51 protein-coding genes (2 of these 51 only partly in view) are annotated in these 57,166 nt (G+C 62.7%); 38 read left to right on the forward strand and 13 right to left on the reverse strand.

The features are described 5' to 3' along the window. Window positions 1–724, forward strand: partial view of an excinuclease ABC subunit UvrA gene (locus tag NOV21_RS04960; RefSeq protein WP_283170094.1) — the 3' portion only. It extends 1,811 nt beyond the left edge of the window; the window shows 724 of its 2,535 coding nt (coding positions 1,812–2,535); the start codon falls outside the window, past its left edge; its stop codon occupies window positions 722–724. A 220-nt stretch (window positions 725–944) separates the two neighbouring features. Here the strand turns inward: NOV21_RS04960 and NOV21_RS04965 are convergent, their stop codons facing one another. Both NOV21_RS04965 and NOV21_RS04970 read right to left on the reverse strand, forming a co-directional pair. After that, a complete protein-coding gene (locus NOV21_RS04965) occupies window positions 945–1,970 on the reverse strand; it encodes a sensor histidine kinase (RefSeq protein ID WP_283170095.1) in 1,026 nt (341 codons plus the stop codon). Then, window positions 1,971–2,660, reverse strand: coding sequence for a response regulator transcription factor (locus tag NOV21_RS04970; RefSeq protein WP_283170096.1), 690 nt, complete (start codon window positions 2,658–2,660; stop codon window positions 1,971–1,973). A gap of 111 nt (window positions 2,661–2,771) precedes the next feature. Here NOV21_RS04970 and NOV21_RS04975 point away from each other — a divergent pair, with 111 nt between their 5' ends. After that, window positions 2,772–3,539 (forward strand): type III pantothenate kinase, encoded by a 768-nt coding sequence (locus NOV21_RS04975; protein WP_283170097.1) that lies wholly within the window; start codon window positions 2,772–2,774, stop codon window positions 3,537–3,539. A 148-nt stretch (window positions 3,540–3,687) separates the two neighbouring features. Beyond that, complete coding sequence (locus NOV21_RS04980) at window positions 3,688–5,355, forward strand: formate--tetrahydrofolate ligase (protein WP_283170098.1); 1,668 nt, start codon at window positions 3,688–3,690, stop codon at window positions 5,353–5,355. Window positions 5,356–5,448: 93 nt separating this feature from the next. On the opposite strand, the gene NOV21_RS04985 is transcribed toward NOV21_RS04980, so the two are convergent. Further along, window positions 5,449–6,015 carry a biotin transporter BioY gene (locus tag NOV21_RS04985; protein WP_283170099.1) on the reverse strand — a complete coding sequence of 189 codons (567 nt, stop codon included), beginning with the start codon at window positions 6,013–6,015 and terminating at the stop codon, window positions 5,449–5,451. 182 nt (window positions 6,016–6,197) lie between these two features. Between NOV21_RS04985 and NOV21_RS04990 the strand changes: the two genes are divergently transcribed. Together NOV21_RS04990 and NOV21_RS04995 are read left to right on the forward strand one after the other, a co-directional pair. Beyond that, entirely contained in the window at window positions 6,198–7,733 is a 1,536-nt protein-coding gene (locus tag NOV21_RS04990) for an MATE family efflux transporter (RefSeq protein ID WP_283170100.1), read from the forward strand. Between the two features lie 87 nt (window positions 7,734–7,820). Further along, a complete protein-coding gene (locus NOV21_RS04995) occupies window positions 7,821–9,200 on the forward strand; it encodes a DHA2 family efflux MFS transporter permease subunit (protein ID WP_283170101.1) in 1,380 nt (459 codons plus the stop codon). A 7-nt stretch (window positions 9,201–9,207) separates the two neighbouring features. On the opposite strand, the gene NOV21_RS05000 is transcribed toward NOV21_RS04995, so the two are convergent. Continuing rightward, window positions 9,208–9,744, reverse strand: coding sequence for a prepilin peptidase (locus NOV21_RS05000; RefSeq protein WP_283170102.1), 537 nt, complete (start codon window positions 9,742–9,744; stop codon window positions 9,208–9,210). Between the two features lies 1 nt (window position 9,745). Continuing rightward, window positions 9,746–12,451, reverse strand: coding sequence for a YfhO family protein (locus tag NOV21_RS05005; RefSeq protein WP_283170250.1), 2,706 nt, complete (start codon window positions 12,449–12,451; stop codon window positions 9,746–9,748). Window positions 12,452–12,591: 140 nt separating this feature from the next. Between NOV21_RS05005 and NOV21_RS05010 the strand changes: the two genes are divergently transcribed. Then, window positions 12,592–12,888: a YerC/YecD family TrpR-related protein gene (locus tag NOV21_RS05010; RefSeq protein ID WP_283170103.1), complete on the forward strand. Its 297-nt coding sequence runs from the start codon at window positions 12,592–12,594 to the stop codon at window positions 12,886–12,888. 4 nt (window positions 12,889–12,892) lie between these two features. On the opposite strand, the gene NOV21_RS05015 is transcribed toward NOV21_RS05010, so the two are convergent. Then, the gene (locus tag NOV21_RS05015; protein WP_283170104.1) at window positions 12,893–13,552 is read right to left on the reverse strand and encodes an NUDIX domain-containing protein; all 660 of its coding nucleotides are present in this window, start codon (window positions 13,550–13,552) and stop codon (window positions 12,893–12,895) included. Between the two features lie 124 nt (window positions 13,553–13,676). Between NOV21_RS05015 and NOV21_RS05020 the strand changes: the two genes are divergently transcribed. From NOV21_RS05020 to NOV21_RS05030, 3 genes are all read left to right on the forward strand, one after another. After that, entirely contained in the window at window positions 13,677–15,110 is a 1,434-nt protein-coding gene (locus NOV21_RS05020; protein WP_283170105.1) for an aminopeptidase, read from the forward strand. Between the two features lie 139 nt (window positions 15,111–15,249). Further along, a complete protein-coding gene (locus NOV21_RS05025; protein WP_283170106.1) occupies window positions 15,250–16,770 on the forward strand; it encodes an IMP dehydrogenase in 1,521 nt (506 codons plus the stop codon). Window positions 16,771–17,095: 325 nt separating this feature from the next. Next, the gene (locus NOV21_RS05030; RefSeq protein ID WP_283170107.1) at window positions 17,096–18,256 is read left to right on the forward strand and encodes an iron-containing alcohol dehydrogenase; all 1,161 of its coding nucleotides are present in this window, start codon (window positions 17,096–17,098) and stop codon (window positions 18,254–18,256) included. Between the two features lie 618 nt (window positions 18,257–18,874). Here the strand turns inward: NOV21_RS05030 and NOV21_RS05035 are convergent. Together NOV21_RS05035 and NOV21_RS05040 are read right to left on the reverse strand one after the other, a co-directional pair. Beyond that, entirely contained in the window at window positions 18,875–20,053 is a 1,179-nt protein-coding gene (locus NOV21_RS05035; RefSeq protein ID WP_283170108.1) for an MnmA/TRMU family protein, read from the reverse strand. After that, window positions 20,050–21,234, reverse strand: a complete 1,185-nt coding sequence (locus NOV21_RS05040) for a cysteine desulfurase family protein (RefSeq protein ID WP_283170109.1) — start codon at window positions 21,232–21,234, stop codon at window positions 20,050–20,052. The genes NOV21_RS05035 and NOV21_RS05040 overlap by 4 nt, the downstream gene beginning before the upstream one ends. Before the next feature lie 140 nt (window positions 21,235–21,374). Here NOV21_RS05040 and NOV21_RS05045 point away from each other — a divergent pair, with 140 nt between their 5' ends. The 3 genes from NOV21_RS05045 to leuS all read left to right on the forward strand — a co-directional run bounded on the left by NOV21_RS05045 (window position 21,375) and on the right by leuS (window position 25,128). Next, window positions 21,375–21,701 carry a type II toxin-antitoxin system RelB/DinJ family antitoxin gene (locus tag NOV21_RS05045; protein ID WP_283170110.1) on the forward strand — a complete coding sequence of 109 codons (327 nt, stop codon included), beginning with the start codon at window positions 21,375–21,377 and terminating at the stop codon, window positions 21,699–21,701. Beyond that, window positions 21,698–22,183: a PIN domain-containing protein gene (locus NOV21_RS05050; RefSeq protein ID WP_283170111.1), complete on the forward strand. Its 486-nt coding sequence runs from the start codon at window positions 21,698–21,700 to the stop codon at window positions 22,181–22,183. The genes NOV21_RS05045 and NOV21_RS05050 overlap by 4 nt, the downstream gene beginning before the upstream one ends. Before the next feature lie 374 nt (window positions 22,184–22,557). Then, a complete protein-coding gene (leuS, locus tag NOV21_RS05055; RefSeq protein WP_283170251.1) occupies window positions 22,558–25,128 on the forward strand; it encodes a leucine--tRNA ligase in 2,571 nt (856 codons plus the stop codon). 88 nt (window positions 25,129–25,216) lie between these two features. Here the strand turns inward: leuS and NOV21_RS05060 are convergent, their stop codons facing one another. Beyond that, a complete protein-coding gene (locus NOV21_RS05060; RefSeq protein ID WP_283170112.1) occupies window positions 25,217–25,924 on the reverse strand; it encodes a SanA/YdcF family protein in 708 nt (235 codons plus the stop codon). Between the two features lie 201 nt (window positions 25,925–26,125). Between NOV21_RS05060 and NOV21_RS05065 the strand changes: the two genes are divergently transcribed. From NOV21_RS05065 to NOV21_RS05085, 5 genes are all read left to right on the forward strand, one after another. Then, window positions 26,126–26,353 (forward strand): hypothetical protein, encoded by a 228-nt coding sequence (locus tag NOV21_RS05065; RefSeq protein WP_283170113.1) that lies wholly within the window; start codon window positions 26,126–26,128, stop codon window positions 26,351–26,353. 264 nt (window positions 26,354–26,617) lie between these two features. Next, window positions 26,618–28,975: a Cna B-type domain-containing protein gene (locus NOV21_RS05070; protein WP_283170114.1), complete on the forward strand. Its 2,358-nt coding sequence runs from the start codon at window positions 26,618–26,620 to the stop codon at window positions 28,973–28,975. Between the two features lie 178 nt (window positions 28,976–29,153). Beyond that, entirely contained in the window at window positions 29,154–30,335 is a 1,182-nt protein-coding gene (locus NOV21_RS05075; protein WP_283170115.1) for a pyridoxal phosphate-dependent aminotransferase, read from the forward strand. A 101-nt stretch (window positions 30,336–30,436) separates the two neighbouring features. Next, window positions 30,437–30,559: a hypothetical protein gene (locus NOV21_RS05080; RefSeq protein WP_283170116.1), complete on the forward strand. Its 123-nt coding sequence runs from the start codon at window positions 30,437–30,439 to the stop codon at window positions 30,557–30,559. Window positions 30,560–30,670: 111 nt separating this feature from the next. Next, window positions 30,671–32,071, forward strand: a complete 1,401-nt coding sequence (locus tag NOV21_RS05085; protein WP_283170117.1) for a DUF2130 domain-containing protein — start codon at window positions 30,671–30,673, stop codon at window positions 32,069–32,071. 75 nt (window positions 32,072–32,146) lie between these two features. Here NOV21_RS05085 and NOV21_RS05090 read toward each other — a convergent pair whose 3' ends face one another. Both NOV21_RS05090 and NOV21_RS05095 read right to left on the reverse strand, forming a co-directional pair. Continuing rightward, window positions 32,147–32,980, reverse strand: coding sequence for a zinc ribbon domain-containing protein (locus NOV21_RS05090; protein WP_283170118.1), 834 nt, complete (start codon window positions 32,978–32,980; stop codon window positions 32,147–32,149). Window positions 32,981–33,203: 223 nt separating this feature from the next. Beyond that, window positions 33,204–33,719, reverse strand: coding sequence for a ferritin (locus NOV21_RS05095; RefSeq protein WP_283170119.1), 516 nt, complete (start codon window positions 33,717–33,719; stop codon window positions 33,204–33,206). A gap of 226 nt (window positions 33,720–33,945) precedes the next feature. Between NOV21_RS05095 and rlmD the strand changes: the two genes are divergently transcribed. From rlmD to NOV21_RS05110, 3 genes are all read left to right on the forward strand, one after another. Next, the gene (gene rlmD, locus NOV21_RS05100; protein ID WP_283170120.1) at window positions 33,946–35,193 is read left to right on the forward strand and encodes a 23S rRNA (uracil(1939)-C(5))-methyltransferase RlmD; all 1,248 of its coding nucleotides are present in this window, start codon (window positions 33,946–33,948) and stop codon (window positions 35,191–35,193) included. A 782-nt stretch (window positions 35,194–35,975) separates the two neighbouring features. Then, complete coding sequence (locus NOV21_RS05105) at window positions 35,976–36,851, forward strand: hypothetical protein (protein ID WP_283170121.1); 876 nt, start codon at window positions 35,976–35,978, stop codon at window positions 36,849–36,851. Continuing rightward, entirely contained in the window at window positions 36,848–37,300 is a 453-nt protein-coding gene (locus NOV21_RS05110; protein WP_283170122.1) for a Cna B-type domain-containing protein, read from the forward strand. The genes NOV21_RS05105 and NOV21_RS05110 overlap by 4 nt, the downstream gene beginning before the upstream one ends. A 55-nt stretch (window positions 37,301–37,355) precedes the next feature. On the opposite strand, the gene NOV21_RS05115 is transcribed toward NOV21_RS05110, so the two are convergent. After that, a complete protein-coding gene (locus NOV21_RS05115) occupies window positions 37,356–38,126 on the reverse strand; it encodes a tyrosine-protein phosphatase (protein WP_283170123.1) in 771 nt (256 codons plus the stop codon). A gap of 97 nt (window positions 38,127–38,223) precedes the next feature. Between NOV21_RS05115 and cysK the strand changes: the two genes are divergently transcribed. The 16 genes from cysK (at window position 38,224) to nadE (ending at window position 54,279) form a co-directional block, all read left to right on the forward strand. Beyond that, on the forward strand, window positions 38,224–39,174 hold the full coding sequence (cysK, locus tag NOV21_RS05120) for a cysteine synthase A (RefSeq protein ID WP_283170124.1): 951 nt from the start codon (window positions 38,224–38,226) through the stop codon (window positions 39,172–39,174). Window positions 39,175–39,180: 6 nt separating this feature from the next. Beyond that, a complete protein-coding gene (gene tilS, locus NOV21_RS05125) occupies window positions 39,181–40,308 on the forward strand; it encodes a tRNA lysidine(34) synthetase TilS (protein ID WP_283171774.1) in 1,128 nt (375 codons plus the stop codon). 1 nt (window position 40,309) lies between these two features. Next, the gene (locus NOV21_RS05130; protein WP_283170126.1) at window positions 40,310–40,936 is read left to right on the forward strand and encodes a Maf family protein; all 627 of its coding nucleotides are present in this window, start codon (window positions 40,310–40,312) and stop codon (window positions 40,934–40,936) included. Window positions 40,937–41,086: 150 nt separating this feature from the next. Next, the gene (gene hpt, locus NOV21_RS05135; protein WP_283170252.1) at window positions 41,087–41,632 is read left to right on the forward strand and encodes a hypoxanthine phosphoribosyltransferase; all 546 of its coding nucleotides are present in this window, start codon (window positions 41,087–41,089) and stop codon (window positions 41,630–41,632) included. 39 nt (window positions 41,633–41,671) lie between these two features. Beyond that, window positions 41,672–43,945 carry an ATP-dependent zinc metalloprotease FtsH gene (gene ftsH, locus NOV21_RS05140; protein WP_283170127.1) on the forward strand — a complete coding sequence of 758 codons (2,274 nt, stop codon included), beginning with the start codon at window positions 41,672–41,674 and terminating at the stop codon, window positions 43,943–43,945. Then, window positions 43,942–45,249, forward strand: coding sequence for a dihydropteroate synthase (gene folP, locus NOV21_RS05145; RefSeq protein WP_283170128.1), 1,308 nt, complete (start codon window positions 43,942–43,944; stop codon window positions 45,247–45,249). Before ftsH ends, folP begins: the two co-directional genes overlap by 4 nt. A 9-nt stretch (window positions 45,250–45,258) precedes the next feature. Beyond that, on the forward strand, window positions 45,259–45,762 hold the full coding sequence (tsaE, locus tag NOV21_RS05150; RefSeq protein ID WP_283170129.1) for a tRNA (adenosine(37)-N6)-threonylcarbamoyltransferase complex ATPase subunit type 1 TsaE: 504 nt from the start codon (window positions 45,259–45,261) through the stop codon (window positions 45,760–45,762). A 15-nt stretch (window positions 45,763–45,777) separates the two neighbouring features. Then, on the forward strand, window positions 45,778–48,192 hold the full coding sequence (gene tsaD, locus NOV21_RS05155) for a tRNA (adenosine(37)-N6)-threonylcarbamoyltransferase complex transferase subunit TsaD (protein ID WP_283170130.1): 2,415 nt from the start codon (window positions 45,778–45,780) through the stop codon (window positions 48,190–48,192). A 12-nt stretch (window positions 48,193–48,204) separates the two neighbouring features. After that, window positions 48,205–48,954, forward strand: coding sequence for a ubiquinone/menaquinone biosynthesis methyltransferase (locus NOV21_RS05160; protein ID WP_283170131.1), 750 nt, complete (start codon window positions 48,205–48,207; stop codon window positions 48,952–48,954). A 36-nt stretch (window positions 48,955–48,990) separates the two neighbouring features. Continuing rightward, on the forward strand, window positions 48,991–50,355 hold the full coding sequence (locus NOV21_RS05165; protein ID WP_283170132.1) for an amidohydrolase family protein: 1,365 nt from the start codon (window positions 48,991–48,993) through the stop codon (window positions 50,353–50,355). A 21-nt stretch (window positions 50,356–50,376) separates the two neighbouring features. Beyond that, entirely contained in the window at window positions 50,377–50,577 is a 201-nt protein-coding gene (locus NOV21_RS05170; RefSeq protein ID WP_283170133.1) for a CASC3 protein CASC3, read from the forward strand. A gap of 59 nt (window positions 50,578–50,636) precedes the next feature. Continuing rightward, a complete protein-coding gene (locus NOV21_RS05175) occupies window positions 50,637–51,323 on the forward strand; it encodes a Sec-independent protein translocase subunit TatA/TatB (protein ID WP_283170134.1) in 687 nt (228 codons plus the stop codon). 2 nt (window positions 51,324–51,325) lie between these two features. Further along, window positions 51,326–52,177, forward strand: coding sequence for a twin-arginine translocase subunit TatC (gene tatC, locus NOV21_RS05180; protein ID WP_283170135.1), 852 nt, complete (start codon window positions 51,326–51,328; stop codon window positions 52,175–52,177). A gap of 3 nt (window positions 52,178–52,180) precedes the next feature. After that, complete coding sequence (locus tag NOV21_RS05185) at window positions 52,181–52,534, forward strand: hydrogenase maturation nickel metallochaperone HypA/HybF (protein ID WP_283170136.1); 354 nt, start codon at window positions 52,181–52,183, stop codon at window positions 52,532–52,534. 47 nt (window positions 52,535–52,581) lie between these two features. After that, the gene (gene hypB, locus NOV21_RS05190; RefSeq protein ID WP_283170137.1) at window positions 52,582–53,241 is read left to right on the forward strand and encodes a hydrogenase nickel incorporation protein HypB; all 660 of its coding nucleotides are present in this window, start codon (window positions 52,582–52,584) and stop codon (window positions 53,239–53,241) included. A gap of 207 nt (window positions 53,242–53,448) precedes the next feature. Then, window positions 53,449–54,279 carry an NAD(+) synthase gene (gene nadE / locus NOV21_RS05195; protein WP_283170253.1) on the forward strand — a complete coding sequence of 277 codons (831 nt, stop codon included), beginning with the start codon at window positions 53,449–53,451 and terminating at the stop codon, window positions 54,277–54,279. On the opposite strand, the gene NOV21_RS05200 is transcribed toward nadE, so the two are convergent. Next, window positions 54,276–55,565 carry a Tat pathway signal protein gene (locus tag NOV21_RS05200; protein ID WP_283170138.1) on the reverse strand — a complete coding sequence of 430 codons (1,290 nt, stop codon included), beginning with the start codon at window positions 55,563–55,565 and terminating at the stop codon, window positions 54,276–54,278. The genes nadE and NOV21_RS05200 overlap by 4 nt on opposite strands. 347 nt (window positions 55,566–55,912) lie before the next feature. On the opposite strand from NOV21_RS05200, the gene NOV21_RS05205 reads away from it, so the two are divergent. Together NOV21_RS05205 and NOV21_RS05210 are read left to right on the forward strand one after the other, a co-directional pair. Further along, window positions 55,913–56,620, forward strand: a complete 708-nt coding sequence (locus NOV21_RS05205; RefSeq protein ID WP_283170139.1) for a response regulator transcription factor — start codon at window positions 55,913–55,915, stop codon at window positions 56,618–56,620. A gap of 30 nt (window positions 56,621–56,650) precedes the next feature. Then, on the forward strand, window positions 56,651–57,166 hold the beginning of the coding sequence (locus NOV21_RS05210) for a sensor histidine kinase (RefSeq protein ID WP_283170140.1). 948 nt of this gene lie beyond the right edge of the window; only the first 516 of its 1,464 coding nucleotides appear in the window; it begins with the start codon at window positions 56,651–56,653; its stop codon lies beyond the right edge, outside the window.

The raw sequence follows: 57,166 nt of genomic DNA on the forward strand, positions 1-57,166 counted from the left end.
CGGCGTGCTCGATGACGTGCGCCGTGCCTACGCGCGGACCCCCGATGCGAAGGAACGCGGGCTGAAGGCGGGGGATTTCAGCTACAACACGGGTAAGTTGCGCTGCCCGACCTGCGATGGGACGGGAAGCATATCGCTGGACGTCCAGTTTCTCCCCGATGTGGAGATCGTCTGTCCCGACTGCCATGGCAGCCGGTACGCACCGTGCGCAAGCGAGGTCCATCGCTCTCCTGCAAAGGGCGAGGATGGCGGATCGGCGGGGCTCACGCTGCCGGAGGTGATGGCGCTCGACGTGGACGAGGCGATCTTCGCTCTGGGGGATATCAAGAAAGTTCGATCCCGCTTGCAGATATTGTCCGATTTGGGGCTCGGCTACCTGACTTTGGGCGAAGCGACCCCGGTGCTCTCGGGTGGGGAAGCTCAAAGGCTGAAGCTTGCCAGCGAGATGCGCAAAGGACAGGAAGACGCGCTCTTCGTGTTCGACGAGCCGACGATCGGGCTGCATCCCCTGAACGTGCGGGAGTTGCTCGGCGTGTTCGACGAACTGGTTTCGAGCGGAGCCACCGTTGTGGTGATAGAGCACGACGTTGACGTGATATCGCAAGCTGATTACGTGATCGATCTCGGGCCCGGCGGTGGAGAAAACGGCGGCCGCGTGGTGGTTGCCGGGACCCCCGAGCAAGTTGCCGCCTGCCCCGAAAGCGTGACCGGCCGCTACCTCTAAATCGCATTAATGAATGCGGTTGGATAGGTTGTCCCGAAGGGGTCGGGGCTTATCGTGGAGGCAACTTGTCCGCTTGACAGCGATCGCCGGTTTCGACTCTGTGAAGCTCAGGCTACCGGGAGGGTGGTCCTCCATCTTCGGTGCACCGCGTTAGCTGGAAACGGACTTCATAAAAACAAGCTGGAGCGCTTGCCCCCGATCCCTTCGGTGGCGCGCGCTTCTATGCGGGCAGGCTGGGGATGGCGACGATGAAGCACGCGCCACCTTCGGGCAGGTTATATGCCTCGACCGTGCCGTCGTGCGCCTCCACGACGCTTTTCACGATGGCCAATCCGAGCCCGCTTCCGCCCGTGTTGCGCGCTCGGGAGAAATCGGAGCGGTAGAACCGCTCGAACAGCAGCTTGGGGTCGATATCCCCGAAGCCGGTTCCATCGTCCTTCACGGCGATGACGGAATTGCCCCCGACGCCGTACAGCTCGACCCGGATGTGCCCTCCGGGAGAGGTGAAGTGGCTCGCGTTGTCCACCAGGTTGGACACCACCTGCTTCAGGCGATCGCGGTTTCCCAGCACGTCGGGAGCTTCCCCGGTGATCTCCAGGTTGGCCTCGCGCTCGGCCAGCACCGGGGCCAGCGCATCGCATGCCTCCTGCACCAGCGGTCGCAGATCGACGCGCTTGTACTGCAGTTCCTGTGAATCCCCTTCGATATGCTGCAACGAAAGCAGGTCGTTCACCAGATGGGAAAGCCGTTCGGTTTCCGTGAGGATCGTGTGGGTGAACTTATCGCGCAGAGCCGGGGGAAGGTCGGGGTCATCCAGAAGCTCCGCCGTCCCGTGGATGGCGGTAAGAGGGGTGCGCAGCTCGTGCGCGACATCGCCCACCAGCTGACGTTGCTGCTTTTCCTTCCGGGTGAGGTCGGCGCATTGGGCGTAGGACGAATCGAGCAAGAGCTTGTAGTCCGCTGCGAGGTCGTCCGCTTCCTTCAACGAACCCTGGGCGCTGAAGTCCACCTGCGTGTTGCCCGAGCGCCATGCCCGGATCTTGGCGGAGAGGTCGTTGAGCGGGTAGGCGATGAAATGACCGATGAACAGCGAGAATATGAATACGATCAGGCAGATGGGCACAAGCAGCGCAAACGACGTGAAATCGATCACGCCGCGCAGGCGCGCGATGACGAGCACCACCGCCCCCACGAACACGGCGGTGAGCGCGCACAGGAGGCCGAAATATGTGGAGAGCTTCCTCACCTAGGCGCGGAACCGGTAGCCGTATCCGCGCACGGTTTCCACCATCGTGGAATCGTATCCCGCTTGGGTGATCTTGTCGCGTAGGCGCTTGATGTGGGTGTCGACGGTCTTCGTTTCCGTCAGGTACTCCCAGCCCCATGCGTCGCGCAGAAGGTCCTCGCGCGAAACCACGTTGCCGGCATGTTTCATCAGGGCGGCGAGCAGCTCGAACTCGCGTGGGGTGAGGTCGATGGCCCCCTTCGCGCCCGTTGCGGTGTGGGCGTCTTCGTTGAGCGTGATGCCGCTGGCGGTGATCTCGTGGCTCGCTTCCATCTGCCCGCTGCCGCGCCTCAGGAGGGCGCGCACGCGCGCGATCAGCTCGCGCAGGCCGAACGGCTTGCTCAGATAGTCGTCGCCGCCGATTTCAAGGCCGACCACCTTGTCCAGCTCGGTGTCGCGCGCGGAGAGGAACAGCACCGGTGCGCTCGTGCGGCTGCGCAGGCGGCGGCACAGCTCGTAGCCGTCCATACCGGGCAGCATGATGTCGAGGATGAACAGGTCGTAATCCTTCTGCTGCGCCATGGACAGGGCATCCTCGCCGTTGTTGGCGATGTCGGGCTCGAAGCCTTCCTTGGTGAGGGCGTAGCCTACGAAATCGGTGATGGTCTGCTCGTCGTCCACGACCAGGATGCGCGCGGGTTTCTCTGCCATCTTCGGCTCCTTTTTTCTCGCATGCACAGTACGTTTTGCGCAGTGTTGAATTTCCAGAGTATGATAACACCCGCATATGTTGATGAACCGTTCGGAAGGGGCGGAAAGCGCATGTTACTCACGGTAGATGTCGGCAACTCGCACACCGTTCTGGGAGTTCATGATGGTTCCCGCCTGCGGCATATGTGGCGCGTGGAGACCAACCCCAAGCAGACCGTCGACGAGGTCAGGGTCGCCCTGCATGGGCTTCTCGGCGTCGAGGGCATGGGATTCTCCGACATCACGGACCTCTGCGTGGGTACGGTGGTTCCTCTGCTGAAAAGCCTGTGGTGCCGTGTGGGAGCTTCGCTCTGCGGTGAGAACGTGCTGGCGGTCGGGCCTGATTCGGTGCGGGGCCTTTTGGATGTGAGCTCGTACGCGAGCACGCCCGGAGCCGACCGGCTCGCCGATGCCGTGGCGGCACGCGCTCTGTACGGCGACCCGGTGATCGTGATCGACATGGGCACCGCCACCAACATCGAAGCGGTGGGCGAAGGAGGGCGCTTCCTCGGCGGCGCCATCGCTCCCGGAGTGCAGACGAGCATCGACGGATTGGTGTCGCATACCGCCCTCCTGCCCGAGGTCGAGCTCGTCGACCCCGGCCGCGCCATCGGCGCGAGCACCGTCTCCGCCATACAGATCGGCGTGGTGTACGGGCAAGTCGACGGATTGGACGGTATGGTCCGCCGCATGTGGGACGAGCTGGGCGGGGAATGCCCGGTGATCGCGACGGGGGGCTTCGGCGCGATGCTGGACCAGCTTTCGCAGACCGTGACCGTGGTGAACCCCGAGCTGACCCTCGAGGGCCTGCGCCTTATTTACGAAGCGAATAGGAGGTAGGCGGGCCTGATCGCCACGAAGTCGGTGCGATAGCCCTGCCCCGCGTGTGCTCGCGCGGGCATTTTGAACGTTCGCCCCGTTGAGGGGCGAGCGTGCTGCCGCCTGCGCTACAATCGGCGCCATGCGGACCCGAGAGAAAGGCATGTGCATGCTCACCGATATCGAAATCGCGCAAGCGACCGAAGCCCGCCCCATCGCCGAGATCGCCCAGAAGGTCGGCGTGCCGGAGAAGTACCTGGAGCAGTACGGCCCGTACAAGGCGAAGATCGACTACAATCTCTTGCGCGAGCAGGAGCACACGCCGGGCAAGCTCGTGCTGGTGACCGCCATCAACCCCACGCCTGCGGGCGAGGGCAAGACCACCACATCGGTGGGCTTGGCAGACGGCCTCAACGGCATAGGGAAGCGAGCGGTCCTCGCCCTGCGCGAGCCGAGTCTGGGGCCGGTGTTCGGCATCAAGGGCGGTGCCGCCGGCGGAGGGTATGCTCAGGTCATTCCCATGGAGGATATCAATCTGCATTTCACGGGCGACTTCCACGCCATCGGAGCGGCAAACAATCTGCTCGCCGCGCTGCTTGATGCCCGCATCCACAACAACAACGACCTGGGCATCGACCCGCGCCGCGTCACGTGGAAGCGCGTGGTGGACATGAACGATCGGCAGCTGCGGCACATCGTGGACGGCTTGGGCGGAAAGGCCGACGGCGTCCCGCGCGAGGACGGCTTCGACATCACCGTCGCGAGCGAGGTCATGGCCATCTTCTGCCTGGCAACCAGCATCACCGACCTCAAGGAGCGCCTGGGGCGCATCGTGGTGGGCTACACCTATGACGACAAACCCGTGACCGCGCACGACCTGCATGCGGAAGGTGCGATGGCCGCGCTGTTGAAGGATGCGCTCAAACCCAACATGGTGCAGACGCTGGAGGGCAACCCCGCATTCGTGCATGGCGGCCCCTTCGCCAACATCGCGCACGGCTGCAACAGCATCATGGCCACGCGCATGGCGCTGGCGCTGGGCGATTATTGCGTCACGGAGGCCGGCTTCGGCGCCGACCTGGGCGCTGAGAAGTTCCTCGATATCAAGTGCCGCCTCACCGGGCTGAAGCCCGATGCGGTTGTCGTGGTCGCCACCGTGCGCGCGCTGAAGAATCACGGTGGGGTCCCGAAAGGCCAGTTGGACGAAGAGAACCTGCAGGCGTTGGAGGCGGGTCTTCCCAACCTGCTGCAGCATGTCGAAACCATCGCCAATGTCTACCGGCTTCCCTGCGTGGTCGCCATCAACGCGTTCCCCACGGACACCGAGGCGGAGCTCGGCCTGGTGGAGGCAAAGTGCAAGGAGCTGGGCGTGAACGTCGCCCTGTCCGAGGTATGGGCGAAGGGCGGAGCGGGCGGCAAGGCTCTCGCCGAGGAGGTCGTGCGCCTCTGCGAGCAGCCCAACGGGTTCAGGTTCGCCTACGAGCTCGAAGGCGGCATCGCCGATAAGATCGAGGCGATCGCCAAGACCGTCTACCGCGCCGACGGGATCGACTTCGCGGCGGCGGCCCAGAAGGAGATCGAGCAGCTGGAGGGGTTGGGCTTCGGGGGCATGCCGGTGTGCATGGCGAAGACCCAGTACAGCTTCAGCGACAATCCGGCCCTTTTGGGGGCGCCGCGAGGATTCCGCATGACGGTGCGCAACGTGAAGGTTTCGGCCGGCGCTGGCTTCATCGTTGCGCTCACGGGCAGCATCATGACGATGCCCGGCCTGGGGAAGAACCCCGCGGCCTTCAAGATCGACGTCGACGAGGCCGGGAAGATCACCGGGTTGTTCTAGGCTCCAGCCAGATCCCTTGGAAGCGAAACCGCGCCCCGCCGCCCCTTCGGGCGACGGGGCGCGCTGCGCTTGGGATGGGTGTTGAGCGCGGCGCTAGAGCTTCGCGGGGGAGGGCGAGCGCCGGTTGCCGACGGCGTGGCGGACGGCCCGGGCCACGGGCACCGCCAGGGCGATTTTGATGGCGTCGAGCACGATGAACGGGGCGACGCCCGCTAGGAAGGCGGCTTCAAGCCCCATCCCGGAGACGGCGGCAAGCTGCAGCCAGCCGGCAAGGTAGACGACGATCAGGAACGCGCCCGCGGCCAGGTATTCTATCGCCGCGCTACGCCGCTTCGCGAGCGCGAGCACCCCGACGAGCGCGATCCCTCCGAGCACGAAGCCCCAAAGGAATCCGCCCGTGGGCCCCATGATGCGCCCGATCCCGCCGGACATGCCGCTGAAGAGCGGCAGGCCGATCGCCCCCAGCACCACGTAGAGCGCAAGCGATGCGAGCGCCTCAGAGGGGGAAAGCGCCAAAAGGAGGAACGTGCACACGAAAGTCTGCATCGTGAAGGGCACCGGCCCGAGCGGGATGGTGATCCAGGCGGAGACGGCCAGCAGCGCGACGGACAATCCGACGAACGCAATCGATCTCGTACGGAATTGCGATCTCTTCTCCATGATTCGTCCTTTCAAATCAATTGTTAACTAGAAACAACAATTTAGGTTAACAATATGACAGGGAAGGCGAACGCGCAGGCATTCCCCATTTTCTCCATCTGCATGTATTGTGCGGGGGTTTCATGCGGCTCGACACGGGTGTAATCTTTTCCAGTCATGCTTGCGGAGGGGAAAGAGCGCTCGTGCCGATATCGAAGTGGAGTGAAGAGAAGAACGCTTGGGAGGACGAGCCGGTAATCAAAGGCGAGCCGCGCCCCGGCGCCCCCATGGGCCTCGATCCCGATAACCTCGGCCGTGACGACAAGGTGAACCGCATGGGCACGGGCAGCATCCCGCGCCTGATCACCGAGTTCGCCGTCCCCAGCATCGTCGGCATGCTGGTGAACGGGGCGTACAACATCATAGACTCCATATTCCTCGGCAGCGCGATGCACGAGGTCGGCCAAGCGGCGGTGACTGCCGCCAACCCCATCATGATCGTGTTCATGGCGATCTCCATGCTCATCGGCAACGGCGGCAACGCGCTGGCCGCTTTGCGCATGGGCGAGGGCGATCGCCAAGGTGCCGAGCGCAGCCTGGGCAACACGGTGACGCTCTCCATCATCGTCAGCGTGTTCGTCGCGGCGCTCGCGTTCGTTCCCGCATGCATCAACGGACTCTTGACCATAAGCGGAACCACACCGGAAGTGTGGGACTACGCGAAAAGCTTCATCCAAATCCTCAGCCTGGGATTCGTGCTGCAATGCATCGGCATGGGCGTGAACAACTTCATCCGCACCGCGGGCAACCCCAACCGCGCGCTCGGCACCATGGTAATCGGCGCCATCGGTTGCATTGCCGGCAACTACCTGTTCGTCATGGTGTTCGGATGGGGTGTTGCGGGCAGCGCGCTGGGAACCCTGGTCGGGCAGGCGGCGAGTTGCGTGAGCGTGCTGTGGTTCTTCGTCGTCACGCCCAATGTTCCCCTGAAGCTGCACGTGCGCAACATGCTCCTGGAGGGGCGCACCGTGCGGTTGCTCCTCTCGCTCGGGTTCGCCAGCTTCGCGATCCAAGCCGCTGCCGCGGTGGTGAACTTCGTGCTGAACAACATGCTCGTCAAATACGGTGCCCAAAACGTTCTGGGGCAGGATGCGGCGCTGGCGAGCATCGGCGTGGTCAGTCGCATTTCGATGTCCGTTCTGTTCCCGCTTATCGGCGTTGCCGTGGCGCTGCAGCCGCTGTTGGGATACAACTACGGCGCCCATCTGTTCAAGCGCGTGCGCACCACGCTGTTCGAGGGCATGGCGGGCGCGACCGTGATCGGGACCGTGCTCTGGGCTTGCGTGCAGCTGTGGCCGAACCAGATCGTCGGATGGTTCGGCATACAGAATCCCGATCTGGTGGCCTTCACCGCGCATGCGCTTCAAGTGCAGCTGGCGCTCGTCCCCTTGATCGGCTTCCAGGTGGTGGGCGGCAACTATTTCCAAGCGACGGGCCAGCCGCTCAAAAGCGCGTTCATCTCGCTCACGCGCCAGGTGCTGTTCCTGATCCCCCTCTACCTGGTGCTGCCCGAGGTCCTTCCCCAGATGATGCCGCAGTTCGCAGGTCTTGACGCGCTGTACTATGCAGCGCCCATCGCCGACTTCCTCGCCGTGTTCATCACCATCGTGTTCCTGTTGATGGAGATGCGCCGCATGAAGAAGCTGGAATCGGGTGAATTGCAGGTGGCGAGTTTCTAAGGATCCCTTTGCCGCGCCGCCGCCTCGCTCGTGCGATATTCTGGAAAGATTGCAAGCTCCCGGCCGCCGCGCAGTAGAATCCACCGTATGGAAAAATCACAGCAATCATCGGGCCTCAGCTACCTCGCCCTCGCGGTGATGGTGGTGGGCACGAGCCTGGGCGGCATGTCCCAGACCGGCATGAACACCGCGCTTCCGCAGATCATGTCCGATACCGGCGTATCGGTGGGGGTTTCCCAGTGGCTGGTCACGCTCTTCCAGCTCTGCCTGGGCATCACGATGCCGACAGTTGCGTTCCTTTCGAAGAGGTTCACCGCAAAGTCCCTGTTCATCGCATCGACAGCGCTATTCGCGCTCGGCTCGTTCATCATCGCCGCCGCGCAGACGTTCCCCTCGATGGTCGTCGGGCGCGTTCTGGAGGGCATCGGGGCCGGCGTTCAGATGCCCCTCGTGCAAATGGTCGTTTTCGCCCACTACCCGCGCGAACGCTGGGGGACCATCATGGGCTTCGCCGGTCTTGCCTTCGGTTTCAGCCCCAACATCGGTCCCATGCTGGTGGGGGTATTCATCCAATCCATGGGCTGGCGCAGCGCATTCGTGTTCTTCGGCGCTCTCTCCCTGCTCATCGCCCTGATCGAAGTTGCGGCCCTGCATTCCGAAACGGTATCCGGCGATGCGCTTCCCCTGGATATCTTCTCGCTGCTGCTGTCTATTGCGGGGTTCGGCATCCTTCTGCTGGGGTTCGCGAACGTGAGCGACTATGGGTTCGCCTCATGGGAGACGCTCGTCCCCCTGGCGGTCGGCCTCGCGGGGACCGCCGCGTTCTTCGCTCGCGAGGTGCGCGTTCCCCATCCCCTGCTTGATATGGCGGTGTTCCGCGACCGCGATTTCACCGTCGGGACGATTATGGTGTGCCTGCTGTTCTGCGCCTTCATCGGCGTGACGCTGGTCATCCCTTTGGGCTTGCAGAAGGTGCAGGGGTTCAGCGCCCTGGAGGCGGGCATGGCCCTGCTTCCAGGCACGGTTTCGGCGTTCATCGTGAATCCGCTTTCGGGCATCCTGTACGATCGCTTTGGCGCCCGACCGGTGATCTGCGTCGGGGCGCTTCTGCTGGTTGTCGGTACGGTGGGCATGCACGATCTGGGGAGCATGACCGATCTCTGGGTGATCATGGGCTGGCAGGCGGTGCGAGCCTTCGGCATCAGCGCGCTCATCCAGCTTCTGTCGACGTGGAGCGTGCATCGGTTGGATGCGGGGCTCATCGCCGATGGCACCAGCGTAAGCAACGCCTTCCGCCAGGTCGCCGCGGCGGCGGGCACGTCGATCATGGTCATCCTGATGGCGATCGGCGGTTCCCCCGGCTCCATCACGGCGCTGGGGGTGGACGTGGCGGTGTTCTTCAGCTTCGTCTGCTCGACTATCCTTTGCGTGCTCGCCTTCGCCTTCGTCAAGAAGGAGCGGCGCTAGCTCTCCGCTACGCGATGCCGACGCAGGGGCTCCCCGCCAGATAGGCGAGGAAGCATCCGGCGGAGAGCGCCGGGCCGAAGGGGAATGCGGTCCTTTTCCCTGCGTCGCGGAACGCGATGAGGAAGATGCCCTGCAGTGCGCCGATCGCCGCTCCTATCGCGAACGCGAGCAGCACGAGCTTCCAACCTAGAAGCAATCCTGCGGCGGCCATCAGCTTGATGTCGCCGCCTCCCAGTCCGTCCATCGCAAGGGAGCAGGCGAGCATGGGCGCGCTGGCAGCGACCAATCCAAGCGGTCGGTCGACGAGCGCAACCCCTTCGGGCACGCCTGCGATGGCGGCAAGCACGGCAAGCGCCGCGATGGCGGCGACGAGGGCGGGCGGGATGGTTGATGTTTCCAAGTCGATCAGGCTCACCGCGACGAGGGTGCCCGCGAAGGCGATGCCGATAATGCAGCTGGGGGAGGGGCCGAACACCGCCCAGCATGCCGCCGCGGCAGCCGCGGTGAGCGGGACGGCGCGGGTGAGTGCGGACGTCGAGGCCATGCTATGCGCCTCGTTGAACGTGCGCTCCGCCGAGCCGGTCGGATGCGGATGGGCGCCTGCGCCGTTCGCGCAGGGCCAACATGGCGAGGATGATTGTCGCGGCGGCGCTGCCGGCGATGCCGAATTCGATGCCCCAGGGACGCCATGCTAGGCGGATCTCGTGGGTGCCGGCGGGCACGTCGACGGCCATGAACCCGTAATCGACCTTCTCAAGCGCGGCCGGCTGCCCATCGACGAACGCCTTGAATCCGCGATCGTAGGGGATGCTGAAGAATACCAGGTTCTCCCGGTCGAGCGAGATGCTTGCGGTGTATCCCCCTGGATCTGCGCCGAATGCGCTGCACGCGCTTGCCGCCCGCTCGTCGGCGTAGTCGAAGAACCGGTTCAGCGTCATCGCGCTTTCGGGCATGCTCTCATCCTCCTGCAGCAAGTGCCCGTACCTCTCCGCTTGCTCGTCGGTGAGGATCAGGTCCTTCACCAGAAGGCGGTCCGCCGCGATGCTCGGCAGGTGGGAGTTCTTGCGCAGCTGCGTGTAGGCGCGCTCGGTTATGAACGTGTCGAACGTGAATCCCATGGGGATGAAATGCCGCGTCTCGTACACGGCGAATCCGTCGGTCTCCCCGGTTCGCTCGTATCCGGAGGGGGTGGCGGAGCCAGCATCGTCATCGCTTGCGGCATCTTCGACGAGGGGGACGCTGGAGCTGGAGCCGAACAGCCCGCCGAACAGGTCGGACGAGGGGGAGTCCGCCTTCGTGATATTGCGCAGGTAGTAACGTGTGGACATGAGGTGCCGAAGCCCCGCATGGGACATGTCGATGTTCGATTCCTGCATGCGGCCGTCCTCGAACGCCTCGTAGATGTCGAAGGTCGAGGACGCCGGGGTGGAAAGGAAGGTGCGGTTTACGGGCAGCCCCCAGATGAGGGTCCAATTCTGCGCGCTGTCATCGGTTTCCACGCGGGCATAGGAGCTCTCATCCACATCCGGGGCGTTCTGAAGGCATTGGACCTCGAAGTTCTCCGCTTCGCCATTCGAGTACACCAGGCATCCATCCAGCAGCACGCATCCCGTCGAGAGCGCGCAGCAAAACGCGATGGCGCCTGCGGCGCTCCAACTCGCGAGGTTGGAACCCTGGGGCCGGGTGCTTCGATTGACCAGGAGCAACCACAGGAACACGAGCATCGCCATCGTCGAGACGATGATGAGCGCATAGTACTTGAAATTCCCTGGCACGGAGAGCAGCCCGTTCGCGATAGGCTCGGCCTGCCCGGGAAGGAACCCGAATGCGAGGAAGAAGAGGGTGGCGGCAAGGACCGCCGTGGCACCGCGTTTCAGATTGCGCGTGCCGGCCCTTTCGAGCGCTTCAGCCGACATGGCAGCCGCAACGAGGACGGGTAGGTAGTACCAGCGTGCGTAGAAGGTGGAATTCATGGCGCTGAACAGGGCAGATAGTCCGGGGATGACCGCCATGGCGCCGAGCGCGGCGATCAGTCGGACCTTCCAATCGGCGCATGCGCATGCGCCCCCGCGCCCCTGCCGCGTTTTAAGAATGTAGGCGATCACGCCCGCAAGGGAGAGGCATGGCAGGTAGAGGCTCACCGACGCCCACTGGATCTCGGAGTTGTTGAACAGCGATTGGCGCCCCATGAGCTCCGGTACCAGGAAAGCGCTCTTCACGATGGACCAGAACGTGGTCGGCTCGCGGAACGCAAGCAGATCGTCGCCGCTGATATGGCTGCTGATGCGCGAGTTTCCCATCACGCCGCCCACGGTTTGCACCAGGAATGCCGCGGCGAGCAGCACGCCGAGGAATCCGTACGCGCAGGCCGCGGCGAGCAGGCGCCGATTGCGGCTCCTCCTGCGCAGCTCGCTGTCCGCGAGCGAGGGGTCGGCCGCGCGGAGCGCGCGCATCGCGCGCGTGGTCCAGACCCCCTTGTCATCGCGCTGTAGCAGCGGGTCCCGCTTCCCGCCGCCGGCCTTCTGCCGGAGGCGCAATTCGCGCAGCGCCCTTCGCGCGGCAGCGGGGCGCCAGGCCCGGTATCTGATCAGGTAGTAGATGGCGAGGAATACGACTTCCCCGAAGAAGAAGTAGTAGTTGATGCACGCCATGAGCGCCGTTCCCAGGGCGAACAGGGTGCCCGCATGGCGCTCCTCGCGCATAAGCCGGTCGAACCCGTACAGGTACAGCGGGAAGAACGCCGTCACATCGTGGAAGTGCGAGAAGACGATGTTCACGGCCTGGAATCCGCTGAACGCGTACAGGAGGGCGCCGATCAGCGCCGCACGGTCGGTGCGCGTGAACTGGCGGACCCAGAGGAACGCGGTGCAGGTGGCGGTCCCGTACCGCAGCGCCATGATCGCCGGAAGCGCGTAGGGGACGGCGGACGTGGGAAGCAGCATGCTCGCCCAGAAGAACGGGCTTCCCCACAGGTAGAACCCGTACGATCCCGCCATGGAGCCGCCCAGTTCGATGTTGGGATTCCACCACAGGTACCCGTCGGCCACCGCCTGATGGGCGCTCGTGTAGAATTCGATGGTCTGGAACACGTAATCGCCGAAGTAGTAGAAGAAGCCGCCCCGGTAGGCGATCGCGGGCAGGCACGCCAGCAGGTAGAGCAGCGTTCCCGCGAGGAACGCGGCACAGTACCGGTGATGTCGTGCGAACTTCAGCATTCCGCAAGTATAGGGCATGGGGCCGGGGGTGTTCACGGGCAAAGGTGGTATCGTTGCGAGCGCGGCGTAGCTATCGAATAAGCAGCTATTCGGTAGAATTCGCGGCGCTTTACCCTGTTAGAGTACAATAACGGGCAAACGGATGGCGGCGGCGTATCGGGAAAGGAATCGTGTGCATGAGTGATCTCAGGACGCCCAGCGTAGAGGCGTTTCTCGATGTGATCGTGGGGGTAAAGGATAAGGACCAGGCATATTCCCTGATAGAGGACATATTCACCATCCGGGAAATCAAGGAGACGTCGCAGCGTCTGGCAGTGGCGCGCATGCTCGATGCGGGCAAGCCCTACGTCGCCATCGAGGAGGCCACGGGCGCGTCTGCCACCACCATCGCACGGGTCTCCAAGGCCCTCAATTACGGGTCCGGCGGGTATCGCATCGCTCTCGACGTGCTCGGCGCCGCAGAGGGGGAGTAGCCCCTTAAGCGATTCCGTATCGCTTGACGTTGCGGCTGAAGCACTCGAAGATCAGCTGGGCGCGCGTTCCCATCGGCAGCTGGTTCTGCGCGAGGAAGCCGGGCACGTCGTTGACGGGCACCGTGAACACCTCGATGTACTCGCTTGATTCAGTCTGCTGGCCCAGGTGCGGCTCGTTCTCGACGTGCACGTACACCACCTGCACGCTTTCCTCCGAAAGCCCAGCGCTCGAATATCCCGGCTGCTCGAGCGGATTCACGTGGGCGCGGCCCTGCCCATCGCGCGAAAGGGCGTACCCCGTCTCCTCCCGCAGCTCGCGCTCCACCGCCTGCTCGATGGTCTCGCCCGGGTCGATCAGGCCCGAGGGGAACTGGATGCACCATTCGTTGAGCGCGTAGCGGAACTCCTTTATGGCGACCAGCCGGTTGTCCTCGGTGCGCGGAACGATGCACACGGCGTCGGGCGCCTGCGACGAGGCCGGCCCCTTCGGGATCCCCCGCAGCATGGCGATGTACTCGTCCTTCGGCTTGCGCGAAATCGCCTCATAGGTGTAAGCGCGGCCGTCGGGCAGGCGATAGTGCAGCAGATACTTCTTTATCCAGCCGTCGGCGACCTGCTCCACGCTTTCCAGTTGGGGGTCAGGCATGTTACGCGATTCTGCCATGGTGCCTCCTCGAGCTCGCTTCCCCATCATAGCAATTCGGCAACGCACCGCCAAACCCCGTTTGTCCAGCGGCCGGCGGACGCGGTACTATGGCTTGCGATGCATGTGAAGAAAGGAAGTCCCTATGGAACGGAAGAACGCATGGAAGGGTTACGAGCTCTCCGACCTCGAGGCGATCGACGAGCTCGCCGGGCGTTACATCGAGTTCATCAGCGAGAACAAGACGGAGCGCGAATGCGCTGCCGCCGCGGTGGATATCGCGCGCAAGGCGGGATACCGCAGCATCGACGAGGTGCTTGAGGCGGGGGAGCGGCTCAAGCCGGGCGCGAGGGTGTACGCCAGCCTGTACGGAAAGACCGTCATGCTCGTGCAGCTGGGGACCGACCCGCTGGAGCAGGGAGTGAACATCCTGGGGGCTCATATCGATTCGCCCCGGCTGGACGTGAAGCAGAACCCCCTGTATGAGTCGAGCGATTTCGCGCTGCTGGACACGCATTACTACGGCGGCATCAAAAAGTATCAGTGGGTGACGTTGCCCCTGGCAATCCACGGGGTGGTGGCGAAGACCGACGGCAGCGTCGTGACCGTGAACGTAGGCGAGGACCCCGCGGATCCCGTGTTCTGCGTCACCGACCTGCTGCCGCATTTGGGCGGCGAGCAGATGAAGAAGGCGGGAGACAAGGTGGTTGAGGGAGAGGCCCTCGACGTGCTGTGCGGCAGCCGTCCCTTGGCGGTGGAAAAGGGCGATGCCGAGCATGCCGCCGAAGGATCCATAGAGGAGATGGCTGCGAAGGAGCCCGTGCGCGCGGCCATCGTCTCGCTTCTGCAGGACAAATACGGCTTCGACGAGGAGGACTTCCTCTCCGCAGAGCTGGAAGTCGTCCCCGCGGGGCGCGCACGCACCTGCGGCTTCGACGGAAGCATGGTCTTAGGGTACGGCCAGGACGACCGATCCTGCGCGTACCCCAGCCTGATCGCCCAGATCGAGGCCCCCGCCGATCTGGAGCGCACGGCGGTGTGCCTGCTGGTGGACAAGGAGGAGATCGGCAGCGTGGGCGCCACGGGCATGACCAGCCTGTTCTTCGAGAACACGATGGCGGAGATCCTGGAGCTGGCTGCCCAGGGCGGCCCTCTGGCACTGCGCCGATGCCTTGCGAACTCGAACATGCTCTCCAGCGATGTGAGCGCTGGCTTCGATCCCAGCTACGCGAGCGTGTTCGAGGGCAAGAACAGCGCGTACCTGGGGCGCGGCCTGGTGTTCAACAAGTTCACCGGGGCGCGCGGGAAAAGCGGGAGCAACGATGCGAACGCGGAGTACGTCGCGAAGGTCCGCGGCGTCATGGAAGCGGGCGGGGTGGCCTACCAAACCGCCGAGCTGGGCGCCGTCGATGCCGGCGGCGGCGGGACCATCGCATACATCCTGGCGAAGTACACCATGAACGTGATCGACAGCGGCGTTCCGGTGCTTTCCATGCACGCGCCGTGGGAGGTCACCAGCAAGGCCGACCTGTACGAGGCGAAGAAGGGGTATGCCGCTTTCATACGGCATGCGAAATAGCCCCTGCGAGCGCCGCCGCCGGCAAGATGTACGACGTGTGGGCGGCGGCTCTCCTTGCCCGATCCCCGTGGAAACCCCGCGTGCCGAAGCGTATAATGCCCCCAGCATCCCCCGGAATCAGCACGTGGAAAGGGCTCCCATGGCCAAAATCTTCGAAGAACCGTCCCGTACCTTCAACGAGTATCTGCTTGTCCCCGGGTACTCCTCGGCGGACAACCGTCCCGAGAACGTCACGCTGCGCACGCCGCTGGTGAAGTACCGCAAAGGTCAGGAAGAGCCCGCGATCAGCCTGAACATCCCCATGATCTCCGCCATCATGCAGGCCGTCTCCGATGACGGCATGGCGGTGGCGCTGGCGACCGAAGGCGGCATGAGCTTCATCTACGGAAGTCAGTCCATCGAGGATGAGGCGGCCATGGTCGCGCGCGTGAAAGCCTATAAGGCGGGCTTCGTCACCAGTGATGCGAACCTCACCCCCGACGACACCCTGGCTGACGTGGTGGCGCTGAAGGAGAAGCTGGGCCATTCCACCATGCCCGTCACCAGCGACGGCACGGGCCACGGCAAGCTGCTGGGCATCGTGACGGGCCGCGATTACCGCCTGTCCCGTATGAGCATGGATGAGAAGGTGTCCTCGTTCATGACCCCGCGTGAAAAGCTGATCACCGCTCCGGCGGATGTCACGCTGAAGAAGGCGAACGACATCATCTGGGATCACAAGCTCAACGCGCTTCCCGTGGTGGATGGCGATGACAACCTGCTGTATGTGGTGTTCCGCAAGGACTACGACTCGCATAAGTCGAACCCCAACGAGATGCTCGACGCGCATAAGCGCTACATGGTGGGCGCCGGCATCAACACGCGCGACTACGAGCAGCGCGTTCCCGCGCTGGTGGATGCCGGTGCCGACTGCGTGTGCATCGACAGTTCCGAAGGCTTTTCCGAGTGGCAATACCGCACCATCAAATGGGTCCGCGATACCTACGGCGACAGCGTGAAGATCGGCGCGGGCAACGTGGTCGACGAGGACGGGTTCCGCTTCCTGGCGGACGCGGGCACCGACTTCATCAAGATTGGCATCGGCGGCGGCAGCATCTGCATCACGCGTGAGCAGAAGGGCATCGGCCGCGGCCAGGCGACGGCGACCATCGAGGTCGCCAAGGCACGCGACAAGTACTTCCAGGAGACGGGTGTCTACATCCCCATCTGCTCCGACGGCGGCATCGTGTACGACACGCACATCACGCTGGCGCTGGCCATGGGCGCGGACTTCGTGATGCTGGGCCGCTACTTCGCCCGCTTCGACGAGGCCCCCAACAACCGCGTGATGGTCAACGGCAGCTACATGAAGGAGTACTGGGGCGAGGGCAGCGCCCGTGCCCGCAACTGGCAGCGCTACGACCTGGGCGGCAGCAAGAAGGGCATGAGCTTCGAGGAGGGCGTGGACAGCTACGTGCCCTACGCCGGCAGTTTGAAGGACAATGTGGACCTCACGCTTTCCAAGGTGCGCAGCACGATGTGCAACTGCGGTGCACTTTCCATCCCCGAGTTCCAGGAGAAGGCGAAGCTGACCGTGGTGTCCGCCACCAGCATCGTCGAAGGCGGCGCGCACGACGTCCTGCAGAAGGACCGTGCAGCCCACGCCACTCCGGCGAACTAATCGCGATTCAGCTGCTCGCCGCTCCCTTGATCAAGGGGCGGCGGATGCGAATATACGAAAAGGCCCTTCGGGGCCTTTCTTCGTGCTCGGGATGGATGGGCAACCTGTCCATGTGGATATCCATCTACATAGTGAAGAGTGCTCCCTATTCGAGGATTTAGCCTTGCTGACTTCTCAAGCCGGCTTCACTGCAAGAGGCGAATAAATTACCACCGCTCACCTTTTATCGTGCGCACGTAAACCCTTCATGAAATATGATGTCTGAAGATATCCGGATATATTTTCAGCTGAACACACAATAATAACATAGCAATGGAGGGATAATATGAGCCAGTACAAGCAAGTATGCCCCGTTGTTTTTGGTTTCGGCGCTTCGAAAGAAGCGGGCACCCGGATGAAGGCATTCGGAGCAAAGAATATTCTGCTTATTTCAGATGAATTCATCGTCAAGCAGCCGTTTTACAGTGAAATTAAAAAGAGCCTGACCGATGCTGGACTCAAGGCCTTCGAATACGGCAAGTGCCTTGCCGATCCGCCTGAGGCCACTTGCGATGAAGCTGCCGTTTTCGCGCAGCGCAATGCCGTCGATGGCATCGTGGCCGTTGGCGGTGGCAGCGTTATCGACACCGCGAAGGCAGTCAGCATGGTGATTGCAACCGGCAAGAAGGTTGCCGACCTCTACAATGTCAATGAAACCAGCGACGTGCCCCTGATTGCGATTCCCACGAATTCGGGAACCGGCAGCGAAGCCACCTCGTTCTCCGTCGTCACCAGCGCAGAGGGACGCAAATGCGTCATTTTCCTTGCCCCGAACCTCGCAATCGTCGATCCGGAGCTAACGTTCTCCGCTCCGTCCAACGTCACCTGCTCCTCCGGCCTTGATGCTTTCTCCCATGCGGCTGAGGCCATAACCAGCTCGGTTACGGTACCCGGTATGTGGGGTCCTAACCCGCGTTCCGATGTCCTCGGCCAGGATGCCATCAGGCGGATTGTCAAATACCTTCCCGCTGCCGTGGCGGACGGCTCGAACAGGGAGGCGCGTGAACAGATCAGCCTCGCTTCCAACTTCGCAGGCATCGCCTTTGAGGATACCATGTGCCAACTCGGTCATTCGATCGCGCACAGCGCCGGCTCGGCGTTCCATATCACCCATGGCCTATGTTGCGGTCTTGCAATGCCTGTCGTCCTCAAATTCACGGCGACAAGGCAGCCCGAGAAGACGAAAATGGTCGCAGACGCCATGGGCATCGAAACCGACGGGGTACAGTCGGGAGAGGAGCTGGCCGCGATCATCTCCGAGGGGATGATCGCCTTCCTCCGCGAGGTCAATGCAAAATCCTATAAGGAGATGGGATATACTCGCGAGCAGATTGTTGGACTCGCGGATATGGTCATGACGGATGCGTGCTGGCCATTTGTCGAACAGCCCTTGGAGAAACCCGAAGTCGAGCAGATTCTCGGCGATATGTATGACTGCTATCAATAGTTAGCTTGAGGGCAAGATCCGCTGATTCCCCCAACGTAAGCACTGCGGGCGGCTGATGTCGGTTCCGGTGGGCGCGTCGGGGAGGGCCCGGGGATGGTGCACCGCGATCTGATGACCTGCGCGTACGCCATCTCGGGCTGTTCAATCAGCTTTGCCTCGTCGAACTCGCCGAAGTAGTCGGCATTGCACAACCTGTTCAACGAGTTGCGAAACGCCCGAACGGCGCACATTGCGCCCTCTTCGGGCGTTTTAGCTTTTCTCGACTGCGGTGGGGGTTCCGCGCATTCCGAAAAGGAGTCATTTCCCTGTTCGTTGCCAAGGCAAATGCGCTCCGAGTACTTGCACCATCTGGTTGGTGATGGCCTCGCTTCTTCCACCGCATAAAAAAGACAGGTACTGTTCTCGGCTTGGCAGGGAGGTGGCGCTGGGAGCCAGTTACGCAAAACTATCCATATTCGTTCCCTTGATCTTTACTTGTTTGTATAACTTGTTTAGCTAGTCGAATAGTAGACAAGTGATGGGAATTTTTAAACAAGCTTGTCCGATGGTAGAACGCTTAGGGACAGCATCCCGTGTCAAAAGATGAAAAGCTCACCTGGGAGGTTGAGGTTTTTGGGGTCAGGCGACGATTCCTCCGCCCAGGCAGATGGCTCCGTCGTAGACGACCGCCGATTGGCCGGGAGCTACCCGCTCATGGTCTTCGGCGAAGGTAAGCGTGGCAGCTCCTCCTTCCGCATGCAGTTCCGCCCGGCACAGTGCGCCCGTATGGCGGGTGCGAACCTCGTACGCGCCTGCCATCGGGGGCTTTCCGGAAACCCACGAGCATCGCTCCAGGCGGAGCTCGCGGGTTCCGCGCTTAAGAACGGCTGGATCGTCGCTCACGTACACCTCGTTGCGGTCCATGTCCTTTCCCACCACGAAGTGCGGTTTCCCGCCTCCGATGCTCAGGCCCTTGCGTTGTCCGATGGTGAAGAAGATAGCGCCGTCGTGATAGCCCAGCACATCGCCGCTGACGGCGTCTTTGATTTCGCCGGGCTGCAGATCCACGTACATGCGCAGGAACTCGCGGATTCCCGCTTCGCCGACGAAGCATATTCCCTGGCTATCCGGCTTATCCGCACTGGGTAGGTTGCGGGCTTCTGCCATAGTTCGCACCTGGGACTTGGTGAGGCCCCCCAAGGGGAATAGCGTGCGGTCGACGGCACGCTGGGTCATGCGGTAGAGGAAGTACGTCTGGTCCTTATGGGCATCAGCTGCTCGAAGCAGGTGACGGTGGCGATGCAGGGCGCCGTTCGAACCGCGTGGCTCGGGTTCGGTGCTCCCCTCGATCAATTGGATGGCGCGCAGGGCGTCCTCCTCCCCGCCTGCAACGAGAGCATTCAAGAGGCTCTTGTCCGCGGTGCTGTTCCATTCCGTTGCCGCATAATGGCCCGTCGCGATGAAGTCGAAGCCCTTCGCTTCGGCTGTATCCAGGAACATTCCGAACTTCACGTCTTGGTTGCACATGATGTCGGGGTTGGGCGTGCGGCCCGCGCGGTACTCGGCAACCATGTAATCCACGACGTCGCGTTTGTAGGCGTCTTGGAAATCGTACACTCTGAAATCGATGTCCAGCCGCACTGCCGTGCGCTTCGCGTAGGCGAGGTCATCCGCCCATGCGCAATGCGATCCGGGAATGTCGACCGTCCAGTTTTTCATGTAGGCGCCTACGACATCGTAACCGGATTCCTTGAGCAGGGCGGCGGCGACGGACGAATCGACCCCGCCGCTCATCCCAACGAGCACCCGTTCGCTCATCGGGCTCCTCCTCCCGCATCGGAGGAGCTGCGGGTCATGCCGATGCGATCGTATTCGCTTCGGATCGCCGCGATGATCAGCTCCGCCGCCCGTGCGGTGTTCTCCTCCGTGGAAAGGCGGCCCAAGGTCAGCCGCAGGCTGCCGTCGGCCAGCTCGGGGGGCATCCCGATGGCTTCGAGCACGTGGCTGCGCGCGCTCTTGTTCGCCGCGCATGCCGCCCCCGTGCCCACGAGCACGCCGACGTCCTCCAGCTTGAAGACGATGCGCTCCGCATCGATATGCGGGAAGCTGATGTGCAGATGCCCGGGCAGGCGATGCTTCTTATGTCCTGAGACCACTGCGTCTGGGAAGGCGCGCAGCAGTGTATTCTGCAGGCCGTCGCGTAGGTTCGCAAGCCGTATCGCCTCCTCCTTGCGGCCTTCGACCGCCAGGGAAAGCGCGCGAGCGAAGCCGACGGCACCCGCAACGTTTTCCGTGCCGCTGCGCAGTCCGCGCTCCTGCCCTCCGCCGACCACGGTTGGGCGCAGGGGGACGTCGGGCGCCGCCCACAGCAGCCCCATCTGCTTGGGCCCGTAGATTTTGCCTGCGTTGCACGTCAGCATGTCCACGCCGAGGCTGCTCGTGTTGATATCGATCTGCCCCGCGCCTTGGCTGGCATCGCAATGCAGGAACAGCGGGGCGGTGTTGCCGGATTGCAAGCGGCGAAGGCGCTCCGCACGGACCACGGCCGCGATCGCACGAACCGGTTGCACGGTCCCGATCTCGTTATTGGCGACGCCTACGCTCACCAATCGGGTGTCGGGGCGGATGGCCTTGGCGATATCGTCGGGATTCACGCGCCCCCGCGCGTCCACGCCGACAAGGGTGCAAGGGTGCTTCGCGGCGGATTCCCTCACGCTCGCATGCTCGATGACGGGGATGACCGCATGCCCTTCGATGCTCCCGAATGCCAGGTTGATCGACTCGGTCGCGCCCGCGGTGATGATCACTTCCGCGGGCTTTCCCCCGATGGCGTGCGCCAAATCCGCACGCGCTTGCTCGTAGGCCTGGCGCACGCGCACGGCGGGTGCGTAGGGGCTGCTGGGGTTGAAGAAGAGATCGCTCCCATAAGGCTCCATCGCCTTGCGCACACGTGCGTCAAGGGGCGTTGCCGCCGCATGATCGAGATAAATGAAGTCCATGGCCCCTGTTCCGCCGCTGTCGATTTTTTCGGAACTATAGCACGTCCGCACCGCTCGCCGACTTCTTATGGTGTTGCCGCCATAAAGGGCGGATGCGCTATAATATAATGTATTACGTACAACATATAAGGAGGTGGCATATGGCAAGTGCGATGGTCACGGCCCGCATGTCGGAGGAAAAGAAAGAAGAAGGCAACCGCATCCTCGAATCGTTGGGGACGAACGCCTCCCGGGTGGTGAACGAGCTCTACGACTATATCATCAGGGAGCGGAAGCTTCCCTTCGCGCCCGAGGAGGTGAAGCCGCGCACCTACACGAAGGAAGAGATTCAAGAGGCCATGGATTGGCTGGAGGAAGTGCGCATTGCCGCGGATGAGCTTTCCATAGATAGAGATAAAACTTACGACGAACTGCGTCAGGAGGCCCTCATAGCTAGAGGGTTGGCAACGGCGAGTGATTTCAAATGAGTGAGAAGAATAATGCTGCAGAACGATTGAAGTTCGTTATCGATTCGAACATAGCGCTCGATTTTCTTGCGGACAGGGATTTCTCTCGACCTAGCTGGAGAAAACTTTTTTTAATGGGGCGGATTGGCGAAGTCGAGCTCATTATGAGCACATCTCAAGTTACTGATGTAGCGTATATCCTCACCAAAGGAGGAAGACCTTCTCTTGCGTCCAAGGCGAAGGCTCAGATATCCCGGCTGAACTCTTGTTCCCGCTTCGTTCCTCTGTATGAAAACGAAGTCATTGCGGCAATTGAATCTCCTTGGGAAGATATTGAAGACTCCTGCGTCCACGAAGTTGCCAAGCGGGTGCAAGCCGAAGCGATCATCACGCGAGATAAAAGGGATTTTGCCCGGTCGTCCATCAAGGTGTTCGATGCGGACGAACTGTTCGATTACCTCGCGCGCGAAAAAGGGCTGACATACGATTTCGTCCCCTTCTGACGGATCGCCGGCAGGTTGGCAGACTGGGTGTTTCCGGCTTCCCCCTCATAGGCGGGCAGCGCGATGTTCGGCTGTTGGTTGCGGGGCAGGCTCGATGCTCGCGCCGAAGGGTGAATCGCTGCCGAGGCTGCCTCGTCCCCGCTCGGCTGCACGATGCGGGAGCATGCGGGAAACCCCGTATCAATCTGCCCTTTCACCCGCTCGGCTGCGGGGGCGCAGGGTAGGCGGGCAGCGCAGTGCGGAACGTGGACGTATTGTAGACGGAATCGAGGGGGTCTTTGGTGCCTGCGGGGTTCGCGGCGACTTCGGCTTCACTTGCGTATAATGGAGCAACGTCAATACAACCCCGCGTCCCGAGAGGGAAAGCTATGTGCATGCATGAATACGATCCGCAGGAGATAGAGCCGCGTCTGCAGCAGCAGTGGGCCGCCGCGGGTCTGGATAACGTCGAAGAGAATTCGGATAAGCCGAAGAAGTACGTGCTGGAGATGTTCCCGTACCCCTCGGGCGATATCCACATGGGGCATGTGCGCAATTACACCATCGGCGACGTGATGGCTCGCTACAACCGCATGCGCGGATTCGACGTGCTGCACCCCATGGGATGGGACGCCTTCGGCCTGCCCGCCGAAAATGCCGCCATCAAGCACAACACGCACCCCGCCGTTTGGACGTACAAGAACATCGAAACCCAGAAGGCGAGCTTCAAGCGCATGGGCTTCAGCTACGACTGGGACCGCACAGTCGTCGCGTGCGATCCCGAGTATTACCGCTGGGGCCAGTGGATCTTCGAGCAGTTCTGGAAGCGCGGCCTGGTGGAGCGCCGCAATTCGCCGGTGAACTGGTGCCCGAGCTGCAAGACGGTGCTAGCCAACGAGCAGGTGATCGAGGGTCGCTGCTGGCGGTGCGGAAGCGAGGTCGAGAAGCGCGACCTGACCCAGTGGTACCTGAAGATCACCGATTACGCGCAGGAGCTGCTCGACGATTTGGATCAGCTCAAGGGCTGGCCCGACCGCGTGAAGCAGCAGCAGGCGAATTGGATCGGCCGCAGCGAGGGCGCCGAGGTGGAGTTCGCGCTCTGCGATAGGGACGGTGCCGAAACCGACGAGATGATAACGGTGTTCACCACGCGTGCCGACACGCTGTTCGGCTGCAGCTTCTTCGTGGTTGCCCCCGAATATCCCGACCTTCCCGCCTGGGTGGAGGGCATGCCCAACGAGCGGGCGGTGCTCGATCTGATCGAGGCATCGGAGAAGGTCAGCGCGGTCGAGCGCGCGCAGGGCGACCGTGAGAAGCACGGCGTCTTCACCGGGCGGTACGTGGTGAACCCCGTCAACGGCGAGAAGGTGCCCGTCTGGGTGGCCGACTACGTCGTAGCGGATTACGGCACGGGCGCGGTCATGGCGGTTCCCTGCGGCGATCAACGCGATTTCGAGTTCGCCCGCAAATACCGCCTGCCCATCATCCCCATCATACTGAAGGACGACGACCCCCTGTATCCCCAGCTGAAAGAGGAGAAGGGCCGCGTCGTCACCGAGGTTGCGTGGGAAGGCGCCATGGAGGCCGAGGGCACGCTGGTGCAAAGCGGCCCCTATACCGGCATGCGCGGCGGGAAGCATAGCGAGGGCGAAGAGGCGATCGTGAAGTTCCTCGAGAAGCGGGGCCGGGGCAGGCGCAAGGTGGAGTTCCGCTTGCGCGACTGGCTCATCTCCCGCCAGCGCTACTGGGGCAACCCCATTCCGGCAATCCATTGTCCGGCATGCGGCGTGGTCCCCGTTCCCGAAGAGGATTTGCCCGTCCTGCTGCCTGAGGACATCGATCTCGCAGCGGGCGAGACGTTGGCGACGCATAAGAGTTTCGCCGATTGCACTTGCCCGGTTTGCGGAGGACCCGCCAAGCGCGAGACCGACACCATGGACACGTTCACGTGCAGTAGCTGGTATTACATGCGCTACACTGACCCGAAGAACGCCAAGGCTCCCTTCGACCCGGGCAAGGCGAACCGTTGGATGCCGGTCGACCAGTACATCGGCGGTATCGAGCACGCCATCCTCCACCTCCTGTACAGCCGCTTCTACACGAAGGTGCTGCGCGATGCGGGGATGCTCGATTTCGACGAGCCGTTCACCAACCTGCTCTGCCAGGGCATGGTCCTTGACGAGCACGGCGACGTGATGAGCAAGAGCAAGGGGAACGTCATCGCCCCCGAAACCATGATCGAGCGTTACGGTGCCGATGCCGTGCGCACGTACATCCTGTTCATGGCCCCGCCCGAAAAGGAACTGCAGTGGAACGAGGACGGCCTCGCCGGCGTTTCGCGTTTCCTCATCCGCGTGTGGCGGCAGGTGCACGACCTGGTGGGCAAGGCAGGCGACCAGACGCTGTTCGACCCCGAGGCGCGCAAGGGCAAGAAGGCCGTGAAGGCCGCCGACGCCGCTAAGGCGCTGCTGCGCGAACGCCATCGCGTCGTGGGCAAGGCAACGGACGATATCGAACGCACCAATTTCAACACGGCGATAGCCGCGATCATGGAGCTTTCCAACGCAGCGGGCGCATTCCTGCGGGTTGCGAGCGCCGAAGATCGCGCGGCGAACGACGATTGGAAGGCGCTTTCCGCCGATGTGGCGAGCGTGTTGGTGCGCCTGCTCGCGCCGAGTGCGCCGCATTGGGCGGATGAGCTGTGGCGCACGGTGCTGGGCAACGGCGAATCGGTCCACCGCGCCGCCTGGCCGGACTTCGACCCCGAAGCTGCCAAGGCGGATGAGGTCGAGCTCGCCGTCCAGGTGAACGGCAAGGTCCGCGCTCGCATCACCGTAGCGGCGGATATGGCGGAGGATGAGGTTCGCGCAATGGCTCTGGCTGCTGTCGAGCAGCATACCGCTGGGAAGGCCATCGCCAAGGCGATCGTGATTCCCGGCCGCCTGGTGAACGTGGTTGCAAAATAGCGTTCCCGTCTGACAGGTGATGGGGTTTATGCAGCAGCTCCTCGCAACCGAGGGGCCTGCGTGGCCAATGCGAGATTCCCCTCGATGCCTACCAGGTGGTCACATCGCCCGATTGGTCGAGCGAAACCGGCTCGCTCAAGATGGTGGCGTTCTCGTTGGTGATGACCTTGCCCATGTCGCTCGCACGCGCAAAGACCTCCCGCATGCTGAACTGGGCCTGCTTTGTGTACTCATGTCGGTCGGCAGCGATCCCGATGCACGTGATCCCGAAGCGGTCCGCATCGTAAAGCGCACGATACAGATGGTAGGTCTGCGTGACGATCGCCATGCGGTTCACCTGGAAGACATGGAATGCGCGGTACATGCTGTCGTAGGTGTTGAGTCCGGCGTGGTCGCAGAACACATCTTCGGAAGGAACGCCCTGCGCCACCGCGTACGCCTTCATGTTGCCGACCTCGTCGTAGGTGTTGTAATTCAGGTTGTCGCCGCTCATCACGATTTTCGGCGCGACGCCCGCGCGGTACAGTTCGACGGCGACGTCGATCCGGTCGGCGAGGATCGTCGAGGGCTGGCCGTCTGGCTGCACAGATGCGCCCAGAACCATGATGCAGTCGTACGTCTGCCCCTGCGATGCCTGCTCGGAAGCCTGCTCAAGCGTTCTGATCTTACCCGCCTGCGTGGCGATCTCATATCCGTTGGGGATGGCGATGACGAGCGCACCCGCCACGACGATGACCATCGCGGCCTTCGCCGCGAATCGAGCTCCCTTTTTCAGTATGTCCGTTACCCGAACCATGCAAGCGATGGTAAACGCTGCATGCTTCTTCGGGCGAAACTGCACAAACTGCTCGCTAGATTGCAGGGAATATCGAGGCGCCCCCTATCGTGCTAGCAAGATATCGGTCCGATGGGTGCAGTGCCCGACATCCATAAGGGAATCGGTGTATCCTCTTTATGTCCATCGGAGCGGATGCCGTGCGGAAGGAGACGTGGGAAGATGCAGATCCTCGGAAAGGTGGTTCTGGGCGTCCTGTCCGTCGGCCTCGCCATCTGGGGGATTCTGCTCGTTTCCGGTAGAGGGTACAGGACCATCGCGGGAAATCGGAAATCAACCGACGAGCAGGTCGAGGCTCAGAAACGGGACGGGCTGGGCCGTGCGATCGGCGGCATCCTGATCGCGGCAGCCGTTTTCTGCGCGGCGGAAGCCGTCGCGATGTGCCTCTGATCGCATCGATCTCGAAACGAGCGGGGAAGCCGTCTCTGCTACAATTACATAGTTCTATCCGAATAGGAGGATAATAGTTCCTCCAGAAGAAGTGCCGCAACGATCGACTGGGCACGCCATCCGCTGCATCATTTCCGCCGAGCATCATATTTTCCATGCGCTCGGAGAGCCTGAATGAGATTCTTGAGGATGGTAAGGCGTCCCTATGGGGAATCGTGTCCGACCAATCTCGATGTGCAAGAGAGGCGCAAGAAAAGGAGAATCATGATGAAGAAACTATGCTGCCTCATGAGTTTCGCGCTGGCGCTCAGCGTATGTATGCCCGGGGGTCTCAGCGCATTCGCCGCGGATGATGTGGCGGCGACGGCTCCGGAGGCCCCCGCCGCAACCGTCGGGCAAGGCGGCGAAGGCGCCGCTACCGACCAAGCCGCCGAGAAGGCTGCCGCCACCCCGGAGGACGAGGCACCTGAGGTCGGCATTTCGGTATCGGCGGGAGAACGGGCGGTTCCCGCCGACGACGGGAAGGCGAAAGCGGCCGACGAGTCCGGCGCAAATGCCACCAGGGCCGGTCCGGATGTTGATTCGAAGGCCGGACCGGGCGAAGCGGCTGAGGCAAGCGATGCCGGGGAGGTTGACGCGGACAATGTAACGGCTGCGCCCGATACCGCAAAAGCTCCGGCCGCCCCTCTTCTGAGGGGTCCCAAGGCTCCCGCTACCCCGAAGGCGGTCGACACGACCGTCTCAGACCTGCGGATCCAGCGCACTGACGGCAGCACCCCCACGAGCTTCTACTCCTATGAGACGTTCTATCTGAAGATGAAATGGGATGCGAGCCAGAACGGCGCCAACCTGCACGAGGGGGACTACTTCGACATCACGCTCCCCGACAGCATGAGGTTCCCGTCCGACACGACGGCGCGCGACTTCAACCTGTACGTTCCCGGCAGCACCACGGTGATCGCCACGGCGCACGTAGACCCGGGCCCCGGCGATAACGGCGGCAAGGTACGAGTCACCTTCACGGACTGGGTCGAGGGCAAGGAGAAGGTCAACGGGTCGATCGACCTGCTCTCCAAGTTTAACCGGGAAAAGATAAAGGAAGGCGAGGGCAACACCTTCAACGTGACGGTCAGCGGGAAGGTCATCCCGGTCACCGTCAAGATTGACGGGGCCCCGAACCTTGACGACGACGAGGTGCTCGCCAAGTGGGGTGCCAAGGTAGACGGACAAGACGGCCAGGCCCAGTGGTGGGCTCGCCTCAACTACGCTAAGGCGACCCTCACCAACGTGACGGTATCCGACCAGCTCACGGGTGGTGACGGCAGCGAGAAGTACATCGAGGGCAGCTTCAAGCTCTATAAAGTCAAGCTTGACCCCAAGGGCCATTCCATAGGCGACCCCGAACTGGTTAGCCTCGACGGCAAGCTCACCATCGCTTCCGACGGTCAGTCCTTCACCATCAACCTGGGCGATGTGAATGGTCAGCAATACAGACTGAGATACAGGACTACCTACACGCCCGGCACGACGCTGAACAACACTATGTTGCTCAACTCCATCGAGAAGAGTATTGACAAGCTGGCAATCTATCACTCTGCCGAATCCGGCGGCTCGGGCAGCGGTGACCTCGCAAACAAGATCAAGCTCATCAAAGTCGATGCGGACGACACCTCCGTCGCACTCGCGGGGGCGGTCTTCACGGTGACCGCGCCCGACGGCTCCACGTTTACGCTCACGACCGGTGCGGACGGCACGGTGACCTCCGGCGCTTTAACTTCCGGCACTTACAAGGTGAAGGAGAAGATGCCCCCTAAGGGTTACCTATCTAACGACGAGGAGTTCACCCTCGACGTCAACGTGTCAGGCGGCGCCGTCAAGACCGTGGCCGACGAGCGGGAGAAGATCGATATCCCCGTCACCAAGAAATGGATCGGCCCTAAGGGCTCTGCCGTCACCGTGAAGCTGATGGCGAACGGAGCCGACACTGACAAGGACGTCACGCTGAACGCGGACAACAACTGGACATCGTCGTTCGAAGGCATGCCCAAGTACACCACAGCCGGAGACGAGATCAGCTACACGGTGACGGAAGCCGAGGTATCCGGAGTCGATGTCGGCAAATACAAGATCGCAATCTCGGGTGATGCGGCGAGCGGCTTCACCATCACGAACACCGACAAGGAGACCGTGAACATCTCAGGTTCCAAGGTGTGGAATGACGACGGCGACCGGGATGGCATGCGTCCCGAGTCCATCACGGTGCGTCTGCACGCCGACGGGGCGGAGAAGGCCATAAGGACCGTGACGGCCGCCGACGGCTGGGAGTGGTCCTTTGACGGCCTCGTCAAGTACGATTCCACCGACGGCCACGAGATCTCCTACACCGTCGAGGAGGCTGACGTCCCGGCCGGCTACGAGTCCAAGGTGACGGGCGACGCCCAGAAGGGGTTCACCATCGAGAACTCCCACCAGCCTACCGAAGGGCAGCCGCCCGCAAAGACGGGAAAGCCGACGGGCTCGAGGATGCCGCGAACCGGCGATGACGCTAACCTCGCTGGCCTCGCCGTCACGGGAGCCGCCGCGCTCGGCGTCGCGATCGCCGCGAGGAGGAGGCGCAGCTAGCGCACCGACGGTCCCATAAGCCAAACCGGCTTCGCCACAAGGCCGGACGACGCCCCTCGCGGGCCCGCCGTCCGGCCCGATGCTGTGTCGTGGTGAGATTCGATTGCTCTGCATCGCTCCATCATGCGAAAGTGCTACGATGCTCACGTACTCGAGATACCTGTGGGAAGGACCTGCAATGTACAATGCCGAAATGCGCGCTTTGGGCGATGCGCCCTCTCCCATCCGCAAGCTGTTCGCGTACGGTGCGCAGCGCAAGAAGGAGATCGGTGCTGAAAACGTGTTCGATTTCAGCATCGGAAATCCCAGCGTTCCCGCTCCAGCATCGGTAGGGAGGACGATCGTCGAGCTGGGCCAGAGCGATCCGGTGAAAGTGCATGCGTATACGCAGAGCGCCGGCGACCCCGAAGTCAACCAGACGATCGCCGAGGCGTTCAACCGGCGGTTCGGCACCGATTACACGGGGAAGAACATCTACCTGACGGCAGGCGCCTCCGGCGCCGTCTCCGTGACGCTCAAAGCCCTGATCGAGCCAGAGGACGAGGTCATCGCCATCACGCCGTACTTCCCGGAATACCGCATCTGGACGCATGTGCACGGCGCGAAGCTCGTGGAGGTGCCGGCGCGCGCAGACAATTTCGAAATCGACCTTGCCGCTATGGAGGCGGCGATCACTCCGCATACGAAGGTCGTGATCATCAACAGCCCCAACAACCCGGTTGGCGTGGTTTACAGCCGGAAAAACCTCGAGGGTCTCGCCTCCCTGCTGGCACGCAAGAGCAATGGGTTCGGCAGCCCGATTTTCATCCTTTCCGACGAGCCGTATCGCGAGTTGGTGTACGGCGGGCGCGAGGTCCCGTGGGTGCCCAGCCTATACGACAACACCATCGTCTGCTACTCGTGGAGCAAATGCCTGAGCCTGCCGGGCGAGCGCATGGGGTTCGCGCTGGTTCCGCCCCAAGCAACCGAAAGCGCCGCCCTGTTCAATGCGGTGTGCGGTGCGGGCCGTGCGTTGGGGTACATCTGCGCGCCCAGCTTATTCCAGAAGGTCATCGCGGCATGCGTGGACGAGCCGGCGGATATCGAATCGTATGAGACGAACCGCGAGCTCCTCTGCGGGATCCTCGACGAGTTCGGCTACGATTACATCGAGCCGCAAGGTGCATTCTACCTGTGGGTGAAGGCGCTCGAGCCCGATGCGGAGTCGTTCAGCGAGCAGGCGAAGAAGCACGAGCTGCTGCTCGTGCCCAGCAACGCCTTCGGCGTCGAAGGTTGGGTTCGCCTCGGGTATTGCATCGATGAGCAAACGATCCGCAACAGCCGCGACGCATTCGGCGCCTTGAAGCGCGATTACGAATAAGAACCCTTTGGCTGCGCGGGTTGAAAAGCGAACATATGTTAGTATATCGATGCTAGCGTAGTTCGCACCCGGGCGGAGCTTCCGTAAAGGAGGCGATGCCTATGAGCCTTGTTCGTGAGATCCCGTCCGGTCTTGGGTCGGCATCAAGTGTGATGGCGCCGATTCTTGCCATGTTGGGGGAAAATAAGCGCAAGCGGATGTATCGAGAGCGTGAACGCGAATAGGCCAGTTGCAGCTGGCCTATTCAAAATAGCTCGTTTCGCCTGCGCCTAAGGTAGCCATTCGCGGGTTTCGCTGGCGCTTGTGATATAGCATGGTTTGAGGAGCAGCTGGATATGAGCGAGATCAAGTGCCCGAACTGCGGGACGGTGTTCACGGTCGATGAAAGCGGGTACGCGCAGATCGTTGCCCAGGTGCGCGACGCGGAGTTTGCTCGCGAGCTGGAGCGGCGCGAGGCCCAGCTGAAGGATGCGGGCAGCAGGGAGACCGAGCTGGCGGTGCAGAAGACGCGCGCGGAGCTCACGGCGACCGTGACCTCCCAGCAGGCGGAGATCGCACAACTCAAGCAGCAGGTCGCTTCCCAAGCCCAAACGTTCGAGGCGCAGAAGCGGCTTGCCGTCTCGCAGGCCGCCGCTGCTGCCGAAAAGCAGCGCGATGCGCTGGCGGCGCAGATAGCCTCCGAGCGCGCTGCGGCCCAGGCGGAGCTTGCCGCCGTGCAGCAGAGGGCGGCATCCCAGCTGGAATTGGAGCGAGCGAAGGCGGCACGCGAGATCGATGCGGCGAGAGCGCAAGTCGAGCGGCAGCGTGTGCAGACCGCTTCCCAACTTGCCCTAAAGGAGGCCGAGGGCGCGAAAGCCGCCAGCGAGCTGCGCGCTCGGATGGACGAGAGGCTTGCCGAGCAAGAAGGATTGATCAAATACCAGAACAGCGAAATCGAGCGGTTGCGCGATATGAAGGCGCGCCTTTCCACCAAGCTCGTGGGAGAGTCGTTGGAGCAGCACTGCCAAAGCGAATTCAACAGGATCCGCGCCACGGCGTTCCCGCATGCCTATTTCGAAAAGGACAACGATGCGAGCGACGGCACCAAAGGCGACTTCATCTACCGGGAATCCACGGATGACGGGACGGAATTCATCTCCATCATGTTCGAGATGAAGAACGAGGCGGACGAATCATCCGATAAGAACCGTCACAAGAACGAGGAGTTCTTCAAAAAGCTCGATGCAGACCGCACGAAGAAGGGCTGCGAATACGCGGTGCTGGTCACGCTCCTTGAGCCGGATAGCGAGCTGTACAATCAGGGAATCGTGGATGTGAGCTGGCAATATCCCAAAATGTACGTTATCCGCCCGCAATTCTTCATACCGCTCATCAGCATATTGCGCAACTCCGCCGCAAGCTCCGTCTCGGCGCGAAGGGAACTTGCGGAAATCCGCCAGCAGAACATCGACATCACCACCTTCGAGGACAAGATGGAGAAGTTCAAAGACGGGTTCGCGAAGAATTTCGTCTCAGCGAGCAATCGGTTCGAAACCGCAATCGACGAGATCGACAAGACTATCGCACATCTTCAGAAGGTGAAGGAGAATCTCACCAGCAGCGAGCGGCAGCTGCGCCTTGCCAACGACAAAGCGCAGGATCTGACGATTCGGAAGCTCACGTATCGGAACCCCACGATGAAGGAGAAGTTCGACGAGGCCCGTCGCGCCTCCGCCGGAAGGACCTCAGGCGAATGAGGGGTGCCTTCGAATAGACGGGAGGCTATGGAGGCTCTACCGCATCCGTCTTGCCGATGCGCGCCGCCTTAGCGTTTAGCCGAACGCGTGCGAGAGGCTGCCGAAAATGATCTTGCCCACCTCCGTGAGGACGATCTGAGCGCCCCTGAATATCGCGGAGAGCGTCGTGGCGAGCGTGCTGCCGAACCGGTCGGCGAGCATCGTCTCGATATTCTGGAACACGTAGGGATTCGTAGTGAGGAAATAGGTGGTGAATCCGATGGCGGCGACCGCGACGATGATGCCGACGATGACCTTCGCATGAGATTTGCGGGGTTCCTCGGCGGCGAAGACCGTCTGCTGGGGCGTCGCATACTCCACCCTCGGGGCATGGGCGGGCCCCATCTGATCGGTGCCGCCGCGCATCCTCGCTGCGGGATCGACCATCCCAGGCATTTGCATGGTCGCCTGGGCGCTCATACCGCCCGTCCAGCCGGCGGGGCGTTCGGACGACCACGAAAGATCGTCCCAGTTGCCCATATCCAAGACGCTGCTGTCGTAGGCTGGCTCGACCTCCACGTCGAAACCGGTTAAATCGGGCTCGACGCGGGGGATTGCGGGCGCGTTATCCCGAGAGAACGCCGCCGCGGTTGCGGAAAGGGGAACGGCGCCGATGACCATCGTTTCGTCCTCATGGGCGGATGGGGAATTGGACGAGGACGGCTGGGTTAGGCTGGCGGACGGCAGAACCGATGTCTTTTGCGCCTCGCTTTCGCTTGAGGGGTCGAGGGGCGCGATGACGGAGGTTTTCTGCTCGTCCGCGCTACCGGGGTCTTCGGGGAAGTCGGGAACGGGGGCACCGCAATATGCGCAAAACCGCGCGTTATCATGCAGCTGTTTGCCGCAACGTATGCAATAGCGTGCCGCCATGCCCGCCCTTTCTTCTCATGAATCGGATGCGAGCATCTTACCCGTTCGAACGATGCGGGGATTCGCTTTCATGAAACGGTAGCGAAACCGACACGTGTCGTGTTGGCCGCGCCGACCCTTCGAAGCCGACGCCCCGCGTGGCTTGGCGCAGTGGGCTGCGCGCGAAACGGGAATGCCGCGGTCGCATCGGCCGCGGCATTCGCTTCATGGGGTGCAAGGTCGATTATGCGGTGGTCAAAGGGCTGGCCTGGGTATATGCGCGGCCGGCATATTCCTGGTCGAGGTCGTACAGGGCCTTCGCGTCGCCGCCGAAGAGCTTCATCTTGGCGATCATGTCCTGGGCGTTCTCCTCCTCTTCGCCCTGCTCTTGAATGAACCACTGCAGGAATTGCATGGTGCGGTAGTCGTGCGCTTCCTCCGCAGCGGTGTAGATGCCGTTGATCAGGCTGGTGACGTACTTCTCATGCTCCAGCCCGGCTTCCAGCGGCTGCAGGTGATCGGTGAACGTCATGTCGGGCTTCTCGATGGCGTCAAGCTCGATATGCTCGTTGTTCGCATGCATGTAGTTGCGGAAGATGAGGGCGTGATCGCGCTCCTCCTGAACCTGGACCATGTACCAGTTGGCGTAGCCGTCAAGGCCCTCCTCCTTGTAATAGTCCGCGAAGGACAGGTACAGGTAGGCGCTGAAGAGCTCCTTGTTGATTTGCTGGTTGATGAGTGCTGAAACTTTTGGATCCATGTGCGACTTCCTTTCATCAAGTTGCTCGATCGAATCGATGATACCGCGTTCGCGAGGCGAATTCGGAACGTTCGTGCGAATACGACGTTGCTTTCACCGCACCATCACGTTGTGTGTCACAATGGCGCGCATGAAGAAGCAGACGAGCCATTGCAAACCTCCCCCTGGGGGCAAAACGGCATCGAGGGCGCGTTCCCCGAAGGGCGCCTCCGTTCGCGGTAGGAGCGTGAAGCCCACTCGCGATCCGAGCGGTATCTGCCCGATTGCCCGCGAATGCGGGGCATGCAGCGCCATCGACGTTCCCTATGATCAGCAGCTCACGCGGAAGCAGCGCATCGTCGCAGACTTGTTCTACGATATCGCAGGCTCCGATTCGTCCCTCCCCCCTATCGTCGGGATGGAGGATCCGTTTCGCTACCGCAATAAGATTGCCAGCCCGTTTGCGCCCGGACGGCCCGCGAAGCCGCGGGGGGAATCCAAGGGCAAGAAGGTCCCGCCGCGGCGTGAGATCCTCTGCGGCATGTACGCAGCGGGAACGCATCGCATCATCCCGGTGCAGAGTTGCCCGGTCGAGCATCCCAGCGGGCGGCGCATCGTCAACGCGGTCCGCGCCGTCATGCAGCGCTACGGGGTTGAACCGTATGACGAAGACGCCGGTACCGGCTTCATGCGCCATTGCGTTGTGCGCGTGGGGCATGAAAGCGGGGAGGTCTTGGTAACCCTTGTCACGAACGGAAGGGAGTTTCCCGGCGGGCGCAATTTTGCTCGTGAACTGGTAAAACGTTGCCCCGAAATCACCACAGTCGTACAGAATGTGAACGCCCGCGCCACGAATGCCATATTGGGGACGGAGGAGCATACGCTTTTCGGCCCGGGGTTCATCCTCGACACGCTGTGCGGATTGAGCTTCCGCATCTCTTCCCATTCCTTCTATCAGGTGAACGGCGTGCAGACCGAGGTGCTCTACCGGACCGCTATCGAGGAAACGCACTTGGGGGGTGCGGGCGGTGCGAACCGTCCGATAACCGTAATGGATGCGTATTGCGGCACCGGAACCATCGGCCTGGTGGCGGCTGCTTCGGCGGAAAATGTGCAGGTGATCGGCGTCGACAACGTGGAGTCGGCCATCCGCGACGCCCGCCAGAATGCGGCGCACAACGGCATCGGCAACGCCGAGTTCGTCGTCGATGATGCGGGGGCGTTCATGCGCCGCTACGCGGACGAAGGGCGCTCGCTCGACGTCCTCCTCATGGATCCGCCCCGCGCGGGGTCGAGCCCTGAGTTCCTCGAAGCCGCGTGCGCTCTCAAGCCGCAGCGCATCGTCTATATCAGCTGCGATCCCGAAACCCAGGCGCGCGACGCGAAGTATCTGCGCAAACGTGGATACCGTCTCGATTCGCTCCGCCTGGTCGACATGTTCCCCCATACCGATCACATCGAGACGGTAGTCTTGATGTCGAGGAAAGACACATAAGAGGTTCGAAAGCCCTTGATTCCAAGCACTTTTTGGGTCTCCCTTCTTCGAGCGAGTGGAAACGGCAAACGCTCCGCGAGAACTTATCCAAGGACGATGCCGGTCAAACAGCGGCAGGGTTGAGTAGCCGATCTAGGGAACCGCTGATGAATTCCGCCAGCCCGAGAACGACATGCTGGCGCCGGAGCGGCTCGATCCTCGTTCGCGCACGCCTGCGCTCGCTCGGCTTCCGCCGCTTTGGCACTCAGCCCGCCGTCCCCGGCCAAGGCGGAATTCATCAGTGCTTCCCTAGATGTCAGAGGGTTGAGTTAGATGTCAGGGGTCTTGAGTGCGTGGAGGTCTCGTACTTCACTCAACTCGAAGCGGCAATCGCAGAAAAGGGCGGGGTCTGCTGGGCGGATTTTTGCGCAGCTCCATGAACCGATGCGGTATGAGAGCGGCGAGCATGGGCTCGCAATGCCGCTTTTTCAGATGCTGGTAATCAGCATACGCCGGAATCTCGCAGCCCGTGATTTCGGTGCGTTCGGCGAAAAGCATTCTTGGTCGAAGAGACATCGAAGGGACACTGCATTACGATGGTCCGTAAAGGGGGAAATACGCCATATCGCGTATCGTTTTTCTTTGATACCATGCATCGTCCAACGGTTCTCGATTCGCCGCATTCCTGCAACAAGGGGGCTGACCGCATGATGAAACGAAGAAAAATCACCTCGATCTTGCTGACGGTGGTCTTGTCCCTGAGCCTGTTTGCCTAGGATCCGAATACCGTCATCGCCGGAGGCTTGTCGAAAGCGTATGCGGAGACCAGCGAAACCGCTCAGCCTGCGGGAGCGGCGGCGGAAGCGTCTGCTGCCGATGGGAAGACGGAACCGCAGGCGGCGGAGCCTGCTTCTACGGCTTCGCAAGCCGAAACCGAAGGGATCGAAACGGGAAAGCAGGCTGGGGAAGGGGATTCCATCGCGAAATCCACCCCGGATGTCGATGCGCCATCGAGGCCCGCGGGAAGTTCCATCGACGGCGCCTTGGTCGAGGCGAATGATTCCTCCAAGGCGGCTTCCTCTGAACCAGAGTCCTCATCATCTGCGGTGCAGCCAAGGGCTGCCAAGGCGCCGGCGCGGGCCGGCGGCAAGGATGCGGGAGCGCATGTCCACTGCACGATCACCACGGAGGACACGGTCGTTTCGAACGGACAGTACGTCAGCTTCAACGTCAACTATAAAATCGACCATGGAGCGATCCACGAGGGCGACTACATCGTCGTGAAGATTCCTGATAGCCTGAAGAACGTCGATCTGCAGCTCGATCCGAAGCATTTCAAAGGGTTCGAGAAGCAAGGCGAAGGCACCTACCACTTGATCTTCAATGATAACGCGGACGGCATCGCCGGGAGCTTTGCCTTGAATGCAACGGCAAGCAACGAATCCAGCTCTGCCATCACTGCCGAAGTGGATGTGAACGGGGCGAAGACGGCAGTTACCATCGCCGGCCAAACCCCATCCGGCTCAGGGGTCGAAAAGGATATCGAGAAAAGCGCGTTTGACGGAAGCGATATCCATGCCGGCGGATACGATTACTCCACCGGCATGGGCAAGGATGCTACCGAAATCGGTATCTACACGACGAGCATGATAAGGATGGCATCCGCCCGAAATCGGTGACGATTCATCTGGTTGCAGATGGCGAGGATACCGGAAAGACGCTGGAGCTGAACGCGGAGAACAACTGGACCGGCTCCTTTACGGACGTCGATGCCAAGAAATCCGGTACGGCGATCGCCTACACCGTAACGGAAGACGCGGTGGATGGCTACGAGTCCGAGGTCGTTGGAAGTGCGGAGGAGGGCTATACGATCAAGAACTCGCATACGCCAAAGACCCCGCAACCGGATAAGCCTCAACCGGATAAGCCGCAACCGAATAAGCCTCAGCCGAATAACCCACAGCCGGAAGGCCCGCAACCCGATACTTCGACGAAGCCTGCGGGAGAAAGCACTCCCCAAACGGGCGATTCCGCCGATCTTCCTCTCTTCGCGGGGTTGATGGCGATCTCGTTCGCGACCTTGGCCTCCGTGGCGGTATCTGCAAGAAAGTGCAGAAAGGACGAGTAGTTTATGACTGCGCGGCGGGCAGCCTTCGCGGCGAGGTACGTGCCTTTTCCCGCCCTTATTGCAAAAACAGCTCCCTGAGCTGGTCGTCTTCGGCGATGCTCAGCTGGCATGCGTCTTCGAGGAAGCCGTCGAAGCTGCCATAGTTCTCATCCGCGGCATCGAAGAACGCGTTGAGGTACTCGGGCCGCGCTTGCAGGAGGGGTCCGATCTTGTGCTGCAAGCCCGGCTTGTCCTTCCGCAGCTTGGCGACCTGGAGGATGCGTTTCCTCTGCTCGCGCAGCTCGTCGTTCGAGCGGAGATAGTCCTCCATGACGATTTCGGGAGGCACGCCCAGCGCGCGGAGGATCGTGGCGGCAACGACGCCCGTCCTGTCCTTTCCATTGGTGCAGTGCCAGAGAACCGCATGGCCTCCGGAGTCAAGGAGCGCCTTGAATATAGCGCGCCATCCATCTTCCACGGATGGGCCGGCGATCATGCGGTACGCTGCGCACGCATCGTAGGTGTCGGGATTCCAGCTGCCCTGCACAAGCTCCTGCCAATTGTCGTCTTGGAGGGTGATGAGCAGCGTTTGCGCCGGCATGAGCGGGATCTCCACGCGCTTCACGCCCGGGAGGGCGGGGTCGGGGTGCCCGCCTCGCTCCAGCCTGGTTCGCAGGTCGATGACCGTTCCCACGTCGCAATAGCCGATTAAATTGCCGCGATCGACCGCCGATGCGCGTTCGAGAGCGGCGCTACGGTACAGCTTGTGCGGCCGCACGATGCTCCCGTCCTCGCAGGGGATGCCGCCGAGATCGCGGAAATTCAGTATGCTGGGTTCGTGTTCCATGCCTGTAGCATACCTTAGGAGTCGCAGCGGCGTTTCCAAAAGTAGCATGTTTTGCGTGGTAGCATTAGGCGGAAACATCGCGTCGAAAGGATTGCCCATGCAGGACGAGCTGAGCCGCATAATCGGCGAAACCCCGCTGATCCGCCTCGAAGGCCTCTCGGACGAGGTGGGCGCTCAAGTGTATGTGAAGTACGAAGCCGCCAACCCGGGTGCTTCCATCAAGGATCGCGCTGCGCGCAGCATGATCTTGCACGCGGAGGAAGCGGGCGCGATTGCCCCTGGGCAGAGTGTCCTCATAGAGCCGACCAGCGGCAACACCGGCATCGGCATCGCCATGCTAGGTGCCGCACGCGGGTACCGGGTGATTCTGACCATGCCCGAAAGCATGAGCCGCGAGCGTCGGCTCCTGGCGGCGGCATACGGGGCTGAAGTGGTGCTTACCCCCGCCGCCGAGGGCATGCAGGGAGCGGTCGATAAGGCCGAAGAGCTCGAATGCTCCATCGACGGTGGCTGGATTGTCGGGCAGTTCACCAATCCCGACAACCCCCTGGCGCACGAGCAGACGACGGCCCCCGAGATCGAACGTCAGCTGGGCGCCGCCCCCGACTTCGTGCTGGCGGGCGCCGGCACGGGTGGGACCATCAGCGGATGCGCCCATTATTTCGCGCGGAGCAGGGCGGCGACCAGATGCTACGCGGTCGAACCGGCGGAAAGCGCGATCATCGGCCAGGCGCTTGCCGGCGAGAAGATCACGCCGGGGGCGCATGGCATCCAGGGAATCGGGGCGAATTTCATCCCCTCGACCCTTGACTTGGAGGCGATCGCAGGCGCCATCGCCGTGCCGACCGCCGATGCGCTCGACGCGGCGCGCCGCCTCGCCAAGGAGGAGGGTATTCTCGCGGGCATCTCCACCGGGGCGAATATCGCCGCAGTCCGGTCGCTCGCAGAGCAACACCCCGAGGCTGCGGGGGCGACCATCGTCACGTTCGCCGTGGACACGGGCGAGCGCTACCTTTCCACGGTTCTGTTCGACGAGAGCGCACGGTAGGGGGAAATGATGGAGGAGACGACGTACGGGCGTTTTGCGGCCGCAATCCGCGAGCGCGGCCTGGCATCTTCCGATGCACCGGTGCTGCTGATGGTTTCCGGGGGGAGCGATTCCACTGCTCTCGCCTATCTGGCGAACGACCTGCATGCGGCTGGTGAACTGGGACCTTTGGGGATACTGCACGTGAACCATAAGCTTCGCGGCGAGGATTCGGATGGCGATGCGCGCTTCGTCCAGCGTCTTGCCGAGGCCCTCGACCTTCCGTTTTTCCTTCGAGAGGTCGATGTGGACGCCGTCGTGCGCACAACGGGCGGCAATATGGAAGCGGTTGCCCGGGAGGAACGCTACCGGGCGGCCCACGAGGCTCTGAGCAAGCTGTGCCAGCAGATCGGCTCCCCCGTGCGGGATGGGCGCATCTTCACCGCGCACACGCAAGATGACCGCGTCGAGAACTTTTACATGCGCAGCATAGTGGGGACCGGCCCCGGTGGGTTCCGCAGCATGCGCTACGCGAACGGCCAGATCATGCGGCCCTGCCTGGATACGAGCCGTGATGATTTGCAAGCCTTCCTGCATCAGCGCGTCCTCGACGCCCGAACCGACCCCGCCATCGTCTGCGTGGTCGACGATGCGGGTGCGCCGTGGCGCACCGACGCCACCAACGATCATACCGATCGGTTCCGCGCGTATGTGCGGAATGCGATCGTGCCCGCTGCCAAGGAGCGTAATCCCCAGCTGCTCGACACGCTGTGCCGCAGCATGAACCTCATCGCCGACGAGGACGACATGCTCGACGTGCGGGCGCAGGAGCTGCTGGAGCGTGATGTGCGATGGCTCGATACCGAGATGCGCGACGGCTTGAACTACGCATCGGGCTGCTCGATAGCGCCCCGTTTCGGCGAAGCGCCCCTTCCGATGCGCCGCCGCGTGATCGCGAAGGTGCTGCAGCTGATGCTGGGCCTGGACGCCCGTGTGGAAACCGCCACCGTGGAAGCGTGCGCCAACGCGTTCGCCGATGGAGCCCCCATCAGCGGGTATACCGGCAACATCCAGGGCGACTACGCGCTTTCGGCCAACAAGAACGGTTTGCTTGTAGAGCCTATGGAAGTCTATCGGGCGCGGAGGAAGAACTAGCATGGATATCATCCTGGCTTCGAGCAGCCCGCGCCGCCGCGATCTGCTGCAGCGTGCCGGTGTGAAATTCGCCGTTCGGACCGCCGAGGCACCGGTCGACGAGTCGCTCGACGACGAGCTGCGGGCGGATCCCGTGCGCGCCGCCCGCGAAGTGGCCAAGCGCAAGGCCGGGGCGGTTGTGCAGGAGCTGCTCGCCGCCGAGCCCGACCAGCGCGCTACCGAGGTCGCCGTCATCGGGGCGGATACCATGGTCGTGCTCGAAGGGCGAATCTTCGGAAAGCCGCATAGCTATTCGGAGGGCGTGGGCATGCTGCGCAAACTGTCCGGTGAGACGCATCAGGTGGTTACCGGCGTGGCGGTCTACGTGCTTCAAACCGCCGAAGACGGCAATGTTACCGTGGGCAAGGGGGCTTTCAGCGAGACGAGCGATGTGACATTCAAACCGCTGACGGAGGAGCAGATCGCCTCGTACCTGCGTATGGGTGAGAGCTACGACAAAGCCGGGGCATACGCCATCCAGGGCGCCGGGATGCAGCTCGTCGCGGGCTACGAGGGCGATTATGACAACATCGTAGGCCTCCCGGTGAGCACCCTGCTCGACGCATTTCCCGCGCTGCGTCCAGAATAGCCCGTCTCCCTCCGGGCAGATGCCCCGTACCGGGCGGTTTAACCCAGTTGAAATACCGTGAACGTTACCGAGTTGCAATACGCGCTATCACCGAGTTTGCTACACTCGGAGGCTGTGAAACAATTATGGGAAGGTTCTACGGTGGAGTCCATTCACAAAGACGTCGAGCGAATCCTCTTCTCCGAGGAAGATCTGTGCAAGCGGGTGCGCGAGATGGGGCACGAAATCGCAACCGATCATGCGGGGCAGTCTCTGCTGGTCATCAGCGTGCTGCGCGGCGCTGCCATCTTCATGGCGGATCTCGTGCGCGAAATCAACCTGCCGTTGGAGATGGACTATATGGCGGTTTCCAGCTACGGATCCGGCGTGAAGAGCTCGGGCATCGTCAGCATCCAGAAGGATCTCTCATCCTCCATCGAAGGCCGCCACGTGCTGATCGCGGAGGACATCCTGGATAGCGGGCTGACGCTCAGCTACCTTATCCGGAATCTCTCATCGCGCAATCCCGCATCCATCGAGGTTGCCACGCTGTTGCGCAAAAGGACGCGCCAGCAGGTGAAGCTGGACTGCCGTTACGTCGGTTTCGAATGCCCTGACGAATTCATCGTGGGGTACGGCCTCGACTATGCGGAACGGTATCGCAACCTCCCCTATATCGGCGTATTGAAGCCCGAGGTATACGCCAGCGCGAACTAGCGCTGCCCGATACCGAAGCAGAAGAAAGACTAAGCATTCATGGCAGATAAAAAACCCTCGCAGCAGAACACCCGCACCGCAACGGTGTGGGCGATTCTCACGATCCTCCTCTTCTTCGTGCTGGGATCCCAACTTGCCGGAATGGGCGGGGGGAAGCAGGATCAGAAAGTCACCGACCAGCTCATCACCAGCGATTTCGTGACTGCGGTGAACGACGGTCGCGTGACAAGCGTGACCTACGATGCCGGCAACGATGCCGTTTCGGGCACGTACTATCCCGCCACGACTGCCGGCGGGGCGGCGGCGTCGGCGTTCAACACGGGCTTCGATGCGCTGTCCGCCGCCTTGGGGACGCTCCAGGACACGAGCGGCATGCCCCTGGCATCCCATGTGCAAACGGAGGGCATCTCCACCGTCAACCTGGGTGAAGAGCGCAACTTCACCGCCACGTGGGTCGGGCGCGACTCCCTGGGCGAGCTGATGTCGGCCCATCCCGAGATCAAATACGAAGTGTCGCTGCCCAACAGCATCGTCAGCACGCTTCTGTCGTACTTCCCCATGATCCTGCTCACGGGCTTCTTCATCTGGATGTTCTACCAGATGAGCAAAGCGAACAATTCCCAGATGGGCTTCGGTCGCACGAAATCGAAGATCGCCAACGAGGAGCGTCCCGACGTCCATTTCACTGATGTCGCGGGCGTCGATGAGGCGGTCGAAGAGATGCAGGAGATCAAGGATTTCCTTGCCAATCCTGCGAAGTACCAGGAACTGGGCGCGAAGATCCCACGCGGGTGCCTGCTGGTGGGTCCCCCGGGCACCGGCAAGACGCTGCTCGCTCGCGCCGTCGCCGGCGAGGCGGGCGTGCCCTTCTTCAGCATTTCGGGTTCCGACTTCGTCGAGATGTTCGTCGGCGTGGGCGCCAGCCGCGTTCGCGACCTGTTCAAACAGGCGAAGGAGGCATCGCCCGCCATCATCTTCATCGACGAGATCGACGCCGTCGGACGGCAGCGCGGCGCGGGTTTGGGCGGCGGCCACGACGAGCGCGAGCAGACGTTGAACCAGTTGCTGGTGGAGATGGACGGCTTCAACGCCAACGATTCGGTGGTGCTCGTTGCCGCGACCAACCGCGCCGACGTGCTCGACCCTGCCCTGCTGCGTCCCGGCCGTTTCGACCGGCAGATCGTCGTGGACGTGCCCGATGTGAAGGGCCGCCTGAAGATCCTTCAGGTGCATGCGAAGGGCAAGCCCATCGCCCAGGACGTCGACTTGGATAAGATCGCCAAGCTCACCCCCGGCTTCACGGGCGCCGATTTGGCGAACCTCCTGAACGAATCGGCGCTTCTCACCGCTCGCCGCGGCAAGAAGGTCATCGCCATGGATGAGGTGCAGGACAGCATGGAGCGCGTCATCGCGGGTCCCGAACGAAAGGGCCGCGTGCTCGACGAGCTGACGCGGCATACCATCGCCTACCACGAAAGCGGCCATGCGCTGGTGGGGCATACGCTCCCGCTCGCCGATCCCGTGCACAAGATCAGCATCGTCAGCCGCGGTCGCGCTCTGGGCTACACGCTTTCCATCCCCAAAGAGGACAAGGTGCTCAACGGCCGCAACGAGATGATGCAGGAGCTCGCCGTGTTCTTGGGCGGCCGCGTGGCGGAGGAGATCTTCTGCGACGATATCACCACGGGTGCCAGCAACGACCTGGAGCGCGCCACCAAGATGGCTCGCCAGATGGTCACCCAATACGGTATGAGCACCGAGCTGGGCACGCAGATTTTCGGCCAGCCCAACCACGAGGTGTTCTTGGGTCGCGATTACGGCAACACGCAGGATTACTCCGAGGAGACGGCGCGTCGCATCGATGCCGAGGTGGCGCGCATCATGAAGCAGGCGCACGACGTCGCCTACCAGATTCTCTCCGAGCGCCGCGACCAGATGGATCTGATGGCGAGCGTCCTGCTCGAACGCGAGACCATCGACGGCGAAGCGTGCCAGGCCCTTCTTGACAACAAATGGGTCGAATACCTGCAGCACGAGCAGAGCGATGAGGGCCGCGCCCAGCGCGAGCGCGCCGCCAACACCGTGGTCGATGCGCCTGAAGCCAAGGCCGTTCAGTCTCCCGAAGGCGAACAACCCGAGGCCCCGCAGCCAGAAGCCGCCGAGAGCCGGTTGGGCTTCTGCCCGTCGTGCGGCGCGAAGCTCGAGGTTCCGGCGAAATTCTGCCCGAATTGCGGTGCCCCTCTCCCCGAATCGCCTCAGCGGGCCGACGGGCAGGGCGCGCAGCAGAGTCCGATGGATGATACGCGGCTATGATTTGGCAGTGCGGTCGGTATTCCTTCGATACGCAGATGCCCATCGTCATGGGCGTGTTGAACGTGACCCCGGATTCGTTCTCCGACGGCGGCGAGCATTTCGCGTATGATGCGGCCTTGACCGCCGGCCGTGCCATGCACGAAGCCGGCGCGCTGGTCATCGATGTCGGCGGCGAGTCGACGAGGCCCGGTGCCGAACCGGTGGCAATCGAGGAGGAACTTGCGCGGACGGTCGATGTCGTGGGCGCCTTGGCATCCGAGGGGATCTGCGTGAGCATCGACACGCGCCATCCGGAAGTGGCTCGCGCCGCGGTGGATGCAGGGGCTGCGATCATCAACGACGTTTCGGGCTTCCGTGATCCCTTGATGGTCAAGGTGGCGGGTACCTGCGATGTGGGCGTCATCGTCATGCACATGAAGGGCGAGCCTGCCACGATGCAGCGGGAAGCCACCTACGGAGATATTGTTGTCGAGGTCAGGGACTACCTGGTCAAACAAGCCGAGATGCTGCAGCGGGCGGGTATTGCGCCGCAGCGGATCGCCATCGACCCCGGTCCCGGGTTCGGGAAGACTCCCCAGCAGACCATCGAGCTCATGCGCAACCTGCACGAGCTCGTCCGCACCGGGTATCCGGTAGTTGCCGCCCCCAGCCGCAAAAGCTATGTGGGGTATGCCTACAATATCCCCAATCCCGCCGATCGCGACGAAGCTTCCGCGCAGGAGGCGCTTCTCGCCTGCGAACTGGGGGCGAGCATCGTGCGAATGCACAACGTCCCCGTCGCCATCGCCACGCTTGCCGACGTGCGCCCGTTCGCCCTGCTTGGCCTGGGATGCAACGTTGCCTTGACAGCAAACCCCGGCGAGGAACGCGATGGGAAGATCGCGCAGCTGAACATGGCCATCGGCTCGCTGTCGATGCTGCCCGATTCCCAGGTCATCGACGTGAGCAGCTTCTACGCGAGCGAGCCGGCGTACTTTGAGGACCAGGACGAGTTCGTGAACGCCGTCGTCCTCATGCGCACGGGGCTTTCTCCGCGCGATCTTCTGGGGTACCTGCACGCAATCGAGAACAGCCTCGGCCGCGTCCGCGAGATCGAGAATGGACCGCGCACGTGCGATATCGACATCCTCGATTACCAGCTGTATTCGAGCGATGACGAGCAGCTCGTCCTACCGCATCCGCGCATATTGGAGCGGGATTTCGTGGTTAAGCCCCTGCTCGAACTGCTCCCGCACCATATCCTCTCGGATGGAACGCCCGTCACCGCCGACAAGGTGGCGGTCGGCAGGGCCCGGAAGCTGTAAGGCGCAGGCATGGAGAACGGGTTCGAATACGAGCGCGCGGTGCGCTCGGCCTCCGTGATGGACGAGCTGGCGGCAGCGTTGGCGCCCCTGCTCCGTCCCGGTGACATCGTCATGCTCAATGGCGATCTGGGTGCGGGGAAAACGCGCTTCGTGCAGGGCGTCGCACGTGCTCTGGGAATCCGGGAGGATGTCACCAGCCCTACGTTCACCATCCTGATCTCCTACGAAGCCCCCGCATTTCCCCTGAACCATTTCGATCTGTATCGGCTGGATGGGCCTGAAGAGCTTGACGATATCGGGTACTGGGATGTTATCGAAGGAGGTGGGGCGACCTTCGTGGAATGGGCGGACAAGTTCCCCGGCGAATATCCGGAAGACTGCCTGGAGATGCACGTGTCCGTCGATGACGGGGGCGTTCGCACCGTCCGCGTCCGCGCCCGGGGCGAACGCGGAAGCGAGCTCCTCGCGCAATGGGCGGCCGACGAGCGCGCCGGCTGGAATCGGCCCGCATAGGAGGCGCTTGGAAAGATGGATCGAACGGACGCGCAGTACATGCTTGCATTCGACACCGCCAACGAGGTCATCGCGTTGGGCTTGGGGTTGCTCGAACCGGCGACCAAGTCCGTTGCCTGCGTGGCAAGCGAACGCATTCCCGCGCACCGCGCCAGCAACACGCGGCTGCTTCCCGAGGTGGAGGCCCTTCTGGACGAGGCCGGCGTCACGCGTGGGCAGATCGCCTCGATCGCGTGCGGGCGCGGCCCCGGCTCGTTCACCGGCGTGCGCATCGCCATCGCGACGGCGAAGGGCGCGGCATCCGCGCTGGAGGTTCCCCTCGTCGGGGTGAGCACGCTGGACGCCGTTGCGTGGCAGCTGCAGGCGGCGGGGTATCGCGGCGAGGCGCTGGTGCTCGCCGACGCGATGCGCAAGGAGGTGTACCCCGTCCGTTTCCGCCTCACGGATGAGGCGGCTATCCGGCTGGAGCCCGACACCGTCGTGAAAGCCGCCGTCGAAGCCGAGCGCATCGGCGCGCCGAGCGACGCCCCCTCCCTGCTCATCGCGGGCGATGCCCTCGAGAAGTACGCGGATCTGTTCGAGGGGCGCGGCGCATTCGCGCCTGCGGAGCTGTGGTCCGCCGAGGGGGCCGGCTTGCTCGCCGCCGTGCAGGCCGAATGGCGGCGCGACGCCTGCGATCCCTTGGACGGGCGCCGGCATGATCCCGCCTTCCTGCTCCCCGTTTACACGCGCCTTTCCGATGCGGAGGAAAACGAACGCAAGCGCCTTTCTCAGGTCGATCCGCGAGATTTGCGAACCGGGGTTCAGCATGGTGCCTCGAACGCGAGCGCATGGATCGTGCGGCCTTTGGATGCTGCGCACGTGCCGCAGATTGCGGCGTTGGAATCCCAGATCATGGGATCCGATGCCTGGAGCGAGCGTTTGGTTGCCGACGAGCTTCCCCAGTCGAACCGCACGTGGTGGGCCGCCTACGACAAGGAAAGCGATGAGCTCGTCGCCTATGCGGGTGGGATGATCGCCGCCGACCAAGTGCAGGTGCTGAAAGTCGGGACCGCGCCCTCGCATCGCCGCTGCGGGCTCGCGCGGGAACTGCTCTGCCGCGTTGCGGATGATGCTCGCGCCTTGGGGGCCATCGAGATGACGCTGGAGGTCCGCGTCGGCAACATCGGGGCCCAGGCGCTCTACCACGCCCTGGGATTGCGGGATGCCGGCGTGCGTCCCGGTTATTACAGCGACGGCGAGGATGCGCTGATCATGACCGGTTCCCTGCCCGGCTTGGGGCATGACGTGGCCGGGATGGAGCTCTTTTCCGTCACCGAGCGCGCCGCAGCCACGTCTGGGCAATCCCTCGATTCCGGCCTTTCGGAGGCGAACGGATTGCCGGAAGCCGTCCGGCCCCTGATCTTCGCCGTGGAAAGCAGCTGCGATGAAACCGCCGCCGCCATCATCGATGGGAACGGAACCATCCTCGCGGATACCGTCGCGAGCCAGATAGACTTCCATGCGCGGTTTGGCGGCGTGGTCCCCGAGATCGCAAGCCGCAAGCATGTTGAGGCGATATGCGGGGTCGCGCAAGTATGCCTGGAGCAGGCGGCGGCACGCCTGGGGGTTCCCGCATTGCGCTTTGCCGACATGGATGCGATTTCATGCACCTACGCGCCCGGGCTCGTGGGCGCCCTCGTCGTGGGCGTCGCCTTCTCGAAGGCGGCTGCCTGGGGAGTGGGCAAGCCGTTCATCAGGGTCAACCATCTCGAAGGGCACTTGTATGCGAATAAGATCGCACGTGTCGACATCGCGCCGCCGATGGTGAGCAGCTTGGTTTCGGGTGGGCACACCATGCTCGTGCACGTGCGCGATTGGGGCGATTACCGAATCATGGGAAGCACCATCGACGATGCGGTCGGCGAGGCATTCGACAAGGTGGCGAAGGCGCTGGGCCTGGGGTATCCGGGCGGTCCCGTCATCAGCAGGCTCGCAGCCGAGGGTGATCCCAAGGCGATCAAGTTCCCGCGGGCGATGCTGCACTCGGGAGATTTGCGCTTCAGCCTGTCCGGGCTGAAAACCTCCGTCATCACCTATATCCAAAAGCAGCGCGCGGCGGGAGGGAGGCTCGACCTTCCCGACATCGCGGCGAGCTTCCAGGCCGCCGTGGTGGACGTGCAGGTCGCGAAGGCGCGTACCGCCCTGAGGCAGACGGGTGCGCGGGAGTTCTGCTTGGGCGGAGGCGTTGCCGCCAACCCCGCGCTGCGCGCCGCGTATGAGAAGATGTGCGTGGATGAGGGCGTTTCACTGACGATGCCCCCGATGAGCGCCTGCGCCGACAACGCGGCGATGATCGCGCTCGTAGCGCTCGACCGCTACCGCGCAGGGAAGTTCAGCGACCTGGACGCCGATACCTTCGCGCACGCGAACCTGGAAGAAAGCTATTAGGGAAGGGGCTGCATGACCGAGCAGACCATAGACACGGCAACCGGCCTTTCGGCACCCACCGAAATCAGCGAAGAGCGCGTGAAGCGCATCTTCACCGAGATTTCCGAGCAGTACGAGGAATTCAACCATGCGAGCAGCTTCGGCCAGGATCGTCGCTGGCTCGCCCACCTCGTCGACGCCGCGCCTCTGGACGTGAAAAGCGAGGTGCTCGACGTCGCGGGCGGTACCGGCGAGGTGACGTTCGCCATCTGCCGCCGTTCGCGGCCCGCCCATATCCTCCTGACCGACTTGACGAAGGCCATGCTCGACGTCGCCCGCAAGCGCATCGACGCGGGCGAGGGACGTGGCGTGCCCATCGACACCATGGTGGTCGACGCGCAGGACATGCCCTTCGAGGGCGAGCGCTTCGACGTGGTCACGATGGCGTACGGCATCCGCAACATGCCCGACCGCATGGCCGCTCTGCGCGAGATCCATCGCGTGCTCAAGCCCGGTGGAACCGCCGTCATCCTAGAATTCAGCCATCCTTCCCATCCGCTCGAGTCCGCCTTCTACCGCTTGTACCTGAAGGTGGGGATACCGGCTTGGGGGCAGCGTTTCACGGGAAATCGCGAGGACTTCGTCTACCTTGCGGATTCCATCAAGGCCTTCCCGGGTCCCGACAAGTTCTCCTCGATGCTGCGCGAGGCAGGATTTTCCAAGGTAACCTACGAAACCCACAGCTTCGGTGCAGTTGCCATCCACATTGCGACGAAACAATAATGCTAAGATAGCGGGCACGCTATAAAGGAGGCAACCATGCTGCTTTGCGCTGAATACGTCCTTCCCATCACGTCGGATCCCATCGAAAACGGCGCGGTGCTCGTCCGCAACGGCAAAATCGCCGATATCGGTTCGGCGCATCAGCTCAAAGCGCGCTACCCGCACGAGGAGGTGCGCGAAAACGATCAGGCGGCGATCATGCCCGGGCTCGTCGACGTGCATAGCCATGTGGAATTCAGCGTCCTACGCGGAATGGTCACGGATCTTCCGTATGCGCAGTGGCTCGAGAAAGTCATGCACATGTCCAGCACGCTGGATGCCGCCACGATGTACGATTCCGCCTTGGTGGGAGGACTGGAAATGCTCTCCTCGGGCATCACCTGCCTGGGCTCCACCACGCAGAGCGAGTCGACCGTGCGGGCGATCAGCGACCTGGGCTTGCGTGCCACGATCTACCGCGAGGTGGGCGCCATGGATGCGCGCCGCGTGGATTTCGCGATGCACCAAGCTGCCGAGGACATCGAGAAATGGCAGGGCGAGGTCGATTCCCGCCGCATGCGCATCGGCATCGCCTCGGCACCGCTCTACGATTGCCATCCCGCAATCTACAGCCGCGTCGCGAAGTTCGCGGGCGACGGCCTTCCCGTCGCGCTGCATATAGCCGGAAGTCGCGAAGAGTATGATTTCATCAAGTTCGGCCGCAGCACCTTCTCCGTCGACCGCATGAAGCGCCGCGGCTACGTGGAGGTCCCGCCCTGGCTGCCCACGGGCGCGACACCGGTGAACTATGCGCTCAACTGGGGCGCGTTCGAAGCGAAGAACGTCATGGCCATCCATGCCGTGCACGTGAAGGACGATGATATCCAGGTGCTGCGCCAGTACGATGTCGCCATCGCCTACTGCCCGCGTTGCAACGGGCTTCTGGGCATGGGCGTCGCCCCGCTGAGCGAGTACCTGAAAGCGGGCATGCGCATCGGCATCGGCACGGACAGTCCCGCCGCCACCGACACGACCGACGTCTTTGCCGAGATGCGCACCGGCATGCAGCTGCAGCGGGCGACGGATCCCAAGCACTTCCTCACGTCCGACACCATGCTGGAAATGGCGACCATGGGCGGCGCGAGGGTACTCGGCCTGGAAGACTCCATCGGAAGTTTGGAGGTCGGCAAGGCCGCGGACATCATCGCCATCGACCTGTCCGGCTCCCACGCGACGCCCACGAAGGATCCGGTCGCCGCTGCCGTCAACACCGCCTCGGCATCCGACGTCGTCATGACGATGATCGATGGCGAGATTGTCTACGACAAAGGCGTTTGGAACGTGGATGTCGCCTTCGCGCAGGGGCTCGCCTGCATTGTCAAGGCGCGTTCCCGCCTGCGGTCCCTGAACGTGGACGAGTAGAGATTGACAAGGATTCTATATATGGCTAAAAAGCAGAAGATGTCGAAAAAGCAACGCGAGGCTCGCCTGCAGGCGGCACAGGAACGTGAAGCGCGCGCTCTCGCGGAAAAGGAGCGCAAGGAGCGCCTTAAGAAGGTGGGGATCATCGTCGTGTGCGTGATCCTCGTGCTTGCCCTCGGGGTTCCAACCGTGGCGCTCAGCTTCCTGTCCGCTGGCGCCTAGCGTGCCCCTGCGATAGAATCGCATACGACTTTCATGCAATACGAGATAGAGGTGTACCGTTGTTCGGACTCGGTGCCAATGAAATAGCCATCATCCTGCTGTTCGGGTTCCTTATCTTCGGCCCCGACAAGCTTCCCGGCATGGCCAAGACCGCCGGTCAGTTCATCGCCAAGTTCCGCAGCGCGCAGAACGAGATGAACAAGGTGATCAGGGAAGAAGTGTACGATCCCGACTCGGCTGACCCCTTCAAGAAGCCTTTGGACGCGGTTCAGAAGCTTGAGAACGATGCCAAGAAGGAAGACCGTGCGGAAAGCTTCACGGAGCGGAAGGCCCGCTACGATAAGCAGCGCGCGGCACGCAAGGCAGCCGAGGCGCGCAAGGCCGAGGAAGAGGCGAAGAAGACGCAGGGGGGCGGCGAGGCCGCCGCTGACCCGTCTCCGAAGGCGGCGTCCGCCAGCGCCCCTTCGGGGAGCTCTGCGAAACCCAACCTGGCGGACGAGCTGTACGGTGTGGCTCCGGCGGCGAAGAAGCCGGCAGCCGCCGCTGCCGCCAAATCCCCAGCGGCCCCGCGGAGGGATGAGGCGCCCGCGCCCGTCCCGGCGACGTCGCCCGCGTCGGGCAAACCCGGTGCGAAAGCGGCGAGGCCCACGCCCGAAGCGGTCAAGCGCGCGATCGCCGCTAAGCAGGCGGCGGCACGGAATGCCGCTGCGAGAATGCCGGCTGCCTCGGTCGAGAAGGGAGAATAGCCATGCCTATCGGACCTGCGCGCATGCCCCTTTTCGATCATTTGGGCGAACTGCGCATGCGTTTCGTGCGCATCGTGGTGTGCCTGCTGATCGCCATGTGCGTGTTCTACCTTGCAACGCCCACCATCGCCCAGCTGATGCTGCAGCCCGTGGCGGAATTCATGCCCACCGACGCCGATGGCAACGTGGTGCTGAACGTGTTCGGCGCCTTCGATGCCTTCGCCGTGCGTTTCAAGATCGCGATTTGGTCGTCGATCGTCGCGTGCGCGCCGGTCATCCTCTGGCAGCTGCTGGCATTCTTCCTCCCCGCCCTCAAGCCGAACGAGCGCAAGTGGTTCATCCCCACATTCGCCGTTGCCTGCGCGCTGTTCATCGCTGGCACGGTGTTCTGCTATTTCATCATCCTCGATCCGGCGTTCCAGTGGCTCACCGACCAGGCGAGCGGATTCGCCACCGTTATGCCCGAGGCCGATAAATGGGTGGACATCATCATCAAGTTCGAAATCGGCTTCGGCGTTGCGTTCGAGCTGCCGCTGGTGGTGTTCTATCTGACGATTTTCGAGGTCGTGCCGTACGCCAAGCTCCGCGAAAGCTGGCGCGTGGTGTACATCACGCTGCTCACGCTCTCCGCTGTCATCACGCCGGATGCCTCCCCCGTCACGATGATCCTCATGTTTGCTGCTATGCTTGCCCTGTATGAGGTCTCTCTGCTCGCGGCGCGCCTCGTCTTGGGCAAGCGCATCAAAGAGCAGAAGAAGGAGATGGAGGAAGAAGCCAAAGCCGATGCCGAATGGGAGGAAGAATGGTCCGAGCGGCAACGACGGCGTAAACTCGAGCGCGAGAAAGAGCAGTAGGCTATGCACGAACTTGGTTTGATGACAAGCGTTATGGACGCGGTTCGCGGCGCGGCCTTGGAGGCGGGTGCCACGAAGGTCATCTCCATCGACATCTCGGTGGGCGAGATGACCGAGGCAATCGAGGAATGCCTGACGTTCGCTTACGATGCCCTGGCGGAACAGGAGGAGCTGTTCCACGGCAGCAAGCTGAATCTGAAGATGGTCAAGCCTCGCAGCCGGTGTTTGGAGTGCGGCGCCGAATACGGGCACGACCGCTTCCATATGTCCTGTCCCAAGTGCGGGAGCTTCGCCACCGAGCTCATCGCCGGTCGCGACCTGACGATTGATCGCGTGGAAATCGAAACCCCCGACTGATGCTATCCTTTCAGCTGATGGCCGAAAATGATTTGAGAGGATACGCAATGGAAAAAACGCTCGATATGCATGCCAAGCCGGTGCTGGATAAGAACAACCGCTTGGCGGAGGAGAACCGGAACCTGTTTGCCGAGAAGAAGGTGTTCGTGCTGAACATCCTGGCAAGCCCTGGAAGCGGGAAGACCAGCACCATCCTTGCCACCATCGAGGCGCTGCGCGACGAATTCAACATCGCCGTGATCGAGGGTGACATCGCGAGCAGCGTTGATTCCGAGAAGATCAAGCGGCAGGGCATCGCCGCGGTGCAGATCAATACCGGGGGCGCCTGCCATCTGGAGAGCAATATGATCGCCCGGGCAGTGGAGGTCTTGGATCTCGATGCGCTCGACCTCATCCTGCTGGAGAACGTGGGCAACCTGGTGTGCCCGACCGACTTCGACCTGGGCGAAAACGCCAAGATCATGATCCTATCGGTGCCCGAGGGCGACGATAAGCCCCTGAAATATCCGGGCGTCTTCCAGGTGAGCCAGGCGGTGGTATTGAACAAGATCGACACCATGCCCGTGTTCGATTTCGACCAAGGCGCCTTCGTCGATCACGTGAGGCAGCTGAATCCCCAAGCTCCCATCTTCCCGATTTCCGCCACCAAGGGAACCGGCGTGGAGGCTTGGGCGGATTGGCTGGCCGAAAAGATCCGCGCGCTGTAGGCGGGTTCCTCGGCGGACGCCTCAAGCCGCACTGTCGCGGGCGGGGCGATGTCGGGCGCCGGCCGCGAGCGGGGCGGCATGCCGTGCCGCCTTGCGAATGGGGCCGCCCCAAGGGGATCGGACGGGCGGTCGTCGGCTTCCGATGGGGCGTTCGTCCATGATCGCAGCCGATGCGGTATGGGGAAGGGAGACCGAAGCATGGGCAAGATGGATAGCATGCAAGCGTACGATGCGTGCGTGGAAGCGCTCGCAGACTTTGCGAGAAACGCGGGGTTCTCCGCGGTGCTGCTGGGCCTGTCGGGCGGACTCGATTCCGCTGTGGTTGCGGCGATGTGCGCGGATGCGTTCGGCTCGGGGAACGTGCACGCCTATCTGCTTCCCGGACCGTATTCCACCGACCATTCGATTGCCGACGCCCAGGAGGAAGCCGACATCCTGGGGATATCCTCCCAGGTGATCTCTATCAAGGAGCCGTATGAGGCGTTTTCCCGCGTGCTCGCCGGCCCCTGCGGGGGGACGTTCGACGGCATGGCGAGCCAAAACACGCAGGCGCGGTGCCGCATGGTCTGCCTGATGGCGCTTTCGAACCGGTATGGATGGATGCTGGTGAACACGGGGAACAAGAGCGAGGCCATGATGGGCTACAGCACATTGTACGGGGACACGGCGGGTGCGTTCGCCCCCCTTGGCGGGCTGTACAAGACCGACGTATACGCTGTCGCCCGCGCTCGGAACGCCCGGGCTGCCGCCGAGGGGGGCACGCCCCCGATTCCGCAGCACGTTCTGACGAAGCCGCCTTCGGCGGAGCTCGCCCCCGGTCAGAGGGACGAGGTTTCCCTGGGAATCGACTACGGCACGCTGGACAATATCCTCATCGGGCATTATGAAACCGGCCTGTCCGCGGCGGAATTGGCTGAAGGATCGCTTTCCGGCATTCGCTCCGAGATGGAGATAGCCGCGATCATCCGGCGGGTCGATGGGAACGCGTTCAAGCGCGCGCTCGAGCCCCCGTTCCCCGGTGCCGCCTTCTACGGCTAGCCGTCCGCGGTTCGCGCGGCCTTCGAGGCGGGTTTCCACACGCGGACATCCACCCGCTGCTCGGTGGTGCCGTCCGAAAGCGTCTTGTCGACGGTCGCGTAGGTGACGATGCGATCGCGTGTCCCGCTGGTGGCGAGGTAATCTCCCCACGAGGTGGCCCCGTCGACGCTCCCGAACGAGACGTACGTCTTTGTGGCGGGGTCGATGGCGCTGACCACCGTGGTGGACTTCACGATGAACCAATCGCTACCGCACCAGGCGGGCGCAGCGAAGGGCGTGCGTCCGAATCGGAACCAAGACGCATCGACATAGCCGCTGTTCGGCCGTGCGGGGGTGTAGGTGCCCAGGTTGGCGATGCCGTCCCCGTAATTGTATATGCTTTCGAAACAGAACGAGAAGCCGTTCGCGCCCCAGCCGATCTCGACCGGCTTCATGCCGGAGGGAAGCGTGAGGGAGTCATCCACCGATCCGGAATCGGCTTCCACGTGCAGAAGCTGGTAGTACCGGGTGCTCTGGGGGTGGCGCGGTGCGATGACCACGCCATCGGAGGCGGAATACAGGCCGCACGCCATGCGCCCGCGGCCCTCCCATACCACGTCCGCCGAACCCGACGAGAACGAGGCCGCTTTGAGCTGCGCCGTTCCGGTAGTCGCGTCATCCGCATCGGACGGGGGCATGATGGTCCAGAAGCATTTCGGCCCGACGGCGCCGATGCTCGGGGTTTGGACGGCGGAGTCACCCGAATCGACCAGGCGGGCGGTTCCCATGCCGCCTCCGTTGGAAAGCGCCGCGCAGTAGATGTCCCATGTGCCGGCGAAGATGTCGGCCTCAATCCATACGATGCCCTGCGAGGTCGCGCGCGCGTCGTAGATCTCGAAACCGTTTCCCGCGCCCACGGCCTGGTCGAGTACGGTCTGCTGCTTGCCGGTGGAAAGGGCCATGGTTTCCACCTGCACCAGCGGGCTTGCCTCGGCTGTGGCTGTCAGGCAGCAGGCGATGTCATCGTCCGTGCAGAACACGAGCGATCCGAAGGGCAGCGTGTATTCTCCTTCGAGTGCGAAGGCCGACGCTAAGTCCCCCTCGGAGCAATCCTCGTTGGTGAACACGTTCGCTGCGGGAACCTTGAGCGTCTGGATGGCGTTGCGCTCCCTTTCCGAGGAAACGTAGGCGTTCGCGCCGGCTGCTACCGCGACGGCGGCGCCGACCCCCGCAGCGCCCAGAAGGAATCTGCGCCGCGTGATGAGCGTTTTGCCGTTCTGCCGGCGGGGATCGCTCTGGACCCTCACCGCCGTGCCGCCACGCGAAACCCACTCGCGACGGGCGCCAACGGACGGCCGTGCGCTGCTCCGATGCGCCGATCCTCCGGAGGGACGGGCGGAGCGCTGCCCGCCCCCTCGGGGCGCGGAGGGGCGGCTGGCGGAGGGTCGCGCTGCTCGCGCGTGCCTATGCGGGCCTTGATCGGACATACATTCCCTGTTCTCATCTGGGTCTGAACGTTATATTATGTCATCGGGTATACGCTTTCCAGGCCATTTGCGGGCCATTGCTACAATATGCGCACCTGCATTTTCATCCGCCCACGTTCGGGGCAGGCGTGCAGAGAACAGAGGAACATAGGAGGAGCTGCAATATCATGAGCAACGAAACGCGTCGCATTCTTCTGGTGGAAGACGAGAAGGCAATCCGTGATGCCGTCGCGGCGTATCTCGAAAGAGAGAACTACTGGGTCACCGCCGTAGGCGATGGCCAAGAGGCGTTGGAAGAGTTCAGCAAGCACCATTTCGATCTCGTCATCCTCGACCTGATGCTTCCGCGCGTTCCTGGGGAGCGCGTGTGCCGCGCCATCCGCGACAACTCCGACGTGCCCATCATCATGCTCACCGCCAAGGGCGAGGTTGAAGACCGCATCATCGGCCTGGAGCTGGGTGCGGACGACTACCTGGTGAAGCCCTTCAGCCCGCGCGAGCTCGTCGCCCGCGTGCGCGCGCTGCTGCGCCGCGTCCATTCGGACAGCGAACCCCAACGCGAGGTGCTCGAATTCGGCGATCTCACCATCGACGTGTCGGGTCACAAGGTGCTTGTGTCCGGCAAGGAGGTGGACCTCACCGCCAGCGAGTTCAAGCTGCTGACCACGCTTTCGCGCTATCCCGGCCGCGTGTATTCGCGCATGGAGCTGGTGGAGAAGGTGCTCGGCTACGATTTCGAGGGCTACGAGCGCACCATCGACAGCCACGTGAAGAACCTGCGTGCCAAGATCGGAGACAACCCGCGCAATCCCAAATGGCTGCATACGGTGCACGGTGTGGGCTATCGCTTCGAAGATCCCAGCAAGCAGAACTAACAGGTGCCTTTCATGCACGCAGAACGTGCGATGAAGAGTAGCAAGTTCCTTTCGAATGTCACCTATACCGCCAAGGTTACGGTGACGTTCGTTTTCGTTGCCGCCATGACCGCCGTGGTGGCCTTCGGCGTGCTGTCGTTCGTGTGGGAGCATCATTTCCAGACATACACGCGGGAGAACATCCAGCGAATCGCCGACACCACGGCGACTGCGATCGGTGACAAATACGAGGACTCGGGCGACTGGTACTCCGGCGCCCTCTCGCCCGCCATCAGCGTTAGCGAGCTGTCGGAGGGCGTCGGCGTCCAGGTGGCCGATTCGAACGGGTCCATCGTCTACGATACTTCGATCACCGCCGACCGCGATGCGCAAACGTCGCTCGCCCCCTCTTCCAGCGGGTCGCGCGCGGTTTCCACCATCCATGCGAACGGGGAGTCCATCGGGTCGGTTCGCGTGTGGGTGTACGGGAGCAACGCGCTGGTCACCCAGGCGGACCAGGAGTTCCGCAACAACAGCTACCAGGCGATGGTGTTCAGCACGCTGCTC

The organism is Curtanaerobium respiraculi (genome assembly GCF_024609215.1).
Lineage (GTDB): Bacteria > Actinomycetota > Coriobacteriia > Coriobacteriales > Eggerthellaceae > Curtanaerobium > Curtanaerobium respiraculi.

Excerpts from the sequence above, each read along its gene's own strand:
- NOV21_RS05165 (WP_283170132.1), top strand. The coding sequence starts at position 48,991 with ATGCTGCTTTGCGCTGAATACGTCCTTCCCATCACGTCGGATCCCATC.
- NOV21_RS05030 (WP_283170107.1), top strand. The coding sequence starts at position 17,096 with ATGAGCCAGTACAAGCAAGTATGCCCCGTTGTTTTTGGTTTCGGCGCT.
- NOV21_RS05035 (WP_283170108.1), bottom strand. The coding sequence starts at position 20,053 with ATGAGCGAACGGGTGCTCGTTGGGATGAGCGGCGGGGTCGATTCGTCC.
- NOV21_RS05060 (WP_283170112.1), bottom strand. The coding sequence starts at position 25,924 with ATGGTTCGGGTAACGGACATACTGAAAAAGGGAGCTCGATTCGCGGCG.
- NOV21_RS05085 (WP_283170117.1), top strand. The coding sequence starts at position 30,671 with ATGAGCGAGATCAAGTGCCCGAACTGCGGGACGGTGTTCACGGTCGAT.
- NOV21_RS04970 (WP_283170096.1), bottom strand. The coding sequence starts at position 2,660 with ATGGCAGAGAAACCCGCGCGCATCCTGGTCGTGGACGACGAGCAGACC.
- NOV21_RS05020 (WP_283170105.1), top strand. The coding sequence starts at position 13,677 with ATGGAACGGAAGAACGCATGGAAGGGTTACGAGCTCTCCGACCTCGAG.
- tsaD (WP_283170130.1), top strand. The coding sequence starts at position 45,778 with ATGGATCGAACGGACGCGCAGTACATGCTTGCATTCGACACCGCCAAC.
- NOV21_RS05045 (WP_283170110.1), top strand. The coding sequence starts at position 21,375 with ATGGCAAGTGCGATGGTCACGGCCCGCATGTCGGAGGAAAAGAAAGAA.
- NOV21_RS05160 (WP_283170131.1), top strand. The coding sequence starts at position 48,205 with ATGACCGAGCAGACCATAGACACGGCAACCGGCCTTTCGGCACCCACC.
- NOV21_RS05095 (WP_283170119.1), bottom strand. The coding sequence starts at position 33,719 with ATGGATCCAAAAGTTTCAGCACTCATCAACCAGCAAATCAACAAGGAG.
- NOV21_RS05010 (WP_283170103.1), top strand. The coding sequence starts at position 12,592 with ATGAGTGATCTCAGGACGCCCAGCGTAGAGGCGTTTCTCGATGTGATC.
- NOV21_RS05080 (WP_283170116.1), top strand. The coding sequence starts at position 30,437 with ATGAGCCTTGTTCGTGAGATCCCGTCCGGTCTTGGGTCGGCATCAAGT.
- NOV21_RS05015 (WP_283170104.1), bottom strand. The coding sequence starts at position 13,552 with ATGGCAGAATCGCGTAACATGCCTGACCCCCAACTGGAAAGCGTGGAG.
- NOV21_RS05050 (WP_283170111.1), top strand. The coding sequence starts at position 21,698 with ATGAGTGAGAAGAATAATGCTGCAGAACGATTGAAGTTCGTTATCGAT.
- NOV21_RS05065 (WP_283170113.1), top strand. The coding sequence starts at position 26,126 with ATGCAGATCCTCGGAAAGGTGGTTCTGGGCGTCCTGTCCGTCGGCCTC.
- hypB (WP_283170137.1), top strand. The coding sequence starts at position 52,582 with ATGGAAAAAACGCTCGATATGCATGCCAAGCCGGTGCTGGATAAGAAC.
- NOV21_RS04975 (WP_283170097.1), top strand. The coding sequence starts at position 2,772 with ATGTTACTCACGGTAGATGTCGGCAACTCGCACACCGTTCTGGGAGTT.
- nadE (WP_283170253.1), top strand. The coding sequence starts at position 53,449 with ATGGATAGCATGCAAGCGTACGATGCGTGCGTGGAAGCGCTCGCAGAC.
- NOV21_RS05115 (WP_283170123.1), bottom strand. The coding sequence starts at position 38,126 with ATGGAACACGAACCCAGCATACTGAATTTCCGCGATCTCGGCGGCATC.
- NOV21_RS05205 (WP_283170139.1), top strand. The coding sequence starts at position 55,913 with ATGAGCAACGAAACGCGTCGCATTCTTCTGGTGGAAGACGAGAAGGCA.
- NOV21_RS05090 (WP_283170118.1), bottom strand. The coding sequence starts at position 32,980 with ATGGCGGCACGCTATTGCATACGTTGCGGCAAACAGCTGCATGATAAC.
- leuS (WP_283170251.1), top strand. The coding sequence starts at position 22,558 with ATGCATGAATACGATCCGCAGGAGATAGAGCCGCGTCTGCAGCAGCAG.
- folP (WP_283170128.1), top strand. The coding sequence starts at position 43,942 with ATGATTTGGCAGTGCGGTCGGTATTCCTTCGATACGCAGATGCCCATC.
- NOV21_RS05070 (WP_283170114.1), top strand. The coding sequence starts at position 26,618 with ATGATGAAGAAACTATGCTGCCTCATGAGTTTCGCGCTGGCGCTCAGC.
- cysK (WP_283170124.1), top strand. The coding sequence starts at position 38,224 with ATGCAGGACGAGCTGAGCCGCATAATCGGCGAAACCCCGCTGATCCGC.
- tsaE (WP_283170129.1), top strand. The coding sequence starts at position 45,259 with ATGGAGAACGGGTTCGAATACGAGCGCGCGGTGCGCTCGGCCTCCGTG.
- NOV21_RS04980 (WP_283170098.1), top strand. The coding sequence starts at position 3,688 with ATGCTCACCGATATCGAAATCGCGCAAGCGACCGAAGCCCGCCCCATC.
- NOV21_RS04985 (WP_283170099.1), bottom strand. The coding sequence starts at position 6,015 with ATGGAGAAGAGATCGCAATTCCGTACGAGATCGATTGCGTTCGTCGGA.
- NOV21_RS05130 (WP_283170126.1), top strand. The coding sequence starts at position 40,310 with ATGGATATCATCCTGGCTTCGAGCAGCCCGCGCCGCCGCGATCTGCTG.
- NOV21_RS05000 (WP_283170102.1), bottom strand. The coding sequence starts at position 9,744 with ATGGCCTCGACGTCCGCACTCACCCGCGCCGTCCCGCTCACCGCGGCT.
- ftsH (WP_283170127.1), top strand. The coding sequence starts at position 41,672 with ATGGCAGATAAAAAACCCTCGCAGCAGAACACCCGCACCGCAACGGTG.
- NOV21_RS05075 (WP_283170115.1), top strand. The coding sequence starts at position 29,154 with ATGTACAATGCCGAAATGCGCGCTTTGGGCGATGCGCCCTCTCCCATC.
- NOV21_RS05025 (WP_283170106.1), top strand. The coding sequence starts at position 15,250 with ATGGCCAAAATCTTCGAAGAACCGTCCCGTACCTTCAACGAGTATCTG.
- tatC (WP_283170135.1), top strand. The coding sequence starts at position 51,326 with ATGCCTATCGGACCTGCGCGCATGCCCCTTTTCGATCATTTGGGCGAA.
- NOV21_RS05040 (WP_283170109.1), bottom strand. The coding sequence starts at position 21,234 with ATGGACTTCATTTATCTCGATCATGCGGCGGCAACGCCCCTTGACGCA.
- tilS (WP_283171774.1), top strand. The coding sequence starts at position 39,181 with ATGATGGAGGAGACGACGTACGGGCGTTTTGCGGCCGCAATCCGCGAG.
- NOV21_RS05170 (WP_283170133.1), top strand. The coding sequence starts at position 50,377 with ATGGCTAAAAAGCAGAAGATGTCGAAAAAGCAACGCGAGGCTCGCCTG.
- NOV21_RS05185 (WP_283170136.1), top strand. The coding sequence starts at position 52,181 with ATGCACGAACTTGGTTTGATGACAAGCGTTATGGACGCGGTTCGCGGC.
- NOV21_RS04995 (WP_283170101.1), top strand. The coding sequence starts at position 7,821 with ATGGAAAAATCACAGCAATCATCGGGCCTCAGCTACCTCGCCCTCGCG.